The organism is Delftia sp. RIT313, assembly GCF_000632165.1.
Taxonomy (GTDB): domain Bacteria; phylum Pseudomonadota; class Gammaproteobacteria; order Burkholderiales; family Burkholderiaceae_C; genus Comamonas; species Comamonas acidovorans.
The window spans coordinates 1-56,570 of record NZ_JFYT01000031.1 but is presented as its reverse complement, the minus strand read 5'-3'; the positions used below and the strand labels follow the sequence as shown (position 1 = coordinate 56,570).

Annotated in this window: 52 protein-coding genes and 2 pseudogenes (1 of these 54 running past the window's edge); 30 read left to right on the top strand and 24 right to left on the bottom strand. The window is 64.6% G+C overall.

Going from position 1 to position 56,570, the window contains the following annotated elements; translation table 11 throughout:
- The 3 genes in view from BW39_RS05835 to BW39_RS05825 are tightly spaced (at most 2 nt apart) and all read right to left on the bottom strand, a layout consistent with a single transcriptional unit that may run on beyond the window.
- Positions 1–1,522, bottom strand: the 5' end (the start) of a protein-coding gene (locus tag BW39_RS05835; protein WP_043820477.1) for an efflux RND transporter permease subunit. Its footprint begins 1,706 nt before the window's first position; the window shows 1,522 of its 3,228 coding nt (coding positions 1–1,522); the start codon lies at positions 1,520–1,522; the stop codon falls past the left edge of the window.
- Positions 1,523–1,524: 2 nt separating this feature from the next.
- Entirely contained in the window at positions 1,525–2,766 is a 1,242-nt protein-coding gene (locus BW39_RS05830) for an efflux RND transporter periplasmic adaptor subunit (protein WP_043820475.1), read from the bottom strand.
- The gene (locus BW39_RS05825; protein ID WP_013802244.1) at positions 2,763–3,461 is read right to left on the bottom strand and encodes a TetR/AcrR family transcriptional regulator; all 699 of its coding nucleotides are present in this window, start codon (positions 3,459–3,461) and stop codon (positions 2,763–2,765) included. The genes BW39_RS05830 and BW39_RS05825 overlap by 4 nt, the downstream gene beginning before the upstream one ends.
- Before the next feature lie 146 nt (positions 3,462–3,607).
- Between BW39_RS05825 and msrA the strand changes: the two genes are divergently transcribed.
- The 5 genes from msrA to BW39_RS05800 all read left to right on the top strand — a co-directional run bounded on the left by msrA (position 3,608) and on the right by BW39_RS05800 (position 8,132).
- Positions 3,608–4,144: a peptide-methionine (S)-S-oxide reductase MsrA gene (gene msrA / locus BW39_RS05820; protein WP_034394147.1), complete on the top strand. Its 537-nt coding sequence runs from the start codon at positions 3,608–3,610 to the stop codon at positions 4,142–4,144.
- A 114-nt stretch (positions 4,145–4,258) separates the two neighbouring features.
- Positions 4,259–4,756 carry a Fur family transcriptional regulator gene (locus tag BW39_RS05815; RefSeq protein WP_235264155.1) on the top strand — a complete coding sequence of 166 codons (498 nt, stop codon included), beginning with the start codon at positions 4,259–4,261 and terminating at the stop codon, positions 4,754–4,756.
- Positions 4,757–4,807: 51 nt separating this feature from the next.
- Positions 4,808–5,116, top strand: a complete 309-nt coding sequence (locus BW39_RS05810; protein WP_043820472.1) for a hypothetical protein — start codon at positions 4,808–4,810, stop codon at positions 5,114–5,116.
- Positions 5,117–5,238: 122 nt separating this feature from the next.
- Entirely contained in the window at positions 5,239–5,694 is a 456-nt protein-coding gene (locus tag BW39_RS05805) for a hypothetical protein (RefSeq protein ID WP_043820469.1), read from the top strand.
- Between the two features lie 239 nt (positions 5,695–5,933).
- On the top strand, positions 5,934–8,132 hold the full coding sequence (locus tag BW39_RS05800) for a TonB-dependent receptor domain-containing protein (RefSeq protein WP_043820467.1): 2,199 nt from the start codon (positions 5,934–5,936) through the stop codon (positions 8,130–8,132).
- Between the two features lie 46 nt (positions 8,133–8,178).
- Here BW39_RS05800 and BW39_RS05795 read toward each other — a convergent pair whose 3' ends face one another.
- Together BW39_RS05795 and BW39_RS05790 are read right to left on the bottom strand one after the other, a co-directional pair.
- The gene (locus tag BW39_RS05795; RefSeq protein WP_043820466.1) at positions 8,179–9,240 is read right to left on the bottom strand and encodes a tyrosine-type recombinase/integrase; all 1,062 of its coding nucleotides are present in this window, start codon (positions 9,238–9,240) and stop codon (positions 8,179–8,181) included.
- A 282-nt stretch (positions 9,241–9,522) separates the two neighbouring features.
- Positions 9,523–10,392, bottom strand: a complete 870-nt coding sequence (locus BW39_RS05790; RefSeq protein ID WP_043820463.1) for a pirin family protein — start codon at positions 10,390–10,392, stop codon at positions 9,523–9,525.
- A 133-nt stretch (positions 10,393–10,525) separates the two neighbouring features.
- Between BW39_RS05790 and BW39_RS31485 the strand changes: the two genes are divergently transcribed.
- The gene (locus BW39_RS31485; RefSeq protein WP_161786978.1) at positions 10,526–10,702 is read left to right on the top strand and encodes a hypothetical protein; all 177 of its coding nucleotides are present in this window, start codon (positions 10,526–10,528) and stop codon (positions 10,700–10,702) included.
- An 80-nt stretch (positions 10,703–10,782) separates the two neighbouring features.
- Positions 10,783–11,736: an AEC family transporter gene (locus BW39_RS05785; protein ID WP_043820461.1), complete on the top strand. Its 954-nt coding sequence runs from the start codon at positions 10,783–10,785 to the stop codon at positions 11,734–11,736.
- 37 nt (positions 11,737–11,773) lie between these two features.
- Here BW39_RS05785 and pdxH read toward each other — a convergent pair whose 3' ends face one another.
- Positions 11,774–12,421: a pyridoxamine 5'-phosphate oxidase gene (gene pdxH / locus BW39_RS05780; protein WP_012205769.1), complete on the bottom strand. Its 648-nt coding sequence runs from the start codon at positions 12,419–12,421 to the stop codon at positions 11,774–11,776.
- 52 nt (positions 12,422–12,473) lie between these two features.
- Here pdxH and BW39_RS05775 point away from each other — a divergent pair, with 52 nt between their 5' ends.
- A complete protein-coding gene (locus BW39_RS05775) occupies positions 12,474–13,046 on the top strand; it encodes a nucleotidyltransferase family protein (RefSeq protein WP_026062336.1) in 573 nt (190 codons plus the stop codon).
- 2 nt (positions 13,047–13,048) lie between these two features.
- Here BW39_RS05775 and BW39_RS05770 read toward each other — a convergent pair whose 3' ends face one another.
- Positions 13,049–13,615 (bottom strand): MarR family winged helix-turn-helix transcriptional regulator, encoded by a 567-nt coding sequence (locus BW39_RS05770; protein WP_043820459.1) that lies wholly within the window; start codon positions 13,613–13,615, stop codon positions 13,049–13,051.
- A 243-nt stretch (positions 13,616–13,858) separates the two neighbouring features.
- Between BW39_RS05770 and BW39_RS05765 the strand changes: the two genes are divergently transcribed.
- From BW39_RS05765 to BW39_RS05745, 5 genes are read left to right on the top strand one after another with little or no spacing between them, the layout of a single operon-like run.
- Positions 13,859–14,842 (top strand): Bug family tripartite tricarboxylate transporter substrate binding protein, encoded by a 984-nt coding sequence (locus tag BW39_RS05765; protein WP_016451723.1) that lies wholly within the window; start codon positions 13,859–13,861, stop codon positions 14,840–14,842.
- A gap of 1 nt (position 14,843) precedes the next feature.
- Positions 14,844–17,138, top strand: coding sequence for a xanthine dehydrogenase family protein molybdopterin-binding subunit (locus BW39_RS05760; RefSeq protein ID WP_043820457.1), 2,295 nt, complete (start codon positions 14,844–14,846; stop codon positions 17,136–17,138).
- The gene (locus BW39_RS05755; protein ID WP_016447072.1) at positions 17,131–18,027 is read left to right on the top strand and encodes an FAD binding domain-containing protein; all 897 of its coding nucleotides are present in this window, start codon (positions 17,131–17,133) and stop codon (positions 18,025–18,027) included. The genes BW39_RS05760 and BW39_RS05755 overlap by 8 nt, the downstream gene beginning before the upstream one ends.
- Positions 18,024–18,530, top strand: a complete 507-nt coding sequence (locus BW39_RS05750) for a (2Fe-2S)-binding protein (RefSeq protein ID WP_043820455.1) — start codon at positions 18,024–18,026, stop codon at positions 18,528–18,530. The genes BW39_RS05755 and BW39_RS05750 overlap by 4 nt, the downstream gene beginning before the upstream one ends.
- Positions 18,520–19,296: a CoxG family protein gene (locus BW39_RS05745; RefSeq protein WP_043820452.1), complete on the top strand. Its 777-nt coding sequence runs from the start codon at positions 18,520–18,522 to the stop codon at positions 19,294–19,296. Before BW39_RS05750 ends, BW39_RS05745 begins: the two co-directional genes overlap by 11 nt.
- A gap of 21 nt (positions 19,297–19,317) precedes the next feature.
- On the opposite strand, the gene BW39_RS05740 is transcribed toward BW39_RS05745, so the two are convergent.
- Both BW39_RS05740 and BW39_RS05735 read right to left on the bottom strand, forming a co-directional pair.
- Positions 19,318–19,956, bottom strand: a complete 639-nt coding sequence (locus BW39_RS05740; RefSeq protein WP_043820451.1) for a superoxide dismutase family protein — start codon at positions 19,954–19,956, stop codon at positions 19,318–19,320.
- Between the two features lie 134 nt (positions 19,957–20,090).
- Positions 20,091–20,717: a gamma-glutamylcyclotransferase gene (locus tag BW39_RS05735; protein WP_013802273.1), complete on the bottom strand. Its 627-nt coding sequence runs from the start codon at positions 20,715–20,717 to the stop codon at positions 20,091–20,093.
- Between the two features lie 239 nt (positions 20,718–20,956).
- Here BW39_RS05735 and BW39_RS05730 point away from each other — a divergent pair, with 239 nt between their 5' ends.
- Positions 20,957–21,481 (top strand): OmpA family protein, encoded by a 525-nt coding sequence (locus tag BW39_RS05730; protein ID WP_043820449.1) that lies wholly within the window; start codon positions 20,957–20,959, stop codon positions 21,479–21,481.
- A gap of 87 nt (positions 21,482–21,568) precedes the next feature.
- Here BW39_RS05730 and gloA read toward each other — a convergent pair whose 3' ends face one another.
- A complete protein-coding gene (gene gloA / locus BW39_RS05725) occupies positions 21,569–22,018 on the bottom strand; it encodes a lactoylglutathione lyase (RefSeq protein WP_043820448.1) in 450 nt (149 codons plus the stop codon).
- Positions 22,019–22,351: 333 nt separating this feature from the next.
- Here gloA and BW39_RS05720 point away from each other — a divergent pair, with 333 nt between their 5' ends.
- The 3 genes from BW39_RS05720 (at position 22,352) to BW39_RS05710 (ending at position 26,831) form a co-directional block, all read left to right on the top strand.
- Complete coding sequence (locus BW39_RS05720; protein WP_013802276.1) at positions 22,352–23,008, top strand: response regulator transcription factor; 657 nt, start codon at positions 22,352–22,354, stop codon at positions 23,006–23,008.
- Between the two features lie 114 nt (positions 23,009–23,122).
- Positions 23,123–26,071 (top strand): ATP-binding protein, encoded by a 2,949-nt coding sequence (locus BW39_RS05715; protein WP_235264154.1) that lies wholly within the window; start codon positions 23,123–23,125, stop codon positions 26,069–26,071.
- Between the two features lie 64 nt (positions 26,072–26,135).
- Complete coding sequence (locus BW39_RS05710) at positions 26,136–26,831, top strand: response regulator (RefSeq protein WP_081816131.1); 696 nt, start codon at positions 26,136–26,138, stop codon at positions 26,829–26,831.
- An 11-nt stretch (positions 26,832–26,842) separates the two neighbouring features.
- Here BW39_RS05710 and BW39_RS05705 read toward each other — a convergent pair whose 3' ends face one another.
- Positions 26,843–27,631, bottom strand: coding sequence for an Hpt domain-containing protein (locus BW39_RS05705; protein WP_235264153.1), 789 nt, complete (start codon positions 27,629–27,631; stop codon positions 26,843–26,845).
- 259 nt (positions 27,632–27,890) lie between these two features.
- A complete protein-coding gene (locus tag BW39_RS05700; protein WP_013802280.1) occupies positions 27,891–28,166 on the bottom strand; it encodes an H-NS histone family protein in 276 nt (91 codons plus the stop codon).
- A 504-nt stretch (positions 28,167–28,670) separates the two neighbouring features.
- Here BW39_RS05700 and BW39_RS05695 point away from each other — a divergent pair.
- From BW39_RS05695 to BW39_RS05675, 5 genes are all read left to right on the top strand, one after another.
- Positions 28,671–28,958, top strand: a complete 288-nt coding sequence (locus BW39_RS05695) for a hypothetical protein (RefSeq protein WP_043782035.1) — start codon at positions 28,671–28,673, stop codon at positions 28,956–28,958.
- A 628-nt stretch (positions 28,959–29,586) separates the two neighbouring features.
- On the top strand, positions 29,587–30,174 hold the full coding sequence (locus tag BW39_RS05690) for a (2Fe-2S)-binding protein (protein ID WP_013802282.1): 588 nt from the start codon (positions 29,587–29,589) through the stop codon (positions 30,172–30,174).
- Positions 30,171–32,471, top strand: a complete 2,301-nt coding sequence (locus BW39_RS05685) for a xanthine dehydrogenase family protein molybdopterin-binding subunit (RefSeq protein WP_043820446.1) — start codon at positions 30,171–30,173, stop codon at positions 32,469–32,471. Before BW39_RS05690 ends, BW39_RS05685 begins: the two co-directional genes overlap by 4 nt.
- Before the next feature lie 17 nt (positions 32,472–32,488).
- The gene (locus tag BW39_RS05680) at positions 32,489–33,820 is read left to right on the top strand and encodes a c-type cytochrome (RefSeq protein ID WP_013802284.1); all 1,332 of its coding nucleotides are present in this window, start codon (positions 32,489–32,491) and stop codon (positions 33,818–33,820) included.
- 82 nt (positions 33,821–33,902) lie between these two features.
- Positions 33,903–35,018 carry an acyl-CoA dehydrogenase family protein gene (locus BW39_RS05675; protein ID WP_052155283.1) on the top strand — a complete coding sequence of 372 codons (1,116 nt, stop codon included), beginning with the start codon at positions 33,903–33,905 and terminating at the stop codon, positions 35,016–35,018.
- 4 nt (positions 35,019–35,022) lie between these two features.
- On the opposite strand, the gene BW39_RS05670 is transcribed toward BW39_RS05675, so the two are convergent.
- Positions 35,023–35,649, bottom strand: a complete 627-nt coding sequence (locus tag BW39_RS05670; protein ID WP_043820443.1) for a TetR/AcrR family transcriptional regulator — start codon at positions 35,647–35,649, stop codon at positions 35,023–35,025.
- A 142-nt stretch (positions 35,650–35,791) separates the two neighbouring features.
- On the opposite strand from BW39_RS05670, the gene BW39_RS05665 reads away from it, so the two are divergent.
- The 3 genes from BW39_RS05665 to BW39_RS05655 are packed head-to-tail and all read left to right on the top strand — an operon-like array spanning position 35,792 to position 38,766.
- A complete protein-coding gene (locus tag BW39_RS05665; RefSeq protein ID WP_043820442.1) occupies positions 35,792–36,847 on the top strand; it encodes a sugar phosphate isomerase/epimerase family protein in 1,056 nt (351 codons plus the stop codon).
- Positions 36,848–36,886: 39 nt separating this feature from the next.
- The gene (locus tag BW39_RS05660) at positions 36,887–37,783 is read left to right on the top strand and encodes an alpha/beta fold hydrolase (protein ID WP_012205750.1); all 897 of its coding nucleotides are present in this window, start codon (positions 36,887–36,889) and stop codon (positions 37,781–37,783) included.
- A gap of 2 nt (positions 37,784–37,785) precedes the next feature.
- On the top strand, positions 37,786–38,766 hold the full coding sequence (locus BW39_RS05655) for an alpha/beta hydrolase (protein WP_043820439.1): 981 nt from the start codon (positions 37,786–37,788) through the stop codon (positions 38,764–38,766).
- Between the two features lie 17 nt (positions 38,767–38,783).
- Here BW39_RS05655 and BW39_RS05650 read toward each other — a convergent pair whose 3' ends face one another.
- The 4 genes from BW39_RS05650 to BW39_RS05635 all read right to left on the bottom strand — a co-directional run bounded on the left by BW39_RS05650 (position 38,784) and on the right by BW39_RS05635 (position 42,033).
- Positions 38,784–38,993: a DUF4287 domain-containing protein gene (locus BW39_RS05650; protein ID WP_013802290.1), complete on the bottom strand. Its 210-nt coding sequence runs from the start codon at positions 38,991–38,993 to the stop codon at positions 38,784–38,786.
- 71 nt (positions 38,994–39,064) lie between these two features.
- Entirely contained in the window at positions 39,065–39,976 is a 912-nt protein-coding gene (locus BW39_RS05645; protein ID WP_043820437.1) for a bestrophin family protein, read from the bottom strand.
- Positions 39,977–40,096: 120 nt separating this feature from the next.
- Positions 40,097–40,999 (bottom strand): nitroreductase, encoded by a 903-nt coding sequence (locus BW39_RS30105; RefSeq protein ID WP_043820434.1) that lies wholly within the window; start codon positions 40,997–40,999, stop codon positions 40,097–40,099.
- Positions 41,000–41,130: 131 nt separating this feature from the next.
- Positions 41,131–42,033, bottom strand: a complete 903-nt coding sequence (locus tag BW39_RS05635) for a LysR family transcriptional regulator (RefSeq protein WP_013802293.1) — start codon at positions 42,031–42,033, stop codon at positions 41,131–41,133.
- 75 nt (positions 42,034–42,108) lie between these two features.
- Here BW39_RS05635 and BW39_RS05630 point away from each other — a divergent pair, with 75 nt between their 5' ends.
- Entirely contained in the window at positions 42,109–43,059 is a 951-nt protein-coding gene (locus BW39_RS05630; protein ID WP_043820432.1) for a DMT family transporter, read from the top strand.
- Positions 43,060–43,083: 24 nt separating this feature from the next.
- On the opposite strand, the gene BW39_RS05625 is transcribed toward BW39_RS05630, so the two are convergent.
- The 5 genes from BW39_RS05625 to BW39_RS05605 form a co-directional block, all read right to left on the bottom strand.
- Positions 43,084–44,679 (bottom strand): bifunctional aspartate transaminase/aspartate 4-decarboxylase, encoded by a 1,596-nt coding sequence (locus BW39_RS05625; RefSeq protein ID WP_012205739.1) that lies wholly within the window; start codon positions 44,677–44,679, stop codon positions 43,084–43,086.
- Positions 44,680–44,733: 54 nt separating this feature from the next.
- Complete coding sequence (aspT, locus tag BW39_RS05620) at positions 44,734–46,425, bottom strand: aspartate-alanine antiporter (RefSeq protein WP_043820527.1); 1,692 nt, start codon at positions 46,423–46,425, stop codon at positions 44,734–44,736.
- A 372-nt stretch (positions 46,426–46,797) separates the two neighbouring features.
- Positions 46,798–48,525, bottom strand: a complete 1,728-nt coding sequence (araD, locus tag BW39_RS05615) for an L-arabinonate dehydratase (RefSeq protein ID WP_043820430.1) — start codon at positions 48,523–48,525, stop codon at positions 46,798–46,800.
- A gap of 14 nt (positions 48,526–48,539) precedes the next feature.
- Positions 48,540–49,379, bottom strand: coding sequence for an HpcH/HpaI aldolase family protein (locus tag BW39_RS05610; protein ID WP_043820428.1), 840 nt, complete (start codon positions 49,377–49,379; stop codon positions 48,540–48,542).
- A 20-nt stretch (positions 49,380–49,399) separates the two neighbouring features.
- Complete coding sequence (locus BW39_RS05605) at positions 49,400–50,392, bottom strand: Bug family tripartite tricarboxylate transporter substrate binding protein (RefSeq protein WP_043820426.1); 993 nt, start codon at positions 50,390–50,392, stop codon at positions 49,400–49,402.
- A gap of 169 nt (positions 50,393–50,561) precedes the next feature.
- Here BW39_RS05605 and BW39_RS05600 point away from each other — a divergent pair, with 169 nt between their 5' ends.
- Both BW39_RS05600 and BW39_RS05595 read left to right on the top strand, forming a co-directional pair.
- Complete coding sequence (locus tag BW39_RS05600; RefSeq protein WP_043820425.1) at positions 50,562–51,596, top strand: LacI family DNA-binding transcriptional regulator; 1,035 nt, start codon at positions 50,562–50,564, stop codon at positions 51,594–51,596.
- A gap of 315 nt (positions 51,597–51,911) precedes the next feature.
- A complete protein-coding gene (locus BW39_RS05595; protein ID WP_043820423.1) occupies positions 51,912–53,354 on the top strand; it encodes an iron-containing redox enzyme family protein in 1,443 nt (480 codons plus the stop codon).
- A 41-nt stretch (positions 53,355–53,395) separates the two neighbouring features.
- Here the strand turns inward: BW39_RS05595 and BW39_RS31885 are convergent, their stop codons facing one another.
- Positions 53,396–53,887 (bottom strand): hypothetical protein, encoded by a 492-nt coding sequence (locus tag BW39_RS31885; protein ID WP_235264152.1) that lies wholly within the window; start codon positions 53,885–53,887, stop codon positions 53,396–53,398.
- A gap of 11 nt (positions 53,888–53,898) precedes the next feature.
- Positions 53,899–54,834 (bottom strand): annotated as a pseudogene (locus tag BW39_RS05590) (hypothetical protein).
- Positions 54,835–55,788: 954 nt separating this feature from the next.
- Here BW39_RS05590 and BW39_RS30095 point away from each other — a divergent pair.
- Positions 55,789–56,085, top strand: a pseudogene (locus BW39_RS30095) (YkvA family protein); the annotation flags it as partial.
- A gap of 285 nt (positions 56,086–56,370) precedes the next feature.
- A partial coding sequence (locus tag BW39_RS05580) for a hypothetical protein (RefSeq protein WP_043820420.1) occupies positions 56,371–56,570 on the top strand: 200 nt, incomplete at its 3' end.

Sequence of the window (56,570 nt, the reverse complement as noted above, 5' to 3'; positions counted from 1 at the left end):
TGCCGCGCTTGTCGCCATGGGCGTGGATGGTCGGGTCATGCCAGACGCTGGAGAGCATGGGGTCCAGCGTGAAGCTCACGAACATGGAGATCATCACGGCCGCCACGATGGTGATGCCGAATTCGTGGAAGAACTTGCCGATGATGCCGCCCATGAAGCCGATGGGCAGGAACACCGCCACGATGGACAGCGTGGTGGCCAGCACGGCCAGGCCGATCTCCTGCGTGCCGTCGAGCGCGGCCGCATGCGCGTCCTTGCCCATCTGCACGTGGCGCACGATGTTCTCGCGCACCACGATGGCGTCGTCGATCAGCAGGCCCACGCACAGCGACAGCGCCATCAGCGTGATCATGTTGATCGAGAAGCCGAACCAGTACATGAACAAAAAGGTGCCGATCAGCGCAATGGGCAGCGTCAGCCCCGTGATCACCGTGGAGCGCCAGGAGTTCAGGAACAGGAAGACGATGAGCACCGTCAGTGCCGCGCCCTCGATCAGCGTCTGGCGCACGTTGTTGACGGCCACGCGGATGGGGCGGGCGCTGTCGGCAATCGGCTCCAGCCGCACGCCGGCCGGCACTTCGGCGGCGATCTCGCGCAGCGTGGCGTTCAGGCCGTCCACGACTTCGATGGTGTTCTCGTCCTGGGCCTTCTGCACGGACAGCAGCAGGGTGCGGCTGCTGTTGTACAGGGCCACGGTTTCCAGTTCGCCCGCGCCATCCTGCACGCGGGCCAGCTGGCCCAGCCGCACGGGAGCGCCGCCGCGCTGGGCGACGATGATGCGCTCGAAGTCCTGCGGGCGCTTCATGCGTGCGTCGATCTGCACCACGCGTTCCTGCTCGCGCGAGCGGATGGCGCCCAGCGGCAGGTCCTGGTTCTCGCTGCGCACGGCGTTCACGATCTGGTCGGGCGTGATGGCATAGGCTTCCAGCGCCTCGGGCTGCAGGTAGATGTTGATTTCGCGCGGCGTGGCGCCCACCAGGTTGACGGCGCCCACGCCGCGCACGTTCTCCAGCCGCTTCTTGAGGACCTGGTCGGCCCAGCTGGTCAGCGCGACGGCATCGGGCGCCTTGGCGCCGGCATCGGCCTGGGGCAGCACGGCCACGGACCAGATGGGCGAGCTGGCCGGATCGAAGCGCAGCACGCGCGGCTCCTTGACCTCGTCGCGCAGGGTGGGGCGCACCGAGGCCACCTTCTCGCGCACGTCTTCGGCAGCGCGGCGGCCATCGACATGCAACTGGAATTCGATGATGACGACGCTGGTGCTCTCATAGCTGCGCGAGGTCAGCGCGTTGATGCCGGCAATGGAGTTGACGCCTTCCTCGATCTTCTTGGTGACCTCGGACTCCACGATCTCGGGCGAGGCGCCCGGATAGTCCACCGTGACCACGACCACGGGGAAGTCCACATTCGGGAACTGGTCCACCTTGAGTCGCTGGTAGGAAAACACACCCAGCACCATGAGGGCCAGCATGAGCATGGTGGCGAACACAGGGTTGGCCAGGCTGACGCGCGTGAACCACATGGTCAGCGGGCTCCGGGGGCTGGCGCAGCCTGGGGCTGCGGGGCCTGCTGCATTTGCTGCATCTGCACCGCCGTGCCCGCGCGCAGGCCGCCCACGCTGCCGGCCAGTACCCGGTCACCGGCCTGCAGGCCGCTGGACACGGCAATCCAGGTGGCGCCATCCTGCGCGCTCTGGCTGCCCAGCGTGACCGGGCGGTGCTGCACGCGCAGCAGGCTCTTGTCCGCTTCGGACTCGCCCGCAGGCTGCAGCAACTGCACATAGGGCTGGGGCTGGTCGGTGCGCACGGCGGTCAGGGGCACGGCCAGCTGTTCGGTCTGCCCGGTGACAATGCTGCCCTGCAGGTACAGGCCCGGGCGCACGATGGGGATGGATCTGCCGGCGGCGCCTGCGTTGACCGGTGCAGCCTGCACACGCAGATAGACGGCCACGCTGCGCGAACCTGCCTGGGCGCTGGGGTTGATTCGCACCACGCGCGCGGGCACGGCGGCCACATCGTCGCCCGCGCCCTGGACCTGCAACTGGGCCTGCTGGCCGACCTGCACGCGCACCGAATCGGCGGGCGCCAGCTGGGCCACGACTTCGAGGTCGGACGGATCGACGATCTCCAGCACCCGCGTTTCCACGCCCACGCGCTCGCCGTCCTGCACCAGGCGCTGCGCGACCTGCCCGTCCATGGGGCTGCGCAGCACGCTGTCGGTCACGCTCTTGCGGGCCACATCGGCGGCGGCCTGGGCGGCGGCCAGGTTGGCGCGTGCGGCGTCGAGGTTGGATTGGGAGGTGGCCAGCGCCGTGGTCGAAATGAAGCCTTGCGTGACCAGGGCCTGGTTGTTGTCGTGCTGGCGCTGGGATAGCTGCAGCTGCGCCTGGGCCGCATCGGCCTGCTGGCGGGTCTGGCGCCAGCGGGCCTCGACCTCGGTGGCGTCCACGCGGGCCAGTTCCTGGCCCTTGCGCACGCTGTCGCCCTCGCGCACCTGCAGGCCGCGCAGCTCGCCGGCCACATAGGCCTTGACCACGGCGCTGCGCACGGCCTGCACCACGCCGCTGACGGGCACGGTCAATTGCAGCTGGCGCGGCTGCAGCTGCACCACCTCCTGCGGACCCACGCGCACCGGCATCTCGCGCGGCTGGGTGGCTGCGGCGATGGCGCTTTGCTTGCTGTGCCGGGTGGATGCGGCGCGCCATACGCTGGCGCCGATGGCGATCAGTAAGGCCAGGCCGATCAGCCAGCCGGTGCGACGCTTCATGGTGTGGGCGGGGAGGAGGGTGGTGTGGTGGCTGCAAGGGGCTGGCACATGCCATGCAGCAGATAGTCGATCTGGGATTCCAGAAACTGCTCGGGATCGAAGTCGCCATGGGGCAGGCAGCCGCCCAGCGAATGCTTCCAGATCATCAGAAACATCATCGGGGCGACCACGCAGTGCACGGACAGGTCCAGATCCATGGGCCGGAACTCGCCGCGCTCGACCCCGCGTTGCAGGATGCGCCGGATCAGCTCATGGCCTGGAAGAACCACTTCCTGGTGGTAGAACTGAGACAGCTCGGGAAAATTGCCCGCCTCGCTGAGCATGAGCTTGGTGATGCCCGACGCCTTGGTGCTGCCGATGCGTTCCCACCAGGACTTGAAGCAGTAGCGCAGCAGATCGGTTGAAGGCGCGCAGTAGTTGTCGAGCTCTTCGCTCCACTCGCCGAAGCGGCCCGCGATGCTGTGGCGCACCACGGCCTTGAAAAGCTCCTGCTTGCTCGCGAAATAGAGGAACAGCGTGCCCTTGGAGACCCCGGCGCGGGCGGCGACTTCTTCGACGCGGGTGGCGGCGTAGCCCTTTTCCACGAAGAGGTCGAGCGCCGCTTCCAGCAACTCGCCGGGACGCTCCTGCTTGCGGCGGCTGCGCTTTCCGGAAGGCTCGGCGGGGGCGGGTGAAGAGGCGGGGGAGTCGGTCACGGAAAATTAATGACTGATGGGTTAGTTATCGTAACCGCAGAACCGTTCGTCGTCACCTGGCTTGTGCATGGGCTAACCTGTAGGAGCGACGGCCCGCATGCATTGCGTGTGGTCATTTTTTCGATTTCTTCACAGAAAAGGCGCATATGGCGACTGAAACCATTTATCTGGGCGGCGGCTGTTTCTGGTGCACCGAAGCCGTTTTCGACCGCGTGCGCGGCGTGAGCGACGTGCAAAGCGGCTACGCCAATGGCGATCTGGACGATCCCAGCTACGAAGACATCTGCACCGGCGAGACCGGCCATTCCGAGGTCATCCGCGTGCAGTTCGATCCAGCCGTGATCCCGCTGCGCGACCTGCTCACCGTGTTCTTCGGCACGCACGACCCGACCACGCTCAACCGCCAGGGCAATGATGTGGGCACGCAGTACCGCAGCGGCATCTACACCACGAATGAGCAACAGGCCGAAGTGGCGCGCACGCTGATCTCCGAACTCACGCAGGCCGGCGCCTACGACGCGCCCATCGTCACCGAGGTGCAGCCCCTGGCCAGCTACTGGCCGGCAGAGGACTACCACCAGGACTACTTCCTCAACCATCCCAACCAGGGCTACTGCGCCTTTGTCGTGGGGCCCAAGGTGCAGAAGTTCCGGGGCGCCTTTGCGCGCTGGGTCAAGCCGTGAGCGGGTGGCGGCGCGTGATGTAAGCGGTTGTGATTCGCAGGCATAATGCAACCCGGTTGCGATAATGCCGCCTGGCTGCCCTGCCGTGTTCAGCGGCCTGACCTTTCATCACCCATGTCCTTGCCGACCCCCACTTCTTTGCCCATACCCGCCGGCATGCGTTCGACGCGTGCCACGCGGGCCGTGCTGGCGATGTGGGAGTCGCGGGCCGACGCACTCCTGAGCGAAGCCGATGTGGAAGCGACCCTGCACGCCCAGGGCGTGCAGGTCAACCGCGTCACCGTCTACCGGCTGCTGGACCGCCTGGCGGCAGCCGGTGTGTTGCGCCGCAGCGTGGATGCTGCCCGCGTGGCCCGCTACAGCCGGTCCGTGCCGGGCGCGGCCAGGCAGGCCGATGCCGCTGCGCATTTCGAATGCGCGGATTGCCACAGCGCTTTTCGGCTGGGCGGCGAGGGCGGTGGGGGCGGCGAGCCGCTGCAGGCCGCTTTGCTGCAGCTGCGCCAGGCGCTGGCCGCCAGCGGCCTGCAGGGCCGGGCCATCGATGTGGCGGTGACAGGGCTGTGCCAGGACTGCAGCAGTGCAGGGCCTTCCCGAAATGCCCCGTCCGCCTGAGGCGATCGCCCTAGCCCCTTTCTTCTCTTGCATAGCTCTTCAGGATTTCGCATGACCCTTGCACCGTTGCGCTTCGTTTCCTTGATCCTGGCCGCTGTCTTCCTGGCCGCAGCAGCCCAGGCACATGACCACGACCACGCGAAAGCCCAGCCGGACGCCAAGGCGCAGGGCGCCTCGGCGCCGCTCGATGCCCATGCCCGGGCCGACATGGAACGCCATCGCGCCATGGCCAAGGCCCACGAAGCCGCCGCGCAGTGCCTGGCCGCCGGCCGCGACCACGAGCAATGCCAAAAGCAAATGCAGGCCGATTGCAAGGGCCTGGCGCTGGGCAAGTTCTGCGGCATGCGCCATGCGCATTGAGTGCGGTCCTGCCCGCCGTGTGGCGCCGTGAGCAATCGCCAGTCTTTGTGACGGGATGGTGAAACCTGCCCCGCAAATTGGCGCATACACTCTGCGCTGCCCATCCAGCCCCTGATCCCTCCATGCCCTTGCAACCCCCGGAACGTCACTTGCCAGCGCAGGCCTCAAGGCCTGCGTTGCGCGGCGCCGTGCCGGGTCGGGCCTGGCTGGTGGCCTGGCTGCTGGTCTGGTCCATTGCCCTGGCGCCGCTGCTGGGCCAGATGCACCGCGTGGTACACGCGGGTGGCCTGGCTGCAGCCACGCTCCATGGCCCGGTGGAGGTGGTTGCCACTTCCTGCAATGCTCCTGTCGATTGGGTCCATGCGCTGTTCTCGGGCCACGGCCCGGCGGATTGCCAACTGCTGGACCAGTTGCACGAAGGCATGGCGGGGCCGCCATCCGCCGTGGTGCTGCCGCCTTTCTGGGGCGAGCAGGCCGAACCCGTCCAGCCGGTCGTCGTGCGCGATGGCCGCATGCTGGCGGCCTTCTTCGATGCGCGGGGTCCCCCGCATCCCATCACTGTCTACCTGGCGGCTTGAATCTCCGGGACTGGCGCTGCATGCGCCGGCCCTGCACAGCCGTTTGGCCGCGCCTTGCTGCATTGATCGCAACAAGGCGCCGCGCCCAGGTCCGGCAGTTCCTTGAATGCATATCCGATCGGATGGCCGCATGCGCCTGCAGGGCGCGCCGTGGCCGTCCGCTTCCGACGCCATTTTTTGCAGCGCCCGGATTTCCACGCCCGCAGGGCCGTGGCCGGCCGCTGCCGGGAAGACCAGTGATGAGAGTGACAACAAAGCAATACCACCAGGACGCCAAGGCGCAGGGGGAGAGGACGAAACTGCGCCCGCTGCTGCAGCAACTGCTGCTGGCAGGCGTGCTGGGCCCGGCGACGGGCGGCCTGGCCATGGCGGCAGAGCCTGCCGACCCCGTACCCGCAGCAGGACCCGCAGCCGCAGCTGCTGCCGATGCGGGCGCGCCGCGCAGTGATGCCCCCGTGCTCAATGAGGTGACGGTCAAGGCCAGCGGCCTGGGCCTGACCTCGGCCGACATGTCCACGCCGGCCACGGTGCTGGAAGGCGACGTGCTCACGCTGCGGCAGGCGGCCACGCTGGGCGAGACGCTGGATGGCGAGCCCGGCATCCACGCCAGCCATTTCGGCGCAGGCGCAAGCCGGCCCATCATCCGCGGCATGGACGGCCCGCGCGTGCAAATCCTCAGCGATGGCTCCGAGCTGCACGATGCCTCCACCATCAGCCCTGACCATGCCGTGGCCAGCGAGCCCATGCTGGCCACGCAGATCGAGGTGCTGCGCGGCCCCTCGGCGCTGATCTACGGCGGCGGTGGCGCCATGGGCGGCGTGGTCAACATCCTGGACGACAAGATTCCCACGTCGATTCCCAAGAACGGCATCACGGGCTCGGCCCAGCTGCGCGGCAGCACCGGCGCGGGCGAGACGGCGGGCGCTTTCTCGCTGACGGGCGGCGCCGGCCAGCTGGCCATCCACGCCGAGGGCATGGCGCGCGATGCCGGCGACTACCGCGTGGGCAGCGGCTGGGCGCCCAACGGCCAGTCCCAGGGGCGCGTGGGCGGCAGCTTCAACCGCACGGACACGGGCAGCCTGGGCCTGTCCTGGATCGGCACGCAAGGCTACCTGGGCCTGGCCTACACGCGCCAGACCGCGCGCTATGGCCTGCCAGGCCACAACCACAGCTTCGAGGGCTGCCACACCCATGGCGATCATCTGCACTGCGGCGGCCATGACCACGGCGACGAGGACGGGCATGACCATGGCGGCGACGACCACGATCACGACCATGGCAGCGTGCCGGTGGTCGATCTCAACAGCGAGCGCTGGGATCTGCGCGGCGAATGGCGCAATCCGACGGCTGGCATCGCGGCGCTGCGCGTGCGCGGTGGCTGGACCGACTATCGCCATGACGAGATCGAAGGCGGCCAGGTCTCCACCACGTTCAAGAACCGCGCCCATGACCTGCGCGTGGAGGCAGAGCTGGAGCCCATCGCCGGCTGGCGCGGCGTCATCGGTCTGCAGACCGTGCAGCGCAAGTTCAGTGCCGAGGGTGAGGAGGCCTATGTGCAGCCCACCGAAACCCGCCGCAACAGCATCTACCTGCTGGAGGAATACCGCTGGCAGGACTGGCGCTGGCAAGCTGCGCTGCGCCACGAGCGCCAGACCGTGGACGCCCAGCAAAGCGGCATCTCGCGCAGCCACAGCGGCACATCGTTCTCGCTGGGCTCGGTGTGGAAGTTCACCCCGGGCTACAGCCTCTCGGCTTCGCTGACGCAGGGCAACCGCCTGCCCACGGCCGAGGAGCTGTACGCCAACGGCCTGCACATGGCGACTTCCACCTACGAGCGCGGCAATGCCGACCTCAAGCGCGAACGCTCGCAGGCGCTGGACATCGGCCTGCGCAAGACGGCGGGCGACACCACGTTCAGCGTCAATGCCTTCCACCATCGCGTCAAGGGCTATATCTATGGCGCCACGCTGGACGAGCATGACGGCCTGCAACTGCTGCAGTACACCCAGGCCGATGCGCGCTTCACCGGCGTGGAGGGCCAGGTGCGCCAGAAGCTGTCGCGCCAGTGGGGCGTGACCCTGTTCGGTGACGCCGTGCGTGCGCGGCTGGAAGACGGCTCCGCCTTGCCGCGCATCCCCGCGGCGCGCGTGGGCCTGCGCGTGGACACCTTCTACAAGGGCTGGGATGCCCAGGCCGAATGGGTGCAGGTGCTGCGCCAGAACCGCGTCACCGCCTATGAGACCGAGACGGACGGCTACGGCATGCTCAACGTCTCTGCCAGCTACACGCTGCGCACCTCGGGTGGCATGCCCTGGCAGTTCTTCATCAAGGGCAACAACCTGACCAACCGCCTGGCCTTCGCCCACACCTCGTTCATCAAGAACGCTGCGCCGCTGATGGGGCGCAACATCACGGTGGGCGTGAAGGTGTCGTTCTAAGAACGCACTCCAGGGCGAACTGCCCGCTGCGCACCAGCGCCGTCTGCTACAGGTAATGCTGCAGATGGCGCAGGGCGCGCGCGCTGTCAACGCCTATCCACTGCACGACTTCGGTCTCGGCACGGCCCGCGCGCAGCCACTGCACGATGGCCGTGTTGCGCAGCACCTGCGGGCCGACGCGGTGCAGCGGCGCCTGCTGCGCCGAGGCAGGCTGCGCGGCATGGGCGCGCTGTATCAGCTGTGAAGCCACATGGAACAGCACGCGCACCGACAGCGGCTGCCCCTCACGCGAATAAAAGACCGTGGCATCGGGTTGAACGGCCTCCGGCCCGCGCTGGCCGGCGCTGAAACCTTTCCAGTCCTGCAGCGCCTTCACCACCGTTTCCGACAGATCCAGCGTGCGCTGCTGCGCGGCGCGTGCGCCATCGATATGCAATTGACAGGGAAGGCCATCGCCTGGTCCGGCGCATTGCACATCGCGCCAGCACAGACCGCGCACCTCCTCGGGCGCCAGCGCCAGTTCGTACAGCAGCAGCAAGATGGCGCGGTCGCGCGCCGACTGAAAGCCGTCGGCCATCGGTATGTGGCGGGGCAGGGCATTCCACAGCGACGCGGGAAGGCAATGGCCCTGGCCGTCTTCGGCAGGTGGGCGTTCCTGCGGCGCCAGCCCTGCGGCGGGATTGGCGCTGACCCAGCCGTGGTCCAGCGCATGGTCGTAAATGCGTTCCAGCAATCGCCAGTAGCGCCTGCGCGTGACCTCGCTGATGCGGCGGCCGGGCTGGTGGCCCGACAACTGGCCTTCGCGCGGGCGCAGGAAATTCTGGACATCAACGGCGGTGGCCTGTTGCCAGGCGCGGGCCTTCGCCTTGACTTTGCCTTTCGGCGTGGCGGGGGAGGGGGGACCTTCTTTGGCTGACATGCCGGCATCGCCCAGGCTGCGCAGCCAGGCACGCCATACCTTTTCGTAGCCGCTGTCGGGTGCCGTGTCCAGGGCATCCCAGCCCTTGGCGCCCTCGGCTTCCAGCCAATGCCGGAACAGGGCCAGTCCGTCGGGGACAGTGGACGGCGGCTTGCCGGCAGCGGGTGCCTGAGAGGGTGATGAAGTCATGGGCGTTGAGAACAAAACGAGTCAACCAATGGAGTTGTTCAATGTAACTTACATGAAGTTAAGCAGCAACCTTGTTATCGACTGATGAACACCAGTGGCGACAAGTCGCCAGAAAAAGGGCCGTTCGGCCTGGATTCGAGTCCTTGGCACGTCTCTAAAGTGTGTTGTGCACTTTCAAGCACCCGCGCCGGCTCTGCGCGCTGGTGATCGCAAGCGCTGGTCCAGGGGAAGCAAGGGGAGGGCAGAAGGCGGCCCCTGCCTTCAGGACAGGGGCCGCCACGGTCAAGCCGCCATGCGCCCGAATCGGCCAGCGTTGAAGTCGGCAATGGCCTCGCGGATCTCGGCCTCGCTGTTCATCACGAATGGGCCGTGGCCCACCACGGGCTCTGCAATGGGCTCACCCTCCAGCCACAGCACGGTGGCGTCGTTATTGGCCTCCAGGCGCACCAGATCAGCCTCGCGATCGAAGTGCACCAACTGGCCTTCCCGAACAACCTCGCCGTCGTTGACCAGCACCGTGCCATGCAGCACGACCAGGGCCAGCGTATGTCCGGGCTTGGCGCGCAGCTCGGTGGTGCTGCCGGCTTTCAGGCGCAGGTCCCAGACATTGATGGGCGTGAAGGTGCGCGCCGGCCCCTGGCTGTTGCCAAAGGCTCCGGCAATCACCCGCACCCGGCCTGAGCCGCCTGGCAGTTCCACGGACGGGATCTGTCCATCCAGCAGGGTCTGGTAGCCAGGCGCAACCGACTTGTCCCTGGCGGGCAGGTTCACCCACAGCTGCACCATCTCCAGCCGCCCGCCGCGTTCGGTGAACGCATGGGAATGGAATTCCTCATGCAGGATGCCCGAGCCGGCCGTCATCCACTGCACGTCGCCAGGGCCGATCAGGCCGCCAGCACCGGTCGAGTCCCGGTGCTCGACTTCGCCCTCATAGACGATGGTCACGGTCTCGAAGCCGCGGTGCGGATGCACGCCCACGCCGCGAGGCTGGGCAGCCGGCTCGAAGCTGGCGGGGCCTGCGTGGTCCAGCAGCAGAAAGGGGCTCAGAGCCGCACCATGGTTGCCGTAGCTGAACAGCGAGCGCACGGGAAAGCCGTCGCCCACCCAATGGGCACGGGGAGCGCTGTAGACGCCGAGCATCTTCTTGAGCATTTGCTTCTCCTTGGGAATCGTGGCTGCCGCAGCGTTAGCGCCAGCCATTTTTTGCACATGGGAGAATCTTAGGATTTGAACGATGAATGCGGTAGATAGCAAAATTTGCCTTCATCGTCCTGAATAAAGAACAATGACCATGCTGCGTGTGCGGGCCGAAAGGGCGCAGTGCCTGGTCGTCCTGCCAGGCTGGGATCTGCGCCGCGAGTTGATCCATGCGGTGTACGCATCCCGGCGCGGGCAATTGCCCGCCGTGCGGCTGCTTATCGACCATCTGGCCCAGGCCTTCGAGGCCCTGGAAGAAGCCTGAATGAGGCAGGGCCTGGCCTGCGGCGCATAATCTGCGCGCGCCGCCAACCTGCGCAGGCGCAGCTTCCCGATCCCGCTTCAGTGAACTCTCCCGTCTTTGCCTCCCTCATCCCCGTCATTCTTTGCATTGGCGCAGGCTTTCTCGCCGCCCGCCTGGGCTGGGTGCGGGCCGCCGCCATCAAGGATTTGTCCAACCTCGTTTTCCTGGTGCTCACGCCGGCGCTGCTGTTCCGCACCATGGGCGCGGTGCGGGTGCAGGAGCTGGACTTTCAGCCCGTGGCGCTGTATTTCCTGGCGACTGCGCTGATCTTCGGGGTGTCCATGGTCCTGGGCGGTTTTTCCACGCGTTCGGCCGCGCGGGGGCTGGCCAATATGTTCAGCAATACCGTCATGATCGGCGTGCCGCTGGTGGGGCTGGTCTACGGGGAGGAAGGGCTTGTCACGTTGTTCACCCTGGTCTCGCTGCATGCGCTGATCCTGCTGACCGCAGCCACCATCGTGTTCGAGCTGGCCGAGGCCCGCGAGCACCAGCGGTCGGGCCAGAGCGCCCCGCGCCCCATGTGGCGCACGGTGCTGCAGGCGGTGCGCAACGGCATCGTTCATCCTGTGCCGCTGCCCATACTCGCCGGCCTGCTGTTCGCACAGACCGGTCTGGCTCTTCCTGGCGTGGTGGATCGCTCACTGCAGGTCTTGGGCCAGGCGCTGGGCCCCATGGCGCTGCTGCTGGTGGGTGTGACCCTGGCCTATACCAAGGTGGGCCAGAACCTGCGCGAGGCCGTGGGCATCGCGCTGGTCAAGAACCTGGTGCATCCGCTGCTGGTGCTTGCGCTGGCCTGGGCCTTCGGTCTGGGCGGCCTGCCAGTGGCCGTGATGTTCACGGCGGCTGCACTGCCCGTGGGGGCCAACGTGTTCCTGTTCACGCAGCGCTATGGCGTGATGCAGGAGGAGGTGTCCGCCAGCATTGCGGTGTCCACGGCGCTGGCCTTGCTTACCGTGCCGCTGATGCTGTGGCTGGCCCAGCGTCTGCTGGGCTGACGGGTTTCAGCAGGAGCAGCGCCAGCAATCCGGGGGATCAGGGCGCCAGGCGCTGGCGCAGCCAGGTTCCAGCTTCCAGCTGGTAGCACAGGCGGTCGTGCAGCCGGCTCTTGCGGCCTTGCCAGAATTCCCAGCGCTCGGGCACTAGCCTGAATCCACCCCAGTGCGGCGGGCGCGGCGGGTTCAGCAGGAATTGCGCGCCGTACTTGGCCGCATTGGCCACCAGTACGCTGCGGCCGCTGATGACCTGGCTTTGCGGACTGGCCCAGGCACCGATGCGCGAGTCCAGCGGGCGGCTGTTGAAGTAGGCATCGCTTTCGGCATCGCTGACCTTTTCCACGCGGCCCTCGATGCGCACCACGCGCTCCAGCTCCACCCAGTGGAACTGCAGCGCTGCAAATGGATTGCCCGCCAGTTGCTGGCCCTTGCGGCTGTCGTAGTTCGTGTACCAGACCAGGCCGCGCTCGTCATAGCCCTTGATGAGCACGATGCGCGTGCTGGGCCGCAGGTCGCCGCCCACAGTGGCCAGCGTCATGGCATTGGGCTCGGGCACCTGGGCGCTCAGGGCTTCCTGCAGCCATTGGTCAAACTGCTGCAGCGGATCGGCCAGGGAGGCCGATTCGCTCAGTTCCGCGCGCTCGTAGCTTTTGCGCAGATCGGCGATCGAGGTGGAAATGCTGCTCATGGCCTGCATTGTGCCTGCGCCCGACCTCCCATTTGCTGCGCTAGAGTTGCGCATGCTCAGAGACTTCAAAGGCCGCCCCTGCGTGCTCATCCTCGCCTCGGGCCGTGGCGAGCGTTTCCGCGCGTCGGGCGGCACCATGCACAAGCTCGCCGCGCCGCTGGGCGGCAGCACCGTGCTGGAACACACACTGGCCGCCGTCCGCGCCAGCGGCCTGCCCTGGCATCTGGAAGATGCGGGCCACCCCGGAATGGGCGATTCGCTGTCTGCGGCCGTGCGTGCCACAGCCGATGCGCCAGGCTGGCTGGTCTTGCCGGCCGACCTGCCGCTGGTGAGTCCACAGACCTTGCTGAAAGTGGCCGATGCATTGCATGCGGGGGCCCGAGCCGCCCAGCCTGTCCATCAAGGCGAGCGTGGACATCCCGTGGGTTTCGGCGCCGCATGCGGCGCGGCGCTCATGGCGTTGAGCGGAGAGAAGGGCGGGGCGCCTGTGCTGAAGGCGCTGCGCGAAGCCGGACATGTGGTTCAGGTCGATGTGGACGATGCTGGTGTGCTCACCGACATCGATACGCTGGACGATCTGGCGCGCGCTGAGGTGTTGCTGCAGAACCGGCCTGAAGTGGGCTGAATTCAGGCTTCGCCGTCTGCCGAAGCGGGGCCGCCTTCGGTCGCTGGGTCGGCTTGGCTGCCTTGGCAATAACCGCGCAGTTTGAGCAAGGCCCGATACATCACCTCCCGTTCCTCCTGCGTCAGCGCCAGCAGAGCAGCGGCCTGGTGTTGTCGGGCCACGGGCATTACCTCGTCATGCAACTGCCGGCCCGCAGGCGTGATGGAGCACAGGATCTTCTTGCGTGGAGTGGAGCCTTGCGCCAGCAGGGCCACCAGGCCGCGTTCCTCGAGCAGCCGCAGCGCCCGGCTCACCAGGGCCTTGTCCGAAGTGGATTGCACCACCAGCGCGCTGAACGGCAACTCGCCTGCATGCGCGACAAGGGCCAACAGCCGCCACTCCGAAACCGTCAAGCCCGCCGTATCGGCATAGGGCACGGTGATGGTGCGCCGCAGCGCATTGCCCACCTGGCTCATCAGCGTGGTCAGAAAGGCATCGACGGTCAGGCTGCTGCCTGCCTCGTCAAGGTGGGTCCAGGGATTGCCTGCGGGCGTGCTGGGCACAGGGAGAGGAGAAGGTGGGATGGACATGTTCCCATCAATTGTTTCACAGGCTGCCTGACGTTTGTCTTGTGGAATTTCTTTGGAGAAATCAATAGAGGTCAATCGGTGTTTTCGGTAAGTTGATTCATCAACTTACTGGAGAAAATCGTCATTGATTCTTTTGAGGATCAATGTTTCATGAATGAGACGTATAAATTCATCCCATAGCCAGCCCCAGCTGCCATGCCCGTATCTGACCGATGCATGTCCGCGCTTTCAAAGGAGCCAGTGATGACCCCCCATCGTCGGCAAGGCCTGACCATTGCAGCATTGGCTTTTGCCACCGCTGTCTGTGGTCCGGCATTTGCACAGGACTACCCCGCCAGGCCGATCACCGTGGTGGTCGCCTATCCCGCAGGTGGTGACACGGACGCCATGGCGCGCCTGTTTGCCGAAAAGCTCACGGTGCGTCTGCGCCAGCCCGTGGTGGTGGACAACCGGCCCGGGGCGGGCGGCACCGTGGGCAACAACCTGGTTGCGCGGGCCGTGCCCGATGGCTACACGCTGCTGTTCACGCCCAACCCCTTCACCATCGCCCCCATGGTGATGAGGCTCCCTCCTGCCGCGACCTATGACCCCTTGAAAGGTTTCACCCCCGTGGTGCAGACCGCCAGCCAGGCCGTGCTGCTCGTGGCCCATCCCTCCACGGGATTCAAAAGCGTGGCCGACATGGTGGCTGCGGCCAAGGCCGGCAAGACGCTCAGCTACGCCAGTCCCGGCGCAGGCTCGCCCATGCACATAGGTGCCGAGTGGCTGAACCGCGCTGCCGGAGTGAGCATTCAGCATGTGCCCTATCGCGGCGTGGCACCGGCCGTCAACGATGTGGCAGCGGGCCATGTAGGACTGGCCTACGTCACGCTGGGGCCGGTGGCCCAGTACATCCAGGCGGGCAAGCTGCGCGCGCTGGCCGTGACCGACCCGAAGCGTTCGCCCCTGCTGCCCGATGTGCCTTCGCTGGCGGAACTGGGCTACAGGGACATCGCCGCGGGTGCCTGGAATGGCTTCTTCGCGCCCAAGGGCACGCCGGCCGCCGTGGTGCAGACCTTGAACACCCATCTCAACGAGATCCTCAGGATGCCGGAGGTGGCGGCAAAGATGGCCACCTTCGGTGCCGTGCCCGTGGGCGGGTCGCCGCAGGTGCTGGCCGATGTCAACGCTGCCGACTACGAGCGCCTGGGCAAGGTGATCCGCGAACTCGGCATCACCGCTGAATGACATGAATATCTCGAATTCCACGCTGGGCCGCGAGACGGCCCAGGTCACGGCGCTGTCCAAGGTACTAGGTCGTGCCCAGTACGCGGGCGACCTCAAGCTGCCGGGCATGCTGCATGCCAAGCTGTTGCGCAGCCCCTATCCGCATGCGCGCATCGTGCGCATCGACATTGCTGCAGCGCGTGCGCTGCCCGGTGTGAAAGCCGTGCTGACCGGGGCAGATGCACCGCGCACGCCCTGGGGCGTGAGCCACAAGGAGCGGCGCATCCTGGCCGACGGCCTGGTGCGCTTTGCGGGGGAAGAGGTGGCAGCCGTGGCTGCCGCCACAGAAGAGATCGCCCGCGATGCGCTGGACCTGATCGAGGTCGAGTACGAAGAACTGCCCGCCATCCTGTCGCCCGAGGAAGCCCTGGATGAAGAAGCGCCCGGCGTTCATCCGGGCCGGGGCAACATCGCCCACGAGATCCGCTTCGAGCGCGGCGATGCAGATGCCGGATTCGCCGCAGCTGATCTGGTTCACGAAGCCACGTACACCACGCATGCGCAGTACCCGGGCTACCTGGAACCCATGGCAACCCTGGCCTCTATCGACGCCGATGGCCGCCTGCTGGTACAGACCTCCACGCAGTCGGTTTTCCTGGCGCGTGCCCGGCTGGCGGCGGCGCTGGAGCTGCCGGTGTCCGCCATCCGCGTGGTGCAGGCCACCACGGGCGGCGGCTTTGGCGGCAAGATCGTCGAGGACGACAACCAGCTCGTGGCGGGCCTGCTGGCCCTGCGCACCGGGCGGCCCGTGCGCCTGGTCAACAACCGGCTGGAGGACTTCCTGGCCTGCTGCTCCAGCGTCCCCGAGCGCATCACGCTCAAGCTGGGCATGGCGCGTGATGGCCGCATCCTCGCCAAGCAGGTGCACATCGTTGCCGAGTGCGGTGCCTATGCGGGTCTGTCGGCCGAGGTCATGCACGTCAGTGCCATGCGCAGCGACAACATGCACAGGCAGGGCAACGTCCGATCGCACGCCACCCTGGTCTATACCAACAACCCGCCGCACGGCGCGTTCCGCGGCTTTGGCGGTACGCAGATGCTGTTCGCGCTCAACAGCCACATCCACATCATGGCCGAGCAGCTGGGGCTGGATCCGGCCGAAGTCCACAAGCTCAATGCAGTGGAAGCCGGCGACGTGACAGTGCATGGCTGGAAGATCGGCAGCGCCGGCCTCAAGGAGTGCATAGACCAGGCCACCGATGCCATCGACTGGCGCGGCAAGCGCGCCCGCCCCCGCCAGGCCCTTGGCGCCCGCCGCAGGGGCGTGGGCATGGCCGCGGCCATGCATGTCAGCGGCAACCGCACCATGGGCAACTGGGACGGCTCCACCGTGGTGGTGCGCATCCATGAGGATGGCCAGGTGCTTGTGCTCAGTGGCGAGTGCGACATGGGCCAGGGCGCGGCCACCATGCTCAGCCAGATCGTCGCCCATGAACTCACGCTGCCGTTGTCGCAGGTCCGCGTGGCCGCACCCGACACGGACAGCACGCCCTTCGCCATAGGCTCGCTGGCCTCGCGCGTGACCATGGCTGCAGGCAATGCCGCCATAGGTGCCGCGCAGGCGGCCCGCAGCAAGCTGCTGGCCCTGGCCGCCGTCGTGCTGGAGGCGCAGGTCGACGACCTGGAGCTGGCCGATGGTCAGGTGCGCGTGCGCGGCACCGACCGTGCGGCAGGCATGGCCGAGCTCGCACGCCAGCACATCTGGCGCCATGGCGGCGAGGGCATACAGGTCAGCCACACCTGGGATGCCCAGACGCAGATGCACGACGCCCAGCTGCACGGCAACATCGCGCCGGCCTATTCCTTCGCGGCCCAGGCAGTGGAGGTCGAGGTCGATACGGAAACCGGCCAGGTCCGGGTGCTTGACAGCTATGTGGCCGACGACTGCGGCAAGGCGCTGAACCCCGTCGCCATCCATGGGCAGACCAACGGGGCCACCGTCCAGGCCATGGGCTGGGCCCTTTACGAGCAACTGCACCTGGAAGGCGGGCGCCTGGCCAACGGCAACTTCGCCGACTACACCATGCCAACGGCCGACGCCGTGCCCTTGCTGCGCGGCGGCTTTGTCGAGTCCAACGACCCCAACGGCCCCTATGGCGCCAAAGGGGCCAGCGAAACCGCCATCCTGCCGGGAGCGCCTGCCATCGCCAACGCCGTGTACGACGCCATCGGCGTGCGCATATGCGATCTGCCGATCACGCCCGAAAAAATCCTGGCGGCGCTGCGCGCACGCGCCGAGGAGGGCCGTCATGCATGACTTCGACTTCCTGGAGCCCACCTCGGTGGCGGAGGCCAGCCGGTTGCTGGCCGAACTGGGCGAGGACTGCCGCGTGATCGCCGGCGGCACGGCCTTGATGCTGGGCATGCGCCAGCGCATGCTCGCGCCCACGCACCTGGTCTCGCTGGCTGGCATCGATGCGTTGCGCGGCCTGGACTTCGACCCGGTGCGTGGCCTGCGTATCGGCGCCCTGGTGCGCCATGCCGAACTGGCGGCCTCGCCGCTGGTGTCGCATCACTATCCTGTCTTGGCCGGCATGGCGCAGCGCATGGCCAACCCGCAGGTGCGCAATCAGGGCACGGTGGGCGGCAATCTCTGCTATGCCGACCCCTCCACCGACCCGCCCGGCTGCCTGATGGCATTGGGCGCCCAGATCGTACTGGCCAGCGCAAGAGGCGAGCGCCTGTTGGACATCGAGGACTTCCTGGTCGACTACTACGCCACGGCGCTGGAAGGCGACGAGATCGTCAGCGAGATCCGCGTGCCGCCCATGGGGCAAGGAGACGACCGGCGCAGCGGTGTGTACACGCGCTTTCTGCGCACAGCGGCCGAACACCGGCCGCTGGCCAGCGTGGCCCTGGTGGCGCACACCGCCGGGGGCATCTGCCGCGACGCGCGTCTCGTCGTGGGCGCCTCTACGCCCATACCCGTGCGCCAGCGGCGCGCCGAGGGCTTTCTTGAAGGCCGTGCCCTCACCTGGGCCTTGGCGGCCGAGGCGGGTGACATCGTCGCGGCCGACATCACACCGGTTTCGGACCTGCGCGGCTCGGCGGATTTCCGCCGAGAAATGGTGCGCGTCAACGTGCGGCGCACCGTGGCCGAACTGTTTGGCCTGGACCTGGCACTGGAACAAGGAGAGCTGGCATGAGCCGACATCGCATCGAATGCACCGTCAACGGCGAGCCCTGCAGCGTGGACGTGCCTGCGCGCCGGCTGCTGTCGGATTTTCTGCGTGATGACCTGCACCTGACGGGCACCAAGCGCGGCTGCGAGACGGGCGTGTGCGGCGCCTGCTCGGTGCTGCTGGATGGCGAAGTGGTGAAGTCCTGCCTGCTGCTGGCCGTGCAGGTCCAGGGCCGCGCGCTCACCACCATCGAAGGCCTGGCCGACCGTAATGCTGGGGGTGCGGGCGCAGACCCGTCACAACGGCTGCACCCGCTGCAGCAAAGCTTCATGCAATGCGGCGGCCTGCAGTGCGGCTACTGCACACCGGGCTTCATCATGGCCGCCTGCGATCTGCTGGGGCGTAACCCCCTTCCCGGCGCGGACGAAGTTCGCCATGGCCTCAACGGCAACCTGTGCCGTTGCACGGGCTACACCCAGATCGTGGAATCGGTCCTTGTGGCCGCGGAGAAAATGCATGGAAATTGAGAAAACCCTGACTGTTTCGGCCTCGCGAGAGCGGGTATGGGCCTTGTTGCTCGATCCCCAGGTCATGGGAGGTGCCGTGCCGGGCATGCAGTCCATCGAAGTGGTCAGTCCCACCGAATACGTGGCGGTGATGCACCAGAAGATCTCCTTCATCAGCGCCAGATTCAAGCTGCGCACACGCATCGTCGAGCAACGCGCTCCCGAGTATCTGCGCGTGGAAGGAACGGGAGAAGACACCTCGGTGGCCAGCTCGCTCAAGCAGCGCAGTGAAATCTTCCTGAGCGCCACGCCGGATGGAGGCACCGAACTGCGCATCAAGATCGACGTGGACCTGCTGGGCCGTCTGGGCGCCTTCGGCCTGAGCGTGATGAAGACCAAGGCCGACCGAATATGGGAGGAGTTCGGTAACAATCTGGCCGCGCGGCTCGAAGGCGGGGGAGGGGAGCCCGCTGCGGGCGAGGCGACCATGCAGGCGCCTGCACCTGTCGCGCCCGCGCCGGCCTCCGAGCCAGCCAGGGAAACGGTGGTGCAAGCCCGGAATTCGCCAGCACCAGCGCCAGCTTCGGAGCTCTCCTCCACGGCCCAAGACCTGCGGGGCCGTGGCTGGTGGGGGCGGCTAATCGGCAGCTTGAGCGGTGAGGGCAGCGCGGGCGCAGCCGACGCCATTCATGTCGAGCTGCGCCGTGGCGATACCACGGTCAGCGTCCAATGGCCGGGCGCGCGCGCCAAGCAGTGCGCGGCGTGGCTGCGCGACTGCCTGCGCTGAACGCAGACCCGGCCGAGCACATCATCCGCGCGTGATCACCGCACAGGCCAGGCGCGCCCCCGAATTGCCGGTGGGCTGCGTGGTGTAGTCGTCCGGGTCCTTGTGCACGATCAGGCCACGACCCACCACGCTGTTGGGGCCCTGGTCCAATGCGAGGCCGCGCGACACGAAGTCTATGGTGGCCGTGCCCTGCGCATCGGACCGCAGGCTGGGCAGGTCGCCCGTGTGGTGGGCCGCGGAATCGAATCGGCCATGGGCCTGGCCTGTGGGGTTGAAGTGGCCGCCAGCGCTCAGGCCGTCGGGGCTGGAGCAATCGCCTTTCTCATGGACATGAAAGCCATGCTCGCTGTTCGGCGCCAGCCCCTGGACCGAGCCCTGCACCCGCACGCTGCCGTCGGCCTGGGAGGTGAACTGCAGGCTGCCGCTGACCTTGCTGCCTTGCGTGGGCTGCAGCTGTGCCATGGCCACATTGCGGGAGGCGGGCGCTGTCGTGACGGCTGCCGGGGTCGCGGCGGAGGCTGCGGCAGGAGGCTTGGGCTGGCTGCCACAGGCGCCCAGGGCCAGCACCATGCCGGCAGCCATCAACAGCTTCACGGCGGTGGACGGGGTGGAGGGCTGCGAAGTGGCGGCGTGGCTGGATTGGGAAGCGTTCAAAGGCATGGCGGCAATCTCCTGGTTGGAATGGGAACTGAAAAGTCACGGAGGCGCATGGCGCGCAGCCGCCATCATGCAGCGTGCGATACGGCGGCCATGTCGGAGAGCGCAGCGTTCTGTGGCCGTGCGCGGCGATGGCGTCAAACGGAGCCTTGCCGCGCGCCTGCGTCGGGCTGGCCTGCGTAGCTGAGCAGGCGCTGGAGCGCGCGGTCACGGATGCCCAGGCGCTTGAGCTCATCGAAGGTTGCGCGCGCATAGTCATGCGTGCTGCCGTAGATGCCCTTGGCCTCGCTGAAAATGCGGCGATAGTCCTCGGGCGCCAGCTCGCCCGTGTGATTGGGGCTTTGCCGGGACAGCGTGAACGCCAGCGCCTGGACCGTGCCCTGGCCGGTGCGGCAGGGCAGCCAGCGGGGGTCATAGACGGCATTGGCCATCTCGCGCTGCCACAGCTTTCTCATCACGTCATGGCCGTGGTGCCGGGGAATGCGGAACACCATGCCCTGGCAGCTGCCGCCGGACAGCATGCCAAAGACCAAGCCAGGGTTCTGGGGCGTGCCGCGGTTGATGGTGCTCCACATCTTCAGCGCCCGGTGCCAGCCAAAGACACGCGCCGTGCGGCGTTCGCAGAAATCGAAATCCGGCCGCCAGATCAGCGAGCCGTAGCCAAAGATCCAGAGGTCATCGCTCCCGCCCCATCGGTGCAGCGCCTCGTCCAGCATGGGCTGTGACTCTCGGCGGGCGAATGAAAATTCTGGCAGGGCGGACATGGGCGCGACAGCATGAAAGAACAATGACGTTTTAACGCCTGGACGCGCAAACGGTGCACAAGCGCGTGCTTTGCCCTTGCAGGGCTGGTCTTCTGTCTCCGCCGCACCACAGTTTTTGCCGGCCGTCAGCGCGGGGTTTGGGCGTGGCACGGGGCCCTCGACGGTGGCCCTCTACAATCCACCGGTTTTTCGCAGTCTTTCTGGTTTTCATCCAACAGCTCATTCACGGAGAGTGCTTCATGTCCTTCAGTCATTCCGACGACGACAGCCAACAACGTTTTGCCCTGGGTTTCCTGTTCGCGCTGATTGCGCTCGTCGTCTCCACGGTCGTTGGCGTCGTCGTCTACCAGCGCGGCATTGCGCATGGCCCGGCGAAGATGGCAGGCGGCGCTTCCCCTGTGGCAGCAATGGTGCCCGTGGTCTTGGAGGAAGATGTGGCCCGCGTCGTTGTCGAAAACGGCGTGGTCAAGTTCTACTTCGCATCGGCCAAGGCCGAACTGGCCGTGGGCGCCAATGAAGCGCTGGCCGACGTGGTTGCCGGTGTGAAGGGCGGCAAGCGCGCCGTGATCTCGGGCTACCACGACGCCACGGGCAGCTCCGAACTCAACGCCGAACTGGCCAAGAAGCGCGCCCTGGCAGTCCAGGCCGCCCTGTCCGCTCTGGGCGTGGCTGAGGAAAAGGTCGAACTCAAGAAGCCCGAGCAGCTGCAGGCTGACGGCAGCAACGCCGAAGCCCGCCGCGTGGAAGTGATCCTGGTGGACTGAGCCTCAGTCTTGCCGCTGTAAACGGCCAAAAAGAAAAGGCCCGGAGCGTCAATCGCTCCGGGCCTTTTCTTTTGATGGCTGCGTGGATCAGGAATTGCGCAGCGGGTCGAACTTCGCGTCGCCGTCAGGCTGGGTCCCGGCATGGGCTCGGGAATTCTCTTGTATGAGTTCGATCTTGTAGCCGTCCGGATCCGTCACAAAGGCAATCACCGTGGTGCCGCCCTTGACGGGGCCTGCCGCGCGCGTCACGTTGCCGCCGGACGCCTTGATCTTCTCGCAGGCGGCATACGCGTCCGGCACGCCAATGGCGATGTGGCCATAGGCCGAGCCCATGTCATAGGCCTCGGTGCCCCAGTTGTAGGTCAGCTCGATCTCGGCTTGGGCCGGGTTGCCGCCCTCGAAGCCCAGGAAGGCCAGGGAGTATTTGTACTCCGGGTTCTCGGAGGTCCGCAGCAGCTGCATGCCAAGAACCTGTGTGTAGAAATCGATGGAGCGCTGGAAGTTGCCAACGCGCAGCATGGTGTGGAGGATTCGCATCCCTCGATTGTGCCGGGATTCCGCCATCTCTTCAGCCGCCCGCCAAGCGCCTCGGTGATCTCCTCCCGCACAGGTCTGGCGCCTTCCCGCAGATCGGGCACTTCAGGTCCCGGCGGCATCTGGCCCGAATCCATTCAACCATTGATTCAACTGTCTGTTGAATTCTAGGAGTGGGCCCTAGGACTGGTACCCGATTTTTCGGCAATAAATCTTGCAAATCAGACAAATCTTAGATTTTTGGATTGAAAAATCAGACAAATCCAATTAAATCCTAGTAGCCGGCTGCCTAGAATAGGAATGTTCTTCGTGCGAATTATTTTAATTTTTTGAGTCATGAAAAATTTCGTCTTGCGGATACTAATTGCCGATGACCATCCGGCAGTTCTGGCAGGCATAGAAAGTGTTTTGGAGGATAAGCATGAAATAGAGATTGTAGGTCGAGCGAAAAACTCCACGGAAATCATAAGTTTTCTGAAGAAAAACGAATGTGATGTTCTGGTAACTGATTACTCCATGCCCGGTGGAACCTACGGTGATGGTCTGGTGATGCTGAATGTCATTCGGAAAAGATTTCCAAGTGTCAAGATCGTCATGCTGACAATGATCGAGAATATCGGAATCATCAAATCTCTTACCAACCAAGGAATCTACAGAATTGTCCATAAAACGGATTCCTTGGGAAGTCTGCTGCCCGCCATCTACGCTGCATACACGGATGGCCAATTCATATCTCCCAGTGCAAGCAAGCTGCTGGGAGGAGAGTGGCTGGGCGCGGTGCGTACATCGATAGAACTCTCAAAGCGGGAGGAAGAGGTTCTGCTTCTTTTCATCTCTGGCATGACGGTGTCCGAGATAGCAAAAAAGCTCTATCGCAGTATCAAGACGGTCAGCACGCACAAGGTGGCTGTCATGAACAAGCTGGGTATACGCAAGGACATTGATCTCATTCGCTATGGAATTGAGATGGGCTGGATTGACGTAAGAAAATAGGTGCAGAAATGCATCGTCATTGCCGCAGACGATCCGACCAAGCTCCATGCCATCCGCAGCTTTCTTGCAAAGATTTCTTTTATTACATGAGGAGATCCACAGCCTGATCGATGGTTGTATCTTGATGCCCAGATGGAAATATATAAAAAAGAGGCTGGAGAAAAGGAAGAGCTCCACCTTCTGACCAAATACAACAAGACACTGCTTTTTGGCGGTGGCCTGGTTTTCTCTCTTCTTGTCATTGTTTTGGCAATGCTTGCGGCCCTGTTCGAGCTCAATGACTTCATGGAGGAAAGAAGAGCCGTATTCCAGAGCAAGAGAACCCGGGTTCTGGTAGAAATAGAAACAAAGCAAGTCATTATGATGCGAGGAATCATTGCATCAGAGTTGCTTTGGGGGCAGACGCACACATCTCATCCCGGTGTCTTTACCGGGGCAGATGCTGTGATGGCAGGGGTGAGTCCTGTAGTATTGCTTGAGAATAAGATCAACAAGAATGTACACAAGCACTACAGAGATATGTTGGGAGAGCTGGCATATTTGGCAAATTCCAGCTTTCTTCAAAATGGAAGAGCAATATCTGCCTATGTCTTCAGTCCGGACAGATCGTTCATAGGCGTCCTTGTGCCGCAGGTGCCAAACGAGCATGAGCGAAAAGACATGCTCTTGAAACTCAGGGAACAGATTTCGACTTTGCCTGAGGATAACGGCACCGTCATTCCGTCCGTCCAGCTGCGTCATCCCATATGGCTGCCTCCGAGTAAAAGCATTCTGACCGGGGAGATGTCATTTCAGATTGTTGTCTCGGCTTTCCAAGATGGAAAGCCATTTCTCACGGTGGTGAGCGACATGCCGACTCAATATATTGAGAGCCTTATGCAGCAGGGTGAAGGCAGGAACTCCTTGTTTATTATTGATTCTCAAGGCAACATTGCGTTGGGTGGGGGGGAGATCGGCGATGCAATAGGGGATTTTTTTGATATCGAGGCGTCGAAATTTCACGGAGGACTGATAAGTAGATATATTTTGAGCAAGTATGGTGCCGTCTATAGGAATGGATATTTTTATTACTATTCGAGGATATCAAATACGAACATGATACTTCTCCAGGTGTTTTCCTGGAAAGATGCTGTGTATTTGAATGGGAAGTCCCTTATATATTTGCTGTTTTCATTGATATTCATCATTTTTTTCTGGTGTTTTTTGATATATTTTTATGATAGGGTTTTTATTCCAATATATGGGAAAGCCAAGAATGTGTTCGATACGGAACATCTGAGCCGCACCATCATTGCCATGGCGCCTTATGGACTTGGTCTTCTTGATTTCAAGGAAAAGAAGATGCTGTTGGAAAACAGCATGATGTACAAGTACAAAGAAAGCATGGTGTTGGATGATAAGTCTGCTGGTGAGCGGTTGATTGAATATTTTCTCAGATTCTACGGTGAGAAATATCTGAGTGGAAAAAAGACTGAATATTTGCCAGTAGTCAGCGAAGTCGTGGTTTCTTACAACGGAACAGTTGCAGAGCTTTCAGTGATCATGGTGAAGGCCAAATATCAGGGGCGGCATGTCCTGCTGTGTGGATTTGCCGATATCACTGCGCACAAGCAGGTGCAAAGAAATCTGGAAGATGCCAAAAAGGCGGCAGAAGAGGCAAACCAGGAAAAATCTTCTTTTCTTGCTGCCATGAGCCACGAGATACGCACGCCACTGAATGCAATATTGGGCAATCTGGAAATACTGGGAAGAAGCTCCATGTCAGAAGAGCAGCAAACCAGGCTCACCACCATATCATCTTCATCCCATTCTCTTTTGACCCTGTTGAATGATGTTCTCGACTTCTCGAAGATCGAGTCTGGTCAGATGAGTGTGGAATTGGCCAGCTTTGATCTCAAGTCTGTGATCCGGCAGGTGGCTGCCATTTACAAACCGCTGGCTGCGGAACTAGGTATAGGATTTTCCTTGATCATTGACCATTCGCTGAGGGAAGGATATATAGGAGATGGCGAGAGAATAAAGCAAATCCTCAACAATCTTCTCAGCAACTCCTTGAAATTCACCAAGGCTGGCAAGATTGACTTATTTGCATCAGACAGGGCCGGTGAGCTCAAGATCAAAGTGTCAGACACCGGGATAGGCATCCATCCCTCACAGCATCCCTTCATCTTTGATGCATTCAAGCAGGCAGGCTCGGATATAGCGGCGGAATTTGGTGGTACAGGGCTGGGCCTGACGCTGTGTCAGCGTATGGCACATCTCATGGGCGGGGAAATCCGGTTCTTCAGCGTGCCGGGAAAGGGCAGCATTTTCGAATTGACCTTGCCCGCATGCCACGTCCAGCCTGTTCCTGCTTCCTTGGGTTGGGACGATGGCGATGTCATGCTTGCAGACGATGAAAGCGCAGGTTATTGCGCAAGGATTCTCATCGTCGATGATCACCCGGTCAACAGGCTGCTGCTTCTGGATCAGCTGAAAATCCTCGGCTTCGAGGCGGAATCTGCAGAAGGCGGGGAATCCGCATTGCGAATGATGTCGCGGAATATCTATGACCTGGTTCTTACGGACCTGCAAATGCCTGGAATGAGCGGTTATGCACTTGCTCAGCGCATCAAGCAGAATTATCCGGGAATTCCTGTGGGAGCAATAACGGCACATGCAGGCAAGCAGGAAAAATTCAAATGTGCAAAATTTGGCATCGCAGATATTCTTGTCAAGCCGGCCTCCTTGAAAAACCTCAAGGAATTCATTGGAAAAAATATAGGAAAGTCTGGCAAGGGTGTCGCTGAAGCTGCGGAAGTTCCGGGCAGCAGATTGCCTTATCGTGATGTATTGATTTCAGCAACAGAAAGCTCATTGGCTGCGTTGAGAAAGCATTTGCTGCAAGGTGATCTGATGGCTGTGCACCGTGAAATTCATGCCATGAAAGGGTCATTTGCGGTGGCTGGCCTGAAGGATAGAGTGGAAGATATGGACCGATTGTCATCTCTTGTCAATATGCGGCACCTCCGTGCAGTGGACGATGCCCTGACTGACCTGCTGGAGAACCTGAAAGATATCTGATGAGCCATGGTGCAATGATGCTGCACTGAAACGATTGTGTTTATTCCGTTGATGGTGCCAAATCATGTTTTCCAATATGAATCATAGAAAAGATTTGAATATATCCGTACTGCTGGCTGATGATCATCCTGGAATCATCTCAGGCATCCGGCATGAACTGTCTTCCGAGCTGGAAATTCTGTTGAAAGCCAGCGTTTCAAATTCAACCGATCTGGTGAAAAAGTTGGATGAGGGTGGCTTTGACGTGCTTGTGTCGGATTACTCCATGCCTACGGGTCAATACGGAGATGGCTTGAATCTTTTTGGCTATATATCCAGAAGATTTCCGAACCTGGGTTTGGTGGTTCTGACCATGCTGGACAATTCGGCCATTCTCCAGGCGCTGGGCAAGGTGTCGAACATCAGCATCGTGAGCAAGGCGGACCCGGTGCTGCATCTGGTTCCAGCCATCCATGCGGCCTATACAGGAGGGACCTACTTCTCTCCCGCCATTTCCGAGCGACTGGAAAAAATGAATGCGGGTGTCATGGGAGGTGAAGGAAAATCGCCGGGGGTGCTCAGTCCCAAGGAATCGGAGGTGGTAAGGCTTTATGCGGCCGGTTTGCGTATCGACGAGATCGCTGCCAAGCTGAACAGAAGCAAGAAAACCATCAGTACCCAGAAAGTCAAGGCCATGCACAAGCTTGGAATTGAACGAGACATTGATCTGATGAAGTATGCCCTTGAGTGCGGATGGGTGACCTCATCGAGATCTCAATGACGGCCGGTTCTTTATCTGCCGTTCAAGGTCCGGATTTCTTCCAGGAGCTGGTCAAGCTGCAGTTCCAGCGCCAGCAGCGAATGCGCATGGTGCATCAGTCCATCATGGTTGATGCCGTTTTCCAGGTCGGCACAGCGTATTGACAGCTCAGTCAGGTCAAAAAATCGCAGTGAACCGGAAAGATTGTGCAGCTCTCTTTGCACATCCTTGCGATTCTTGCTGGATTTGATGATCGCCAGCGACGAACGTGCAGACTCCAGAAATGCCGTTCTGATGGGGGCCGGGATTTGTTGAAAATGGGCGACGTCATCGGTCGACGAAATGCGGCCGCTGTTGGCAGGCCGGGGCTGAACGGCCAGTTGCAGTGCATCAAAGAGGCCCTGCAGCGAACGCCAGGAGACTTCGATGATGCGGGCGTTGATCACCTTGGGTTGCAAGGGGTGATCGGCCTCGCATTCGATGATGCTTGCAGCTCCTGCCACCAGGCGGTTTTCATCCTTGGGATTCCAGGACGTTTTCGATCCGCAAAGCACAACAACCTGGAACTTCTGGAGGCGATCCTGGCGAATGGCCGTGGGATGGTGGCAGGCGGTGGTCGCCAGGCCCCAACTTTTGAGGTGCGGGAGCAGATGAGCGTGCAGTTCATCGGATGACGAGATGAACAAAACCTGCTCGCCTGAAAATGACAAAGCGGAGGAGGGGGGCTCTTCTGTGGTGGTTATCGATTCGGCGGCAGTCGAGAACTTTTCAGAACGGTATGGTGTGGGTGCACTGTCCAAGGTGGATGTCTGTTTTTTCATGGGTGGCCGAGCATCTGGAGCCGGCATCTGCAGCCAGTCACTCGCTGGAGGCTTCAGATCCGGCTGGAAGATTGGACCACGGCATCCATCCATGGTGCACGTTTAAGGACATGTCCATAGAGCATTCTTGTTTCACCTGCGTGGCGTCTGGCCTTGGAAGCCCAAGCCCGGGAATTCAGGTGTGGCAGCAAGTGCCGCCAGAATGAAAAAAGCCTGCAGAGAACTGCAGGCTGTTTTCATGGAGGCGTTTATCCAGGCTTCAGATGGCGAACTGGGCGCGATCCTTGTCCTTGATCCAGGCAGGGGGCTTGCCACGGCCGGTCCAGGTGTCACCGGTTTCGGGATTGCGGAACTTGGGGGCCACGGTGGAGGGGGCGCGGCGTGCCGTGAAGATGTCGTCGGCAGTCAGGCCGTAATCCTGAACCAGACCGCGAATCTTGGCGATCACATCACTGACTTCTTGCTTGCGTGCTGTCTGGATCTGGGCCTCGAGTGCCTCGCGCTGTGCCAGAAGTTCTTTGTATGTGGTGTTCACGGTAGTTTGCCTTTCATGGATTGAAGCGCGAATATTAACGGTTTTTTAAGAACAAGTTTGCATGCTTTCGATCATTTTCTCCTATGACTGCCATTGGCCGTCCTGACCGTGTTCAAAATGACCGGTCAACGCCAGGTAAAGGCCATGTAAAGAGCCGGTAGTTATGGGGTGCTGTATGTTCCGGAGCCCTTCAAAATCCTGTATGCCCTCGCTTTCAGGTTTGAAGCGCGGTGGTTCACAGGAGTGAGTGACCGGCTGCGAAGGAGTTTGGGCTTATTGAAGGGGATGTGAAAGGCGATGCCGTGATCAAACTGCACCGCACATTGGAAATTCTTGAAACCCAGTCTGTACGCTGTTTGCCAACGGTTTTTTGCGTGGGGTTGGGGGAGGGTGGCGAGCGGACTGCAAGCGAAAGATGAGGGTGCTGGTGGTCCCGTGACATCCTTCGCAAAAGACACGTGCTTTTGCCTACAAAACTGTTTATTCATACAGTATGATGCGGCCATGAGCATCGATCAGATCGCCTTCGCACTCCCCGCAGTCCTTGCCGTCTGGCTGTCGCAGTCCCGTTCCGTTGCCCTGCGGCGGTGGGCCTGCCTTCTCGGCCTGGGATGCATGCCTTACTGGATATATGTGGCCCTGTTGGCCGGGCAGTGGGGCATGTTGGCCTTGGCAGGCGCCTTTGCGCTGGGCTGGCTCAAGGGGCTTTGGGTGCACTGGCTGGCACCTCGTCGGCGTGAGGCCGTGGGCTCGGGCCTGGGCACCATCCAGATCACGCCGGGCACCCGTTGACGGCTGGGCCGCTGGGCCGCGCCTTGTGTTCATCGATGCTGCAGGCGGGCGCGTGTTTTACGGGCGCTGTGCATGGCGTGCTCGGGAATTTCAAGCGTTCTCACTGGAATTTGATGCAGATAAAAGCCGAGTGTTTTGCTTGGTTGGTGTGATGGCCGTGCCGATGCGCCGGCTGCCAGGGTGGCCAGCTGTCTTTATGCCCAGCCGTGCATGGCTGCAAGACTGGGCCGGGGCTGTGATGCAAGGATTTCTGCCCTTTGTGCACTGTGGTGGTGCACATCTTTCGGGGCTTGGTGCAGGTTTCCGGATCGGCTGGTAGCGCTGTGTTTTTGCGGATATTTCCGATCTGTATGGTGAGTTATGTGAGCAAAAAGCCACGGAGTTTGCGGGTATGTGCAGGTCCTTGGATGGACGCCGGCTGGCAGTGATGGGCAAGTCCGAGGCATAGAATCGTTTGCATACAACAGGCAGTCATCTATCAGAGTTGCCTCTAAAAACCACGTGAAAACAGCCCACCCCGTTGGCGGTGGGCTTTCTTTTTCGGGCTTGGCCGCGGCGAGCCCGTCGCCTGATTTTTCAGTGCGCACCTATGGTTTGCACCTGTTGTCAACCACAAGGTTTGCACACGATGAAATTCACTCTCAACCAACAAGAGGTCGAGATCCAGGGCGTGAGCCCTGAGACGCCGCTGCTTTATGTGCTGCGCAACGACATGCAGCTCAACGGTCCCAAGTTCGGCTGCGGCCTGGGCGAATGCGGCGCATGCGCCGTGCTGATCGACGGCAAGGTGGCCCGCTCCTGCTCCGTTCCCGTGAGCGTGGTCCAGGGCATGAAGGTCACGACGCTGGAAGGCCTGTCCCAGGACGCGACCCAGGCCGAGCACGCCCGCGTGGCGCGTGACTGGGAAGCAGCCCATCCGGCCGCCGTGCCGGGGATGCCTGCCGGCAAGCCCGCAGCCGATGCACAGGGCAAGGCCGTCTACCGACTGCACCCTGTGCAGCAGGCTTTCATTGACGAGCAGGCCGCCCAGTGCGGCTACTGCACCAACGGCATGGTCATGGCCCTGGTGGCCTTGTTCGACCACAAGCCCACGGCCACCGACGAGGAAGTCACCCAGGCCCTGTCCGGCCACCTGTGCCGCTGCGGCACGCATGTGGAAATCATGCGTGCGGCTGCTCGCGCCCGCGTGCTGATCGCCCAGGGAGGTGCAGCATGAGTGCATCCAACCCCCTTCAACTGACGCGCCGCAACCTGCTCAAGCTGGGCGGCATGGTCATGGTCAGCTCGGTGGCGGCCGCTGGCCTGGTGGCCGAAAGCACGGGTACGGCGCCCGCCGTGGCCGGCGCCTTCCCCATTCCCCCCATTGACCGGGTGAGCAGCTTCATCGCCATTGGCGCGGACGGCAGCGTCACGGCCTACCACGGCCACGTGGACCTGGGCACGGGCATTCGTACCTCGCTGGCGCAGCTGGTGGCCGATGAGCTCGATGTGGAGTTCGAGCGCATCACCATGGTGCTGGGCCACACGGGCCGCACGCCCAACCAGGGCCCGACCATTGCCAGCAACACCATCCAGGTGGACGCCATCCCCATGCGCAAGGCCGCCGCGCAGGTGCGCCAGCTGCTGCTGGGCCTGGCTGCCGAGAAGCTGCAGCAGCCCGTGTCCGCACTGACCACGTCCAAGGGCGTGGTGGTGGCCAAGGGCGGGCGACGCATCGGCTACGGCGAACTGGCCCAGGGCCAGGACCTGAACATTGCGCTGGACAAGGAGGTGCCGCTGCGCACCGGCGGCTTCAACTACATCGGCAAGTCCGTGCAGCGCGTGGACATTCCGGCCAAGGTGCTGGGCGCGCTGGCCTATGTGCACGATGTGCGCGTGCCCGGCATGCTGCACGGCCGCGTGGTGCGCCCGCCCTATGGCGGTGCCGATGCGTCGGCTCCGCTGGGCAGCAGCCTGATCTCTGTGAACGAGCAGTCGGTCGCTCATCTGCCGGGCATCGTCAAGGTGGTGGTGCAGGGCGATTTCGTGGGCATCGTGGCCGAGCGCGAAGAGCAGGCCATTGCCGCCATGCGCCAGCTGGAGGTGAAGTGGAAGGACTGGGCCGGCGTGCCCGACCTGTCGCTGAACGCCATGCACGACACCCTGGTCAAGCACGAGAAGACCGACCGCATGCTGCGCGAGGACGCGGGCATTGACGAGGCCTTCTCGGGCGCCAAGAAGGTGATCGAGGCCGACTACGTCTGGCCCTACCACCTGCATGCCTCCATCGGCCCGTCCTGCGCCGTGGCCGAGGTGTCCGCCAGCCAGATCCAGGTCTGGACCGGATCGCAGAACCCGCACGACGTGCGCAAGGACATCGCCACGCTGACCGGCATGGCAGCCGACCAGATCAATGTGACGCGCCTGGAAGCCTCAGGCTGCTATGGCCGCAATTGCGCGGACGACGTGGCATCCGACGCCGTGCTGCTGTCGCAGGCCGTGGGCCGCCCGGTGCGCGTGCAACTGATGCGCGAGCAGGAAGCCGCCTGGGAGCCCAAGGGCACGGGCCAGCTGATCCGCGTGCGCGGCGGCCTGGACGAGAACCATGCCGTGCTGGGCTACGAACTCAAGACCTGCTACCCGTCCAACGACGCGGCGGCCCTGGCCCTGATCCTGACGGGCAAGGTGCCCAACAAGCCCAAGGTGCTGCAGATGGGCGACCGTACGGCCATCCCGCAGTACGAGTACCCCAAGATGCGCGTGGTCTCGCAGGATGCGGCGCCCATCGTGCGCGCTTCGTGGATGCGCGGCGTCTCGGCCCTGCCCAACGTCTTTGCCCATGAATGCTGGATCGACGAATGCGCCTACCTGGCCGGTGAAGACCCGCTGGCCTACCGCCTGCGCTACCTGAAGGACCCGCGCGCCGTGGCGCTGACGCACGCTGCGCACAAGCAGGCCGGCTGGCAGGACGGCCCGGCCCACCGCAGCCCCGCGCCGGCCGACCAGCGCCTGGTCAAGGGCCGCGGCTTTGCCTATGCCCGCTACTACCACAGCAAGTTCCCTGGCTACGGCGCGGCCTGGGCCACCTGGATCTGCGACGTGACCGTGGACCGCGAGACCGGCGTGATCAAAGTGGACAAGGTCTTCGTGGCCCATGACTGCGGCGAGATGGTCAACCCGGCCGGCGTGCGCCACCAGGTGCACGGCAACATCATCCAGTCCACCAGCCGCGTGCTCAAGGAGTACGTGACCTTCGACAGCAAGGGCGTGACCTCGCTGGACTGGGGCGGCTACCCCATCCTGCGCTTTGACGAGCTGCCCGAGATCGACGTGCAACTGGTCGAGCGCCCGGGCGAAGACCCCATGGGCGCGGGCGAATCGGCCTCCGTGCCCAGCGCCGCCGCTGTCTCCAACGCCGTGTTCGACGCCACCGGCGTGCGCCTGCGCGAAGTGCCGTTCACCCCGGCACGCGTGCTGGCCGCACTCAAGGCACAGGCTGCCGATGCAGCCCCGGCCGACAAGGCACAGAACTGAGAGCGGAGGACTGGAACATGCACACACTCAAGAAAATCACCCTCGGCGTGGTCGGCCTGGCCGCCGTGGCCGGCGCCGCCTTCTGGCTGGCCACGGGCCGCAGCGAAATCGCGCCCCTGCAGCAGATCCCGGTGCAGGAATTCAGCCAGCAGCAGATCGACCAGGGGCGCCGCCTGGCGCACATGGGCGACTGCGCTGTCTGCCACACGGCACCGGGCGGCCAGCGCAACGCAGGCGGCCTGGCCATGCCCAGCCCCTTCGGCACCATCTACTCGACCAACATCACGCCTGATGCCGAAACCGGCATCGGCCGCTGGTCGTACGAGGCCTTCGAGCGCGCCATGCGCCATGGCGTGGACCGCGAGGGCAACTACCTGTACCCCGCCTTCCCGTACACGGCATTCACCCGCGTGACCGATGAGGACATGAAGGCGCTGTACGCCTTCCTGATGACCGAGCCGGCTGTCTCCAACGAGGCACCCAAGACCGCGCTGAACTTCCCGTTCAACGTGCGCCGCGGGCTGGCCCTGTGGAATGCGCTGTACCTGGAGCCGGGCGAGCAGCCCGCGCCCGCCAACCAGTCGGGCGAGTGGATTCGCGGCGCCTACCTGGTCGAAGGCTTGGGCCACTGCGCCGCCTGCCACTCGCCGCGCAACCAGTTCGGCGCCGAGAAAAAGGGTGCCGACCACCTGGCCGGCGCCTTCATCGACGGCTGGGATGCGCCCGCGCTCAACGACAAGGCCGTGGCTCCGCTGCCCTGGACGCGAGAAGACCTGGTCCGCTACATGCAGACCGGTTTCTCGGAGCGCCACGGCGTGGCCGCCGGCCCCATGGCGCCCGTGATCGAAGGCCTGTCCCACCAGTCGGCCGAGGACATCAACGCCATGGCCACCTACCTGATGTCGTACCGCAAGCCCGTGGCAGACGCCGCTGGCGCAGGGGACGCCCAGGCCCTGGTGAAGGAAAAGACCGAGGTTGCCAAACTGCCGGTCGACGCCCAGGGCTACCGCCTGTACCAGGGCGCCTGCATGGCCTGCCACCGCGCCGACCCCAGCGGCGTGCTGGCCGGCAGCAGCTTCGGCGTGCGTCCCCAGCTGTCGCTGAACACCAACCTGTACAGCGACTCGCCGACCAACGCCATCCATGTGGTGCTCAACGGCATCACGCAACCGGCGCGCCCGCAACTGGGCACCATGCCCGCCTTCCGCCACAACCTCAGCGACGATCAGATCGCCACGCTGCTCAACACCATGCGCAGCCAGTACGGCCTGCAGCCCTGGGCCGGCCTGAGCGACAAGGTCAAGGCCCTGCGCGAGGAAACACGCCCCGGCAAGGTGGCGGCGCACTGAGCCTGCGCTGCGTCATCTGCGCAGCCTGTGCGCTGCGCTAGGATGGCAAGGGACCGCTGTGCCCACAGCGGTCCCTTTTTTTATGGTGACCCGCAAGATGACAAGCCACATACCCGATTTCCCCCTGCTGACCGGCGCCGACCGCCAATGGCTGGATGCACGTGCCCAGGCGCTGGATGCCGGCAACGGCGAGGCCACGGCCGCCGTCGTGCCCTATCTGGCCGAAGCCGGGCTGCTGGGCCACGGCTTGGCTGACGTCTTGGGCGGGCAGGGCGGCCGCGCCGGCGATGCCATCGAGGCGATTGCCCAGGTGGCCGCGCACTCCATGTCCGCCGCCTTTGCCTTCTGGGGCCAGCGTGTGCTGATCGAGATGCTGGCGAACACCGGCAATGCGGCCCTGCGCGAGCGCTGGCTGCCCGCGCTGCTGGCGGGCGAGGTGGCCGGTGCCTCGGGGCTGTCCAACATCATGAAATTCCTCAGCGGGCTGGAGGCACTCAACATCCGCGCCACGGCCCGGGAAGGCGGCGGCTGGCTGCTCAACGGCAGCGTGCCCTGGTGCACCAACCTGCGAGGCCCCCGCTTTCTGGCCGCCATTGCCGTGGCGCGTGACGACGGCGCGCCGCCCATGATCGTGGCCCTGCCGTCCGATCGTCCCGGCCTGGAGCGCTCGCCGGATCTGGAGTTGATTGCCCTGCGCGGCACCAACACCGCCGCCTTGCAACTCAAGGACGTGGCCATCACCGAAGACGATCTGCTGGCCGAGCGCGCCGGCGGATTCCTGCCGCGTGTGCGGCCTGCCTTCCTGGGCATGCAATGCGGCCTGTCCATCGGCCTGGCGCGCGCGGCCTGTGCGCAGGCCGCCTCGCGCATGGTGCAGGGCGGGCATGTGCTGCAGCAGCCGCTGGACGATACCCGCAGCCATCTGGAGCAGGCGGTGGCGGCACTCAAGGCCGGTGTAGAGGCCGGCGATTTCGTGGAGGCGCCCGAGCGGCTTTTCGCGCTGCGCCTGGCCCTGCACGACTGCGTGCAGCAGGCCATGCAGCTGGAGCTGCAGACGGCCGGCGGCCGCGCCTACAGCCTGGATGCGGACGATGGCTTTGCCCGCCGCTGGCGTGAATCGGCCTTCATCCCCATCGTCACGCCCAGCGTGATCCAGTTGCGCGCCGAGCTGCAAAAACTGCAAAAGCTCGGCGCCTGACGGCTCAGCCCGCCTTGGCTGCGGGCTCCAGCGCCGGCTCCAGCGCCGTATCCAGCAGCAGCAAGGCGGTCTCCATCGCCGCCAGCAGCCGCTGGCGCGGCACGCCATCGCGGGCCTGCACGGAGATGCCGTGCAGTTGCGTGGCATAGAAATCCCCCAGCGCCTGCACGTCGGTGCCGGCGCGCAGCTCGCCTTCATCCAGCGCGCGCTGAAGGCGGTCGATCAGGGACTGCGTGCGCTGGCGGCGGTGTTCGGCCAGCCAGGCGGCGACTGCCTCGTTTTCCTCGGCGCAGTTGGTGGCGGCGGTGACCACCATGCAGCCCAGCGGATGGGCATCGTCCGTGTAGGTGGCCACGGCATCGCGCAGCACGCGGGCCAGGGCGCCGCGCACGCGCGGCTCCTGGGCCATGGCGCGGTCGGCAAAGCCGCCATCACCGGCCTCGTAGCGCTGCACGGCCTCGCGGAACAGGTCCTGCTTGCTGCCGAAGGCCGCATAGATGCGCGCTGACGCAATGCCCAGCGCCTGCACCAGGTCGGCCATGGACGTGCCCTCGTAGCCGCGCCGCCAGAACGCCAGCATGGCGCGCTCCAGCGCCTGGTCTCGGTCAAATTCCCTGGGTCTTCCGGCCATCTTCCTCATCCTTCTCAACAGTCAGGGCGGCATCTTAGCGGCGCCGTGATGCTGTCTTGCATCGGCTTCGCAAAAGCAGACGTGTTGGCGTGATACTATTCTTTGTCGATCAACAAACAATAGCTCAACGCAAGGAAATCACATGCAGACCATCAAGGGCCCAAGCCTTCATCTGGCGCAATTCGCCGACAACAAGGCACCGTTCAATTCCCTGGAAGACATCGCACGCTGGGCGGCCGGCGTGGGCTTCAAGGGCCTGCAGATTCCCGCCTGGGACCAGCGCCTGTTCGACGTGGCCACGGCCGCCAGCAGCCAGACCTATTGCGACGATGTCAACGGCATGCTGGCCTCGCACGGCCTGGTGGCCAGCGAGCTGACCACGCACATCTTTGGCCAGCTCGTGGCCGTGCACCCGGCCTACGACGCCATGTGCGACAGCTTTGCGCCCGAGGCGCTGCGCGGCAACCCGGCCGCACGCACGGCCTGGGCGCTGGAGCAGCTCAAGCTGTCGGCCAGTGCATCGCGCCGCATGGGGTTGAGCGACATGGGCACGTTCTCGGGCTCGTTCGCCTGGCCCTATCTGTTCCCGTTTCCGCAGCGCCCGGCCGGCCTGATCGAAACCGCCTTCGAGGAGCTGGCGCGCCGCTGGCGCCCCATCCTCGACGCGTGCGACGAGCAGGGCGTGAACCTGTGCTACGAAATCCACCCCAGCGAAGACCTGCACGACGGCACCAGCTTCGAGCGCTTCCATGAGCTGGTGGGCCAGCACGCGCGCTGCAAGATCCTGTTCGATCCCAGCCATTTCGTGCTGCAGCAGCTCAACTACCTCGACTACATCGACATCTACCGCGAGCACATCCGCATGTTCCATGTGAAGGATGCGGAGTTCCTGCCCAGCGGGCGCCAGGGCATCTACGGCGGCTATTCCTCGTGGCTGGAGCGGGCAGGGCGCTTCCGTTCGCTGGGCGACGGGCAGGTGGACTTCAAGGCCATCTTCTCCAAGTTCGCCCAGTACGACTACCAGGGCTGGGCCTCGCTGGAATGGGAGTGCTGCCTCAAGGACCAGGAAGACGGGGCGCGCGAGGGCGTGGACTTCATCAACCGCCACATCATCCGCGTGACCGACAAGATCTTTGACGACTTCGCCGGCGCCCCCGTGGACCAGCGCCAGATCAACGCCATGCTCGGCATCGCCTGAGCACGCCCGCAGCCAAAGAACCTCAAAAAGAAGCAAACAATGAACGCTTTCACATCGAACGCCCTGCGCAAGCAGGAAGACCAGGCCTGCGAGTTCTCGCACGACTACGTGCGCATCGACGGCCGCCGCATCCACTGCATCACGGCCGGGCAGGGCGCGCCCGTGCTGCTGATCCCGGGTTGGCCCCAGACCTGGTATGCCTGGCGCCATGTCATGCAGGCACTGGCGGCGCAGGGCTTCCAGGCCATTGCCGTCGATCCGCCGGGCACGGGCTTTTCGGACCGGCCCGACACCGGCTACGACACGGGCTCCATCGCGCTGACCCTGCACCGCACCATGCTGGCGCTGGGCCATGAGCGTTATCAGGTCGCCGGCCACGATGTGGGCATGTGGGTGGCCTATGCGCTGGCCAGCGACCAGCCGCAGGCCGTGCAGTCCCTGGCGCTGACCGAGGCCGTGATCCCTGGCCTGGCGCCCGAGCCCAGCATCTTTGCGCCGCCAGAACAGAACATCTTCCTGTGGCACTTCATGTTCAACCAGCTGGCCGACCTGCCCGAGACTCTGATCGCGGGGCGCGAGCGTGCCTACCTGGAATTCATGTTCAACCGCTGGTCGCTGCGGCGCGACCGCGTGGCTGTGGATGTCTATGTGGATGCCTATGCGGCGCCCGGTGGCCTGCGCGGCGGCTTTGCCTACTACCGCGCCATTCCCGAAACCATCCGCCAGAACCGCGAGCGTGCACTGCGCCCGCTGGCCATGCCCGTGCTGGCCATTGGCGCCGAGCACGCCACGGCCGATGCGCCGCTGGCCACGCTGCGCGGCCATGCCGATGACCTGTCGGGCGTGATCGTGCCGGGCTGCGGCCACTTCATCATGGAGGAGGCTGCCGAGCCCTTCATCGCCGAGCTGCTGCCCTTCCTGCAAAGGACGCTGTGACCATGGGCCTGGACGCTGACATTGCGCGCTATCTCGCCGAGCTGGCGCAGGCAACCCAGGCCGTGGCCTCGCCCACGCCGCCCACGCTGGCAGCGCTGCGCGAGGCCACCGACGCCGGGCTGCGCGCCCTGCATGGCCCGGCCGAGGCCGTGGCCCGTACCGAAGACTTCACGCTGCCCGCGCGCGACGGTGCGCCGCTGCGGGTGCGCATCTACCGGCCGCTGGCCTCGGACACACCCACGCCCCAGCCCGCCCTGGTCTTCGCCCACGGCGGCGGCTGGTGCCTGGGTTCGCTGGAGGTCTACGACAACCCCTGCCGCGCGCTGGCCATGGCAACGGGCGCCGTCGTGGTCTCGGTGGACTACCGGTTGGCGCCCGAGCACCGCTTTCCCGTGCCGCTGCATGACTTCTGCGATGCCATTGCCTGGACCTTTGAGCAGGCCGATGCGCTGGGGCTGGACCGCAGGCGCATCGGCGTGGCCGGAGACAGCGCGGGCGGCAACCTCGCGGCCGCTGCCTGCCTGCTGGCACGGCAACAAGAGGGCTGGGGGGCGGCGGGCGCACCGGCCATCGCCCACCAGCTGCTGCTGTACCCGGCACTGGACGCGGCCATGGATTCGCCGTCGTTCCAGCAGTTCGGCCAGGGCCACTACCTCACGCGTGCGGCCATGGAGTACTGCTATGGCGCGTACCTGGGCGATGAGGCATCGGGGCGGCAAGAACTTGTCTCCCCGCTGCGCGCGGAACACCTGGCAGGCCTGCCTCAAGCCACGGTGATCAGCTGCGAATACGACCCGCTGCGCGACGAGGCCGAAGCCTATGCGCAGCGGCTGGCGCAGGCCGGTGTGGCGGTGCAGGCCGTGCGCCTGCCCGGCATGGTGCACGCCTGCATGCACATGCTGGGGCTGGCGCCGGCATCACGCCGCCTGTTTGACGAAGCGGGTGCCGCCGTGCGCCAGGCTTTCGGCACGGCCATCGGCTGAGGGTTGCTGGCTGCAGGTCAGGCCTGCGCCAGGAACACGGCCACCAGCGCATTCGCATGGCCGTGCCCCATCTGGTGCTGGGCCTTGAGCCAGCCCACCAGTTCCATGTGCTTGCGGGTGTCCTGCTGTTGCAGCAGGTCCATCCAGTGCGCAATCGGCTGGCCGTAGGTCTTCTCGATGGAAGGGAAATACGAGGCCGGTCCCTTGACCTTGCTTGTCTCCGTCATGGCGCTTGTCCTTTTTCTGTGATGCGGGTGGCAGATTGTGCCGCTGGCGCTGTCCGGGCCGGCAGGCAGGGTCAGGTCAGGAACAGCACGTCCTTGTGCTGCGGCGCAGGTGGCAGCACCTCGCCGGTCAGCTCGCGCAGCGTGGCCTCGATCCTCTGCGACATGGCGTCCAGCGCCAGATCGTTGGGTGCCGTGCCGAAGGGCTCCTCCAGCTCGGCGCCCAAGGCCTCCAGCGCGAAGAAGGTGTAGGCGATGAAGGCCACGATCACCGGCGTCATGAAGCCGATGGAATCCACCAGGCCGAATGGCAGCAGCAGGCAGTACAGGTAGATAGTGCGATGGATGATCACCGCATAGGTGAAGGGAATCGGCGTGCCCGCAATGCGCTCGCAGCCGCCCAGTGCCTCGCCCAGCTTGCACAGCGGCGCCTCCATGGCGGGCACCAGCACCGGCTGCAGGCTGCCGTCTTGGCGGCGCGCCTGCAGCCATTCGCCGGCCATGAGCAGCAGCACGGCAGGCTTGAAGCGCGCCGTGGCCAGGCGCTCGCAGTCGGCGGCGGGCAGCAGGCGGCGCATGTCGGCCGCGGCATCGGTGCCGCGCAACTGGTGGCGCAGCGCATGCACGAAGGCCGCCAGCACCATGGCCAGGGCCGGGGCGTGCTGCGGTGCGTCGGTCAAGGTCCGGGCCTGGCGCACCAGGGAGCGCGTCTCGTTGAGCAGGGTGCCCCACAGCGTGCGCGCCTCCCAATAGCGCGCATAGCTGGTGCTGTTGCGAAAGCCCAGGAAGATGGCCAGCGTCAGCCCGATCAGCGAAAACGGCACGAAGTTCAGCGGCACCTTCCAGGCGAACAGCTGGCCATGCAGTGCCGTGATCAGCACGGCGAACAGGGTGGCAGCCATCAACTGCGGCAGGATGTCGGGCAGCACCGAGCCGCGCAGCACGAAGAGCATGCGCAGCCAGTGGGGGCGGGGCCGGATGATCATGAATGCTTGTTCCGTGATGGAAAAGAGGGCGCAGCAGCCCCGCAACTCTAACCGCCCCGCGCAGTCAGTGCGCCACCTGCGTGCCACCTGTGCGCCACCCAGCACGCGCCGGCTGCGGCTTCAAAGATCGCTGCCGCGGCTGTCGTGGTTGCCGTCTGGCTGGAGAAGGGCCTGTGCCGTGACCGCTGCTGTCTGCTCCGCCTGCCATGCCGTGCGCATGGAAGAGGGCGCCACCGTTGCGCGCGGGGATGGCTGGCTGGTGATGGTGCCCAGGCTGATGAAGCCGGCCAGGTGCTCGCCCTCGCGCAAACCCAGCGCTGAATGCAGGGCCGGGTCAAAACAGCGCTCGCCACTGAGCACGATGGCACCAAAGCCCAAATGGTGGGCGGCATTGAGGAAGTTGCCCAGTGCCGCACCCGCGGCCAGCCATTGCTCACGTACCGGCACGCGCGAGCGCGGCCGGGGCGAGATGATGAAGGCGATCAGCGCCGGCGCGCGCGTTGCATGCTCGCGCGCACGGCGGATATCGTCGGCCGGGGCCAGCGGGTCGCGGCGCAGTTTTTCCTGCTCGAACAGGCTGGCCAAGGCCTCGCGCTGGTGGGCGGGAAACTCCAGAACCCGCCAGGGGTGCAAGGCACCGTGGTCCGGAGCGCATAGCGCCGCCTCGATCATCAGGTCCATGTCCCCGCTGTCCGGGCCCGGCAGGGCCAGCCGCCTGGGCGAGACGGAGCGCCGCGCCAGCAGGGGCGCCAGGCCTGCCCGCTTGCGCGTGTCGGCAAAGCAGTGCTTGAGTGCATCCACCGCCTGGGCGAACTGCCGGGCCCAGGCCAGCACCTGTTCGCCCTCCAGCGTGAACCCCTGGAAGGGCCGGCCCGCACGCACCAGCGCGTGGCCGAACTCCGCCTCGGCCGAGCGTATGGCCTGGGCCAGCGCGTTGTCGGAGATGCCGCAGGCCTGCGCTGCGCGCGCCCAGTCACGCTCGCGGTCCAGGGCCAGCAGATGGGGGATGTATTTTTGCGTCAAGTCGGTTCTCCAGCGCGGGCCTGCAGGTGCGCCCAATCAGGTTGCGGTAAATGGCCGGTGGATGATTTCATTATGTTTTCAAGAATACAGCGAAATGCGTGCGCAGAATGCTTGCCGAACCTCGCCAGGCGTCAGGCCTTGGTCAGTTCCTGAGGTGCCTGGCCCAGCGTCGCAATCAACTGCTCGTACATGGCATCCACGGCCGCCGAGCCCTGCGAGGCCTTGCTGCGCAGGGCCGACACTTGCATGGACACCAGCGGCGGCAGCTCGAAGCCGGCCGGCAGGTTCTGCAGCACCTGCAGGTGCGGGGGCACGCTGCAGCGCGTGAACACCGCCACGGCCAGGCCGCTTTCCACGGCGGCCAGCTGGCCGGCAAGGCTGGAGCTGTGATAGACCACGCGGTGCGCGCGCCGCTGGGCCGCCAAGCTGGACAGCGCGGCCGTGCGCGCCAGGCTGGCGGCCTCGTAGACGGCAATCGGCAGGGGATTCTTCCTCCACACCTCGTGCTGCGGCGCGCCCACCCAGACCAGGGGCTCGTGGAACAGCAGGCGCCCGCGCTGGGGCCTGTCACGTGAGACCAGGGCCAGGTCCAGCGTGCCGCGCACCACCTGCGGGATGAGTGCGGTGGACTGCTCGCAGGTCAGCTCGATCTCCACGCCCTGGTAGCGGCCTGCAAAGCTGCGCAGCACGGGCGTCAGATAGGTGGATGCGTAGTCGTCCGGCACGCCCAGCCGCACGCGCCCGGACAGGTCGGGGCCAAACAGGGCCGCCTGCGCCTGGGCCTGCAGCTCCAGCATGCGCCGCGCATAGCCCAGCAGCTCCGCGCCGGCGGGCGTCAGTTGCAGATGGCGCGGGCCGCGCAGCAGCACGGGCTGGCCCAGGGCGGTCTCCAGCTTCTTGATCTGCATGCTCACGGCGGCCTGTGATCGGTGCAGCAGCGGCGCGGCAGCCGACAGCGAGCCCGCATCCACCACGGCCACCAGGGCACGCAGCCAGTCGATCTGCAGGTCGGGGTGGTTCACGGCACGCTCCATTGATTCGAATATCGAATACTAAACCTGCAAACTATTTGCTTTACGAGAATTTCCTGCCACGAGACGATCGCGGCCATGCAAGACAGAACCCATTCCTTACAGGCCGCATCCGTAGCCTCCACCGCGCCCGCTCCCGCGCCCGCACAAGCCGCTCCCACAGCGCAGGAGACACGCGGCCAGTGGCTGATGATCGCGGGCGGCGTGCTGCTGGGCACCGTCGGCATATTTGTGGAAGAGGCCCGCCAGCACCCGTTGGTCACCGTGCTGTTTCGCTGCGCCTTTGGTGCCCTGGCGCTGCTGGCCTGGGGCCTGGCCACGGGCCGCATGGGGGAGTTGCGCGTGCGCGGCAGGAGTTGGCCAGTGGTGGTGGCCACCGGCGTCCTCATGGTGATGAACTGGGCGCTGTTCTTTGCCGCCATACCGCGCACCTCCATTGGCGTGGCCACCATCGTGTTCCACATCCAGCCGGTGTGGATCATGCTGTTCGGCACCCTGGTGCTGCGCGAGGCCATGGCGCCACGGCAGGTGGCGGCCATGCTGGCGGCGTTGCTGGGACTGGTGTTGACCACGGGGCTGCTGGGTGGCGATGCGACGGCCTGGGGACCGGACCATGTGTCCGGGCTGCTCATGTGCCTGGCCGGCTCGCTGTGCTATGCGGCCGTGACCATCCTGGCCAAGACCGAGAAAGTGGTCACGCCGTTTGCGCTGGCCTGGTGGCAATGCGCGGTCGGCACCGTGCTGCTGCTGTGGGTGCCGCTGGTTCATGGCTGGCCGCAGGCGCCGTCGTCCTGGGCGTGGCTGGCAGGGCTGGGCGTGCTGCACACCGGCCTGGCCTATGCCATCCTTTTTGCAGGCATGGCGCGCCTCACGCTGGGCCGCATTGCCGTGCTGCAGTACGTCTATCCGTTGACGGCCATCGTGCTGGACTGGGCCGTCTACGGGCGTGCGCTGGGCGCCGTGCAACTGGCCGGCGTGGGCCTGATGGCCGGGGCGCTGCTGGTGGTCAAGGCCCGACAGCTGCGATGAGCCGTGCGGGCCCTGGCATAGGGCTTACTCCTTGCCCAGCGCCTTGTACTGCTCGTACAGCTCGTCGGCCAGCCGGCGCAGGGCGCGGCCTATGGCGGCGTACTCGTACTCGTTGAGGTTGGCCAGCGAGGCACGACCGGAAGGGCGGTCGGACCCGAAGCCACGGCCCGGCAGCAGCACGATGCCGGTCTCATCCGCCACGCGGAACAGCATGTCGCCCGTGGACGACTGCTGCACCGCCCATTGCGAGAAGGCCTCGCCATAGAGCCGGCAGGTCACGTTCTGCAGATCGATCAGCGTGTAGTAGTTGACCGAGTTGGGATTTTCCAGCGGGGGCATGCCCAGCTCGCGGTACAGCGTGGCCTCGCGGCGGCGGATCAGTTGCTTGAGGGCCTGCTTGTAGGCGTCCGCTTCATCCATGAGCGCAAACAGCGAGAACAGCACCATCTGCACCTGCTGCGGCGTGGACAGACCGGCCGTGTGGTTCAACGCCACCACGCGGCTGTCGGCCACCAGGCGGTCGATGAACTTGAGCGAGCGCACATCGGGCAGCAGCGAGCGGTAGCGGTGGTCCAGCGCCTTCTTGGCGGACTCGGGCAACTGCGCCAGCGCATGGTCGAACACGTTGTCCTTGTGCGCCGCGATCACCCCCAGGCGCCAGCCCGTGGCCCCGAAATACTTGGAGAACGAATACACCAGCAGCGTGTTCTGGGGGCAGACCGAGAAAAGGGACTGGAATTCATCGGCAAAGGTGCCGTAGACATCGTCGGTGAGGATCAGCAGGTCGGGCCGCTGCTCGGCCACGATGGCGCGCACGCGGTCCAGGCTGCGCTGGTCCATCTTCACGGACGGCGGGTTGCTGGGGTTCACGCAGAAGAAGATCTTGACGTCCGGGTCCTTGAGCTTGTCCAGCTCGGCGTCGGAGTACTGCCAGCCGTTGTCGGGGTCCGCGTGTATAGGCACTTCCTTGAGGTCGTACTGGGCCAGTTCGGGAATCTCGATATACGGCGTGAACACCGGCATGCCGATGGCCACCTTGTCGCCGGCCTTGAGCAGGCCGCTGATGCGCAGGCTCTCGAAGATATAGGCCATGGCTGCCGTGCCGCCCTCGACCGCGAACAGGTCCACCGACTCGGGCGGCACGGCGCCGCCTGCCATCTCGCGGACGATGTACTGGCGCACGACCTGCTCGCTCACGGTGAGCATGCGCGGCGGCACGGGGTAGTTGCAGCCCAGGATGCCGTCCACCATCTCGTGCAGGAAGGCGGCGGGGTCCAGCCCCAGCTGGTCGCGCACATAGCTCAGCGACTTGCCCAGGAACTTCACGCCCTCCTGATCGCGGTGCTCGGCGATGAAGCGCTCGAAGCGCCCCTCGATGCCGTCGAGCTTGGCCAGCCCGCCCACGCCCACCGTCATGTAGGAGTACGACAGCTCCGACTCCGCCGCCGCGAACAGCCCCAGCCGGAAGAACGCCCGACGCGGCGTGGTCGCCAGGAAGTTGGGATTGCCGCGCCCCGCATTGAGCATGAGGCGGTTGGCCTTGCCCGAGGCCACCTTGATCAGCTCGTCCTTGAGTTCGAACGGGCTCAAATTCGCCAGACTCCGATAATCCTTGCTCATTGCGCAGCTCCTTGTGATGGTCCTTGGTGGTCCTTGGGAATAGATCCGGGGTGTTCAGGCAAAGGCGATGACCAGCGGTCCCAGCAACGTGAGGAACACATTGGCCAGCGCATAGGTGATCGCAAACGGTGCCGTGGGAATCGAGTTGCCGGCCTTGTCCAGAATCTCGCCAAACGCCGGATTGGCGCTGCGCGCCCCGGACAGCGAGCCCGCGAACACGGCCACGTTGTCATAGCGCAGCACGTACTTGCCGAACAGCATGGCGATCAGCAGCGGCACGATGGTCACCACCACGCCCAGCAGGAACAGCGTCAGGCCCTGCTGCATCACCGTGGTCACGGCCTGCTGGCCCGACTGCAGGCCCACCATGGCCACGAAGCCTGCCAGGCCCAGGTCGCGCAGCAGCGTGGAAGCGGCCGTGGGCATGTTGCCGAAGGTGTGCTTGCGGCTGCGCCACCAGCCGAACAGCAGGCCCGCCAGCAGGGCGCCGCCGCCGCTGCCCAGCGTGATGGGAATGGAGCCCAGGCGCAGCACCAGCAGCCCGATCAGCAGGCCTACCGTGATGCCCAGGCCGTGGAAGACAAAGTCCGTCTTGTCGCTGGGCACGATGATGGGGCCCACCGACTGCGCAGCCTTCTGCACATCCTGCGGCGTGCCGAACAGCGTCACCACATCGCCCGGCATGACCATGGTGGTCGGCGCAATCGGCACCGGCGTGCCCGCGCGCATCAGCGCCACTGCGTACACACCGTGCTTGAACTCCTGCGACAGGCTGTCCAGGATGTCCTTCACGCTGCGGTTCAGGTACTGGTTGTTGGAGATGGCCACGTCGCGCCGCACCATCACCACGTCCATGCCCTCGGCGCCCTGCAGCTCCTCGCCCACCGAGGCGCCCAGCGCCACCACGGCCGCGCGCCGGCCCACCAGCAGGATGATGTCGCCGGCCTCCAGCGCCAGGCTGCCGTCCACGCCCACCATCGCGTTCCTGCGCTGTATGCGCTCCACCGTCACCGTGCCGCCGTTGGCGGTGGCGCTGGCCTCCAGCTCCGCCACGGTGCGGCCCGCCTGGCCCACGCGGAAAATGCGCCCCACCAGATCCGGCACGGCCGGTGACTCGCCGGTTCCGTACACGCGCACGCCCTTGAGCAGCTCCTGCTCGGCCTGGATCGCGTCCTCGCGGATCTTGCGGCCCGTCAGCCACTGCAGCACGTTCACGCACATGATGATGGCGCCGAAGGAGCCGAAGATATAGGTCACCGCATAGCCGATGGCCACATTGGCCTGCATGCGCTGCCCCTCGTCGGGCGCCAGGCCCAGCTTTTCAATGGCCGATCCCGCCGTGCCGATGATGGCCGACTGCGTCAGCCCGCCAGCGGCCAGCCCCGCTGCCAGCCCCTTGTCCAGATGGAACACCCGGGCGATCACCACCACCGTGACCAGCCCCGACACGGCCACCACCAGGGCCATCAGGATCTCCTTGACCGATTGCCGTCCCAGCGAGCGGAAGAACTGCGGCCCGCTCTCGAAACCCACGGCATAGATGAACAGCGCGAACAGCACCGCCTTGATGCCCGAATCAATGGTCACCCCCACCTGGCTGATCAGCACCGCCGCCAGCAGCGACCCCGCCACGCCCCCCAGCTGGAATGACCCGAACCTGAACTTGCCCACCCAGTAACCGAGCGCCAAGGCCGCAAACAGCGCGATTTCCGGAGCCTGATGAAAGATGCTTCTGAGAAAGTCCACAGCCACCTCTGCTTCTGGGTTGAGGTCCACGGGTGCAAGGCAACGGGGAAACGGGAACGGCTGCCCGCGAAGGGCAGGGGGCTTGCGTGCGCGTGGACCTGGGGGAAACGGTGTGTCGCTATTAGAAAATGCCTATCGATATTTGATGAATGCGGCGGTTTTCGTATTCATCAATATTCAATTGGATATGGCGTTTCCATTGGCTTGCTTGAATCAGTAACTTGTCGAAAACAGAGCCACTATTCATGACAAAAAGGAGTGGCGATGTAGGACTTGGCCGTCAGCCTGGAGGCGGCTGATGTCGTGGGACCTGGACAGGCAGGGCTGCACTGGCCGCCCTGCGCCCGGGCAGACCCTGTGCCATTCACGCTCTCAAAAAATATCCGGCTCCGGCACAGCGCTTCCAAAACCCGTCTCCAGAAAATCAAAATCGCATCCCTCATTGGCCTGCAGGATATGGCGGCCGAACAGCCAGCCGTAGCCGCGCTCATAGCGCGCGGGCGGGGGCGTCCACGCGGCGCGGCGGGTGGCGAGTTCTGAGTCGCTGACTTCCAGGTGGATGCGGCGGGCGGGCACGTCCACCGTGATGCGGTCGCCCGTGCGCACCAGGGCCAGCGGCCCGCCCACGGCGGACTCGGGCGAGCAGTGCAGCAGGCAGCCGCCGTAGCTGGTGCCGCTCATGCGGGCGTCGGACAGGCGCAGCATGTCCTTCACGCCTTGCTTCAGCAGCCTGGTGGGAATGGGCAGCATGCCCCATTCGGGCATGCCTGCGCCCTTGGGGCCGGCGTTGCGCAGCACCAGGATGTCTTCGCCGTTCACATCGAGATGGGGATCGTCCACGGCCTGCTTGAGGCTGGGGTAGTCGTCGAACACCAGGGCGCGGCCCGTGTGGCGCAGCAGGTGCGGGGCGCAGGCGCTGGGCTTGATGACCACGCCGTCCGGCGCCAGGTTGCCGCGCAGCACGGCCAGCGCCCCTTCTGCGTAGATGGGGCTGGACAGGGGGCGGATCACGTCGTCCTGGTGGACCTGGCTGCCCGCAATGTTCTCGCCCAGGGTCTTGCCGTTGACCGTCATGGCCCCGGTGTCCAGATGCGGGCGGATGCGTTCCAGCAGGGCGCGCAGGCCGCCTGCATAGAAGAAGTCCTCCATCAGATAGCGGTCGCCGCTGGGCCGGATGTTGGCGATCACGGGCACGCGGCGGCTGAAGGCGTCGAAGTCATCGAGGCTGACCGGATGGCCCGCGCGCCGCGACATGGCGATCAGGTGAATGATGGCGTTGGTGGAGCAGCCCATGGCCATGGCGCAGGCAATGCCGTTCTCGAAATGCGCACGCGTGAGCATGCGGGCGGGCGTGAGGTCTTCCCACACCATCTGCACGATGCGGCGGCCGCACTCGGCGCTCATGCGGATGTGGTTGGCGTCGGCGGCCGGAATGGACGAAGCGCCGGGCAGCGCCAGGCCCACGGCCTCGGCAATGCCCATCATGGTGGCCGCCGTGCCCATGGTCATGCAGGTGCCGTGGCTGCGGGCAATGCCGGCTTCCATCTCGCGCCAGGCCTGCTCATCCAGCCGGCCGGCGCGGCGTTCGTCCCAGAACTTGAAGGCGTCCGAGCCCGAGCCCAGCACCTGCCCCTTCCAGTTGCCGCGCAGCATGGGGCCGGCCGGCAGGTAGATGAAGGGAAGGCCCATGGAGATCGCCCCCATGGTCAGCCCCGGCGTGGTCTTGTCGCAGCCGCCCATGAGCACGGCGCCGTCCACCGGGTGGCTGCGCAGCAGCTCCTCCGTCTCCATGGCCAGGAAGTTGCGATAGACCATGGTCGTGGGCTTGACCATGCTTTCCGACAGCGAGATGGCCGGCAGCTCCAGCGGAAATCCTCCGGCCTGCAGCACGCCGCGCTTGACGTCTTCCACGCGCTGCCTGAAGTGGGCATGGCATTGGTTGGCATCGCTCCAGGTGTTGACGATGGCGATCACGGGCTTGCCCATCCAGTCCTCGTAGCCATAGCCCATCTGCAGAACGCGCGAGCGGTGGCCGAAGGAGCGGAAATCATCGGGAGCAAACCAGCGTGCGCTGCGCAGGGATTCGGGGGAACGTGTCATGGTTGTGGGGCTCCTCAGTAGCTGCCGGCGGTGGATGCGGGCCCTGGCGGGTTCGCGGCCAGCGGCCCTTTCCTGAAGCGCGCCGCCGCCGCATCCAGCCCGTCGCGCAGCAAGAGCGTGTCCAGCGCCACGGCCACGAACTGCGCGCCCAGCTCCAGGCATTCGCGCGCCCGTGCCTCGTCCACCATCAGGATCCCCGGCGCCTTGCCGCAGGCGCGGATGCGGGCGATGGCCTGGTCGATGGCCCGGTTCACCACAGGGTGGCGCGCCTGGCCCGGATAGCCCAGGCTGGCCGACAGGTCGGCGGGGCCGATGAAGATGCCGTCCACGCCATCGACGGCCGCAATCGCCTCTATCTGCTCCAGCGCCTCGGCCGTCTCCACCTGCACCAGCAGGCACAGCTCGTCGGCTGCACGTGCCACATAGTCGGCCGTGCGCCCGAAGTTGGCCGCGCGAGTGGAACCGCCCATGCCGCGCACGCCCTGGGGTGCATAGCGCATGGCGCGCACGGCGTCCCGCGCTTGCTGCGCGTTTTGCACAAAGGGCAGCAGCAGGGACTGGGCGCCCAGGTCCAGGTAGCGCTTGATCAGCACTGCATCGTTGCAGGCGGGCCGCACCACGGCATGCACGGGCAGGGCGCCCGGTGCGGGCAGGGCGGCGGCCACGGCCTGCAGCTGGCCCAGCATCAGCGGCACGTCGGTGGGCGTGTGCTCGGTATCGAGCAGCACCCAGTCGTAGCCCGCGCCGCCGATCATCTCGCAGACAAAGGGGGAGGGAATGGTGGACCACAGGCCGATCTGCTGGCGGCCTTCGCGCAGCGCGCACTTGAACGTATTGGCGGGCAGCATGCTCATGGGGGCTCTCCTGAAGCTGTTCACTGGACCTGGATGTTTCCCTTGCGCACCACCTCGCTCCAGCGCGCCACCTCGGCGGCGATGAAGCTGGCGGCCTGGGCGGGCGTGCCCGGCGTGGGCTCGTTGCTCATGGCGGTCAGGCGGGCCACCACCTCGGGCTCGGCCAGGAGGGACTGGCAGGCCTGGTGGAGCCGTTCCACCACATCGGCCGGCATGCCCGGCGGCCCCGCCAGGCTGGTCCATGAATAGTTGACGACCTGCGGCTGGCCGGCCTCGGCCATGGTGGGCACATCGGGCAGGGCCGCCAGGCGCCGGTCGCCTGCCACGGCCAGCGCACGCAGCTTGCCCGCCTGCGCAAAGCCCACGGCCGAGGTGGCGGGCACGAACAGCAGGTCGGCCTGGCCGCCCATCACATCGGTCATGGCGGGCACATCGCCCTTGTAGGGAACGTTGTTGAAGCTCACGCCGGCCGCCTGGCGCAGCAGCTCCGTCGTCACATGGCTGGACGAGCCAATGCCCGTTAGCGCCACATTCACCGTGCCGGGGCTGGCCTGGGCCAGGGCCACCACATCGGCCACCGAAGCGACCTTCAGCCTTGGCGAGGCCAGCAGCAGCATGGGCACGCGCCCCAGCATGGCAATGTGCGTGAAATCCCGCCGCGCGTCGTACTTCACGTTGGGATTGACCAGCTGGTTGATGGCATGCGTGCCCGGCCCGCCAATCACCAGCGTGTAGCCATCGGCCCGCGCCCGCGCTACGGCCTCGGAGGCCAGCGAGCCATTCACGCCGGGCCGGTTCTCCACCACTACGGGCTGGCCCAGGCGCTGCGACAGGCGCTCTCCCACCAGCCGGCCCACCACATCGGTCTGGCCACCGGGAGGGAAGGGAATCACCAGCGTGATCGGCCTGATGGGCCAGGCAGCCTGTGCCTGGGCGTGTGCCGCGGCCAGCATCGAGGCCGGAGCCAGCAGGCGCGCCATGGCGCTGCGGCGGTTGGAGAGCGAAGGGCGCATGGTGGTCTCCTCTTGAATGATTGCGCAATCATTTCAAGCAAAGGCAGCGCTCTCCATTCGGACCTACGAGGGGAAACAATCAGACCGTGCTGATGGACATCATCGTTAACATGACCACGCAATCATCCTCAAGCCGCCTCTCCATCGCCATTCCAGGCAAAGGCCTCGCATGACCCTCCGCACCCTGCGCAACGCCAATGCGCCCACGCTCAAGGACCTGGCCCGCATTGCCGGCGTGTCGCCCATCACCGCCTCGCGCGCGCTGCACCGGCCTGAACTGGTGGCCGAGGCCACGCGGCTGCGCGTGGCGCAGGCCGTGGAGCAATCGGGCTACGTGCCCAACTCCCTGGCGGGCGGGCTGACCTCGCGCCAGACGCGGCTGGTGGCGGCCATCGTGCCCTCGGTGGGTCACTCGCTGTTTTCCGACATGCTCGATGCGCTCATCCACACCCTGGCCGCGCAGCGCTATGAAACCACGCTGGGCATCTCCAGCTATGACCCGGAGCATGAGGAAACCTGGCTGGCCGCCATGCTCAGCCGCCGCCCGGACGGCATCGTGCTCACCGGCACCGAGCACACGGCCCGCACGCGGCGCCTGCTGGTCAATGCCGACGTGCCCGTGGTCGAACTCTGGGACTACCAGCCCCATCCGCTGGACATGGTGGTCGGCTTCTCGCAGGAAGACGCAGGCCGCGCCGCCTTCCGTCACCTGGCCGCCTGCGGCTACCGGCGCCCGGCCATCCTGCGCGCCGACGACAGCCGCGCCGCCCGCCGTGCCCTGGGCTTCACCCGCGCCGCCGCGGAAGCCGGTGCCCCGGTTCCCGCGCAAATCGTCTTCTCGGAAGCCATCCCCCAATCCGGCCGTGGCCGCGATGCCCTGAACGCCCTGCGCGCCCAGGCACCGGAGGTCGATGCCGTCTTCTGCAGCTCCGATGCGCTGGCGCAAGGCGTGCTCTCCCACGCCCACGCACTGGGCCTGCGCATGCCAGAGGAATTCGGCGTGCTGGGCTTTGGCGACCAGGCCCTGGCGCTGGACGCCTGGCCCGCCCTGTCCACCGTGCGCGTGGACGGCGCCGCCATCGGCCGCCTGGGCGCAGAGGCGCTGATTGCGCGCATGGCCGGTGGCGTGGCGGCGGCCGCGCAGGATGTGGGGTTTGAGGTGGTGGGGAGGGGGAGTACGCGTGGGCACCAAGATGCGCGCTGAACGCCAGCGTGAGGCGATGGCCGAGCTGCGCAGGAAGACCGGCTTTATCTCAGTATCAGCAAGACGCCGCGCTTGTCCATAACCGGGCCCAGCGCAGGGCCAGCAGGTCGGCGCCCAGTACCAGCCAATGCTCGCCGGGAAGGCCGGGCCGGATCCTGTTCCCCTGCCAAGAGCGCGGGCGCCAGGGCGACGGCGGTCCGGCCCGGGCGCCTGCGCCAAGGGTAGGCGTATTACGACGCACAGGAAGGCGTTGGCCCGATGGCTGTACCGAGGGCCACACCGCATCCTGAAGGCATTACGGACCAATGCCCCACCATGAACACAGAACTGCTGGACCCCCCACGTACCGAGCTGGCCGCTGGCGCAGGCACGCTTGAGCCTTCTTTCCTGCATGTGCCGCTCTACGAGCGCCTGGCCAACCATCTGCCCACCGAACAGGAGCGCGAGGCTGCTGCGGACTTCCTGCACGGCGTGATCGCCGAGACCTCTGCCGATGCCGATGGCCTGCCGGACAACCCGGAGCACCTGACCGACTGGATGCGTGCCAATGTCGAGAAAGTGCACGCCCAGTACCAGGCCTACCTGGCAGAGCGCAAGGCGGGTGCGGCACGCCGCTACTTCGGCAACCGCGCACATGCCCTGTACTTCCTGCGCAATGTGGCCCCTACCAAGCTGGTGGACGGTTCCTGGCTCTACGGCCTGTGCGCGCACGCGGGCAACTCACGCATGTCGGACCTGGTCACCACCTATGTGGAAGAACTGGGCGACGGCATGGCCGACAAGAACCACGTCAAGCTCTACCGGGAACTCCTGGCCAGGTATGGCCTTGATCCCGTGGAGGACCTGCCCGACGACCTGTACCGGCAGGGGCTGGTACAGCTGGCGCTGGGCTGGAATGCGCAGCAGTTCCTGCCCGAGATCGTGGGATTCAACCTGGGCTATGAGCAATTGCCGCTGCACCTGCTCATCACCGCCTACGAACTCAATGAGCTGGGGATAGATCCCTACTACTTCACGCTGCATGTGACCGTGGACAACGCCGACACCGGCCATGCCCGGCGCGCCTGCATTGCCGCCTGGGAGAACGCGCCGCGCATTGACGATGGCGGCGAGTACTGGCGCCGCGTACGCGCGGGCGCCCGGCTGGCAGACACGGGCACCAGCACGCTGGACGTGATCAGGTCGTTCGACATCGAAGCTGAGGTGGTACGCATCCTGGCGCGCAAATCGCCTTCCGGGCATGGCGCGCACTCGGACTTCTGCAAGGTGGCCGGCCGCAGCGTCAATGACTGGCTGTCCCGTCCGCAGGACATGCCTGCCTTCTTGGCCGCGCTGGAGCAGGCACGCTGGATACAACGCAACCGGCCTGCTGAGGAAAGCCGCTTCTGGCAGCTGCTGCAGGGCGAGCGGGCAGAGATGTTTGGTGTTTTCTCTCCCTATGAGCTGCAAGTCATTCATGACTGGCTGCGTGGGCCGGCCAGTGCGGATGGCGCATCCTTCGAATCCGTGGCCGAGCCCGGCAAACCGGCGCGGCGCATGAGCTTTCGCGTGGCCGAGCGCCTGCGCACATCCCGTGGCGCGCGACCCGACCCGGGCCGCAGCGCGCAGGAACTGGACACCGACCTGATGCTCTTCGAGCAGCGCTACCCCACGCTCGAGCCAGCGGCCCAGCATGAGTTGCTGGTACAGGCCATGTCACCGGGCCTGCACTGGACGCCCCTGGGCCTGCGCGCCACCCGCCTGTTCCTGGGCCGGTAGGCCATTTGACCCTATTTACCTACCCGGGAAAAATCATCTGGTCATTGGGCAAGAAGGGCTTGCTCCTTGACCCATTCCCGGCTTTTGCCGCGCACGCACCAATCCGGATTCTTTACCCAGTCCGTGAAATATATGGTGGGATGATCTTCCAGAATGTTGCAGCGGGTATAGCCAAGTTTTGGCATGGCATAGTATTGAAAAGGCGTAATTGCAAAAATACAAAAAAACATAATAAAAACTCCAACGGCTATGGCGGATAAAAAAATACGCGTTGGGATTTTTATAGCGTCTTCTGAACAAGGGACTGATTTTTGTATTGCAATGATAATTCCTGTGATTGAAATTATTGGCACACACAAAGCAATTGGAGCAAATGGTGTGATTCTTACAGATGGGGCGAGTTTATTTAAATCATCTACGGTTTCATATAGAGTATATAAAATACTCCAAATTGACATTGTCAGAAGCAGCAGAAAAAGTGGAATACTCCATATTAGTGATTTTCTGATTTCGGTTAAATTTCTTTTGTCCATTTTAAGACTCATCAATTTTTGCGATTGATAGGGGATAGTAAAATTTTGGGATGGTTCTGGGGTATTTTTTTGATCTCTGTTGTTTCATGATTGCCACTCAACTGTTCTGTGGCGAGAGCGTCAGTATTAACGCGGTATATGCCAGAAGGCGTGCTGTTTGTCAAAATTTTTAGTGAAGCAATAACATTTTTCTTTATTTCCCAAATTTTATCGATTTAATTTAAAGCTATCCCGGTAGAAAGTACCATTAAGGCCATGGCACCTAAAGAAAAAACAGCAATAGCGGTTACGCTTGCGACAAAAATTCCCGCGCCTATGCCCACCATCGTCGCCAACCCAGCCTTGACCGCCTCCACTCCAATCCCTCCCACCAAGTCATGCATGGTCTTCTCGTCGTTGAAGATGAAGTCCAATGTCTCCACGCCGATGCCAACGACCAAGCTCAAGATGAAGCCCCCTCTGGCCACGCCCTGAAGGCCGCGCATGCCCAGACCCATCTGCACCATGCGGGGATTGGTGGTGAGAAAGCGCGTGCCCTGCAGCAGATTGCCGCGAAATCCGGCTCGGCCCGTGATGATGATATAGGTGCCTTTGGGCGTCGCCTTGACATAGGTGCGCGCACCGGCAAGGCGCAATGCAATCAGCGTTCTGGTGAACAGGTACGCGTCATTGGCCAGCATGGAGGCGGGGATGGTCCAGGGTTTGCCGACATTGGGGCTGGCCGTCTGCGTCCAATACCGGCCCAGGGCGCTTTGGGCCAGGATGGCGCGCAGGCTGGCCTCCAGGCGCGGGTCATTGCGCGACCTGTCTTGCAGGACGCCTATGAACTCTTGTGGCGTGAGTACCACCACGTCCACCTGCTGGCTGTTCATGGCGCGGGTGATCTGCCTGTTGAAGGCCTTTTCATAGCTGATATACGGGCGGGTGAGATCGGTGGATGGTGCCATGGCCTGCAAGCGAATGGTTAATGGAATGAATAAGTAAATGGAGGTTTGCCAGATGCCAGAAAAATCACAAACGCAGGCCTCCCATCGGGCCTGTGAGAAATCAGGTCCGATCAAGGTATGGGAGTGGGAATTGCGCGGTCGCAATCATTCCCAAGGCCAATGTCAATCAATGGACTGGGAATTCTGTTGTGGGAGTCCGGCTATTTGATTTCTTGGGTATCTGGAAGTCAAGCAGAAAGGCTGGTGACTGATTATTTTCAGATTATTCCTAGATTCATATGCGAGATGCATGCCTTGAGAGCAGTCGATATGGATTTGGAATGGGGAAGAGGGCGGTGACAAGGCTTTGCCAGTCAGTGCAGCCATTTGCCCTGGTGGGCCCAGGTCAGCCGACACCGCCGTGCTGGGGGCCTTTGCGGCCACAGGCACGGCTTCGTGGCGATGCCGTCATGAAGACCAGGTACAAGGAAACCGCGCGCAGCGGGCTGGTGGTCCATATCATCGAATGCCGAGCGGGTACGGCAGCACAGCCCCAACCGCAACGGCCAGCCGCCATGATCCAGCCCGTTCACAACCTCGTATATCCATGACAGCCGGTGAAAGATTGAAGGCCTGGGCACGACGCATCAAGCGCGATGGCGTCACCCTGTGGTTTGCCTGCAAGAGCCCCCAGACGCCCTGGTACGGTAGGGCCTGCTCACACTAATGCGGGGTCGCGAAGCTGCCTGCCAGCCCGCCAATCAAGGCGCGCGACACCGTGCGTGTGCCCACACGCGCAAGGAGCGCAACGCTGAGTGGCGGGCTGGCAGGCAGCTTCCCTTCGGGTTGCCCGGCTGCGGGGCCGTCTGCGGCGTTGCACGCGCTTGCAAGGCACGGGCCTTGCTGCGCACGTGCGCCTTGCATACGGCCCCGCAGCCGGGCAACGCGATCCCCAGATTAGTGTGAACAGGCCCTAAGGCCCTGGGCGCCTTCGTAGTCGCCTACGCCCTGAGCCCCATCGACCTGATCCCCGACTTCATCCCCGTGCTGGGCTATGTGGATGACGTCCTGCTGCTGCCCGCGCTGATCTGGCTCACCGTGCGGCTGCTTCCCCCAGCCGTGCTGGCCGACAGCCGCCAGCAGGCCGAGGCCTGGATGCAGGCCCAAGGCGGCAAGCCCCGAAGCCGTGCCGGAGTCGCTCTGGTGGTGGGCGTCTGGCTATGTGTTTGCGTGGGGGCCTTCCTTGTGCTCCGAGGGCGCTGGGGGCTTTGAGCGCGGAGCCTTGCCGGGCTGAGCGGCGGCGGGCGGGCAACACAAGGATGCGGGAGCTGCGCCTGAGCGCTGTATCATCTCGCCCAGGTGCTGAACACACCTTCACAGGCGGTCCCGCCACACTCCCGAAAGCAGTTGGACGTACTCACAGGAGGCCTTATGGCTGCTTTCCTTGCGGGCGTATCAATGCCCGAACCCTCTCCCAATCCTTTGCGTGGTCCCGTGCTTCGAGCACTTGGGCATTCCTTTGCGTCAGCCGCCAAGCGTGCTCATTGAGGAGTTGCCATGCTGTACTTTCAACTTTCCGAGCCCGAGTACAACAGCCTGCGGCGCGTGCAGGATCAGTTGGGGCTGATTTCCAGTTTGATCATTGGCGCCTACCCGGGGCATGCCTTGGAGCCGGTGACTCCTGGGCAATTGCTTGCGTTTATCCAGGCGCAGGAGGAGGCGATTGAGGGGGTGATGGGGGGAGTGAGTGAGCGCGG

Coding starts and splice junctions, on each gene's coding strand:
- BW39_RS05830 (WP_043820475.1), bottom strand. CDS start 2,766: ATGAAGCGTCGCACCGGCTGGCTGATCGGCCTGGCCTTACTGATCGCC.
- msrA (WP_034394147.1), top strand. CDS start 3,608: ATGGCGACTGAAACCATTTATCTGGGCGGCGGCTGTTTCTGGTGCACC.
- BW39_RS05815 (WP_235264155.1), top strand. CDS start 4,259: ATGTCCTTGCCGACCCCCACTTCTTTGCCCATACCCGCCGGCATGCGT.
- BW39_RS05810 (WP_043820472.1), top strand. CDS start 4,808: ATGACCCTTGCACCGTTGCGCTTCGTTTCCTTGATCCTGGCCGCTGTC.
- BW39_RS05805 (WP_043820469.1), top strand. CDS start 5,239: ATGCCCTTGCAACCCCCGGAACGTCACTTGCCAGCGCAGGCCTCAAGG.
- BW39_RS05800 (WP_043820467.1), top strand. CDS start 5,934: ATGAGAGTGACAACAAAGCAATACCACCAGGACGCCAAGGCGCAGGGG.
- BW39_RS05795 (WP_043820466.1), bottom strand. CDS start 9,240: ATGACTTCATCACCCTCTCAGGCACCCGCTGCCGGCAAGCCGCCGTCC.
- BW39_RS05790 (WP_043820463.1), bottom strand. CDS start 10,392: ATGCTCAAGAAGATGCTCGGCGTCTACAGCGCTCCCCGTGCCCATTGG.
- BW39_RS31485 (WP_161786978.1), top strand. CDS start 10,526: ATGACCATGCTGCGTGTGCGGGCCGAAAGGGCGCAGTGCCTGGTCGTC.
- pdxH (WP_012205769.1), bottom strand. CDS start 12,421: ATGAGCAGCATTTCCACCTCGATCGCCGATCTGCGCAAAAGCTACGAG.
- BW39_RS05775 (WP_026062336.1), top strand. CDS start 12,474: ATGCTCAGAGACTTCAAAGGCCGCCCCTGCGTGCTCATCCTCGCCTCG.
- BW39_RS05770 (WP_043820459.1), bottom strand. CDS start 13,615: ATGTCCATCCCACCTTCTCCTCTCCCTGTGCCCAGCACGCCCGCAGGC.
- BW39_RS05765 (WP_016451723.1), top strand. CDS start 13,859: ATGACCCCCCATCGTCGGCAAGGCCTGACCATTGCAGCATTGGCTTTT.
- BW39_RS05760 (WP_043820457.1), top strand. CDS start 14,844: ATGAATATCTCGAATTCCACGCTGGGCCGCGAGACGGCCCAGGTCACG.
- BW39_RS05755 (WP_016447072.1), top strand. CDS start 17,131: ATGCATGACTTCGACTTCCTGGAGCCCACCTCGGTGGCGGAGGCCAGC.
- BW39_RS05750 (WP_043820455.1), top strand. CDS start 18,024: ATGAGCCGACATCGCATCGAATGCACCGTCAACGGCGAGCCCTGCAGC.
- BW39_RS05745 (WP_043820452.1), top strand. CDS start 18,520: ATGGAAATTGAGAAAACCCTGACTGTTTCGGCCTCGCGAGAGCGGGTA.
- BW39_RS05740 (WP_043820451.1), bottom strand. CDS start 19,956: ATGCCTTTGAACGCTTCCCAATCCAGCCACGCCGCCACTTCGCAGCCC.
- BW39_RS05735 (WP_013802273.1), bottom strand. CDS start 20,717: ATGTCCGCCCTGCCAGAATTTTCATTCGCCCGCCGAGAGTCACAGCCC.
- BW39_RS05730 (WP_043820449.1), top strand. CDS start 20,957: ATGTCCTTCAGTCATTCCGACGACGACAGCCAACAACGTTTTGCCCTG.
- gloA (WP_043820448.1), bottom strand. CDS start 22,018: ATGCGAATCCTCCACACCATGCTGCGCGTTGGCAACTTCCAGCGCTCC.
- BW39_RS05720 (WP_013802276.1), top strand. CDS start 22,352: ATGAAAAATTTCGTCTTGCGGATACTAATTGCCGATGACCATCCGGCA.
- BW39_RS05710 (WP_081816131.1), top strand. CDS start 26,136: ATGTTTTCCAATATGAATCATAGAAAAGATTTGAATATATCCGTACTG.
- BW39_RS05705 (WP_235264153.1), bottom strand. CDS start 27,631: ATGAAAAAACAGACATCCACCTTGGACAGTGCACCCACACCATACCGT.
- BW39_RS05695 (WP_043782035.1), top strand. CDS start 28,671: ATGAGCATCGATCAGATCGCCTTCGCACTCCCCGCAGTCCTTGCCGTC.
- BW39_RS05690 (WP_013802282.1), top strand. CDS start 29,587: ATGAAATTCACTCTCAACCAACAAGAGGTCGAGATCCAGGGCGTGAGC.
- BW39_RS05685 (WP_043820446.1), top strand. CDS start 30,171: ATGAGTGCATCCAACCCCCTTCAACTGACGCGCCGCAACCTGCTCAAG.
- BW39_RS05680 (WP_013802284.1), top strand. CDS start 32,489: ATGCACACACTCAAGAAAATCACCCTCGGCGTGGTCGGCCTGGCCGCC.
- BW39_RS05675 (WP_052155283.1), top strand. CDS start 33,903: ATGGTGACCCGCAAGATGACAAGCCACATACCCGATTTCCCCCTGCTG.
- BW39_RS05670 (WP_043820443.1), bottom strand. CDS start 35,649: ATGGCCGGAAGACCCAGGGAATTTGACCGAGACCAGGCGCTGGAGCGC.
- BW39_RS05665 (WP_043820442.1), top strand. CDS start 35,792: ATGCAGACCATCAAGGGCCCAAGCCTTCATCTGGCGCAATTCGCCGAC.
- BW39_RS05660 (WP_012205750.1), top strand. CDS start 36,887: ATGAACGCTTTCACATCGAACGCCCTGCGCAAGCAGGAAGACCAGGCC.
- BW39_RS05655 (WP_043820439.1), top strand. CDS start 37,786: ATGGGCCTGGACGCTGACATTGCGCGCTATCTCGCCGAGCTGGCGCAG.
- BW39_RS05650 (WP_013802290.1), bottom strand. CDS start 38,993: ATGACGGAGACAAGCAAGGTCAAGGGACCGGCCTCGTATTTCCCTTCC.
- BW39_RS05645 (WP_043820437.1), bottom strand. CDS start 39,976: ATGATCATCCGGCCCCGCCCCCACTGGCTGCGCATGCTCTTCGTGCTG.
- BW39_RS05635 (WP_013802293.1), bottom strand. CDS start 42,033: ATGGAGCGTGCCGTGAACCACCCCGACCTGCAGATCGACTGGCTGCGT.
- BW39_RS05630 (WP_043820432.1), top strand. CDS start 42,109: ATGCAAGACAGAACCCATTCCTTACAGGCCGCATCCGTAGCCTCCACC.
- BW39_RS05625 (WP_012205739.1), bottom strand. CDS start 44,679: ATGAGCAAGGATTATCGGAGTCTGGCGAATTTGAGCCCGTTCGAACTC.
- araD (WP_043820430.1), bottom strand. CDS start 48,525: ATGACACGTTCCCCCGAATCCCTGCGCAGCGCACGCTGGTTTGCTCCC.
- BW39_RS05610 (WP_043820428.1), bottom strand. CDS start 49,379: ATGAGCATGCTGCCCGCCAATACGTTCAAGTGCGCGCTGCGCGAAGGC.
- BW39_RS05605 (WP_043820426.1), bottom strand. CDS start 50,392: ATGCGCCCTTCGCTCTCCAACCGCCGCAGCGCCATGGCGCGCCTGCTG.
- BW39_RS05600 (WP_043820425.1), top strand. CDS start 50,562: ATGACCCTCCGCACCCTGCGCAACGCCAATGCGCCCACGCTCAAGGAC.
- BW39_RS05595 (WP_043820423.1), top strand. CDS start 51,912: ATGAACACAGAACTGCTGGACCCCCCACGTACCGAGCTGGCCGCTGGC.
- BW39_RS31885 (WP_235264152.1), bottom strand. CDS start 53,887: ATGGACAAAAGAAATTTAACCGAAATCAGAAAATCACTAATATGGAGT.